Annotated in this window: 52 protein-coding genes and 2 riboswitches (1 of these 54 only partly in view); of the genes, 28 read left to right on the top strand and 24 right to left on the bottom strand. The window is 43.7% G+C overall.

Annotation, left to right across the window (positions count from 1 at the left end):
- Positions 1-256: 256 nt before the first annotated feature.
- A complete protein-coding gene (locus H8796_RS23875; RefSeq protein ID WP_004306902.1) occupies positions 257-1,363 on the top strand; it encodes an AAA family ATPase in 1,107 nt (368 codons plus the stop codon).
- A gap of 263 nt (positions 1,364-1,626) precedes the next feature.
- Here the strand turns inward: H8796_RS23875 and H8796_RS23880 are convergent, their stop codons facing one another.
- The gene (locus H8796_RS23880) at positions 1,627-1,851 is read right to left on the bottom strand and encodes a winged helix-turn-helix domain-containing protein (protein WP_004296847.1); all 225 of its coding nucleotides are present in this window, start codon (positions 1,849-1,851) and stop codon (positions 1,627-1,629) included.
- 311 nt (positions 1,852-2,162) lie between these two features.
- Between H8796_RS23880 and H8796_RS23885 the strand changes: the two genes are divergently transcribed.
- On the top strand, positions 2,163-3,020 hold the full coding sequence (locus tag H8796_RS23885; RefSeq protein WP_117935249.1) for a GyrI-like domain-containing protein: 858 nt from the start codon (positions 2,163-2,165) through the stop codon (positions 3,018-3,020).
- Positions 3,021-3,084: 64 nt separating this feature from the next.
- Here the strand turns inward: H8796_RS23885 and H8796_RS23890 are convergent, their stop codons facing one another.
- From H8796_RS23890 to H8796_RS23900, 3 genes are all read right to left on the bottom strand, one after another.
- The gene (locus H8796_RS23890) at positions 3,085-3,456 is read right to left on the bottom strand and encodes a VOC family protein (protein ID WP_004296844.1); all 372 of its coding nucleotides are present in this window, start codon (positions 3,454-3,456) and stop codon (positions 3,085-3,087) included.
- 94 nt (positions 3,457-3,550) lie between these two features.
- Positions 3,551-4,354 (bottom strand): helix-turn-helix domain-containing protein, encoded by an 804-nt coding sequence (locus tag H8796_RS23895; RefSeq protein ID WP_074559089.1) that lies wholly within the window; start codon positions 4,352-4,354, stop codon positions 3,551-3,553.
- Positions 4,355-4,505: 151 nt separating this feature from the next.
- Positions 4,506-5,375 (bottom strand): hypothetical protein, encoded by an 870-nt coding sequence (locus H8796_RS23900; RefSeq protein ID WP_117935251.1) that lies wholly within the window; start codon positions 5,373-5,375, stop codon positions 4,506-4,508.
- A gap of 122 nt (positions 5,376-5,497) precedes the next feature.
- Here H8796_RS23900 and H8796_RS23905 point away from each other — a divergent pair, with 122 nt between their 5' ends.
- From H8796_RS23905 to pncB, 7 genes are all read left to right on the top strand, one after another.
- Entirely contained in the window at positions 5,498-5,824 is a 327-nt protein-coding gene (locus tag H8796_RS23905; protein ID WP_008998716.1) for a cupin domain-containing protein, read from the top strand.
- Positions 5,825-6,135: 311 nt separating this feature from the next.
- Positions 6,136-7,074, top strand: coding sequence for a DUF1848 domain-containing protein (locus tag H8796_RS23910; protein ID WP_117935253.1), 939 nt, complete (start codon positions 6,136-6,138; stop codon positions 7,072-7,074).
- Between the two features lie 372 nt (positions 7,075-7,446).
- Positions 7,447-8,226, top strand: coding sequence for an SDR family NAD(P)-dependent oxidoreductase (locus H8796_RS23915; RefSeq protein ID WP_004296838.1), 780 nt, complete (start codon positions 7,447-7,449; stop codon positions 8,224-8,226).
- 137 nt (positions 8,227-8,363) lie between these two features.
- Positions 8,364-8,969, top strand: a complete 606-nt coding sequence (locus H8796_RS23920; protein WP_117935255.1) for a TetR/AcrR family transcriptional regulator — start codon at positions 8,364-8,366, stop codon at positions 8,967-8,969.
- A gap of 4 nt (positions 8,970-8,973) precedes the next feature.
- Positions 8,974-9,699 (top strand): hypothetical protein, encoded by a 726-nt coding sequence (locus H8796_RS23925; RefSeq protein ID WP_117935257.1) that lies wholly within the window; start codon positions 8,974-8,976, stop codon positions 9,697-9,699.
- Positions 9,700-9,743: 44 nt separating this feature from the next.
- Positions 9,744-10,274, top strand: a complete 531-nt coding sequence (locus tag H8796_RS23930) for a hypothetical protein (protein WP_117935259.1) — start codon at positions 9,744-9,746, stop codon at positions 10,272-10,274.
- Between the two features lie 168 nt (positions 10,275-10,442).
- Positions 10,443-11,618: a nicotinate phosphoribosyltransferase gene (gene pncB, locus H8796_RS23935; protein ID WP_117935261.1), complete on the top strand. Its 1,176-nt coding sequence runs from the start codon at positions 10,443-10,445 to the stop codon at positions 11,616-11,618.
- A 146-nt stretch (positions 11,619-11,764) separates the two neighbouring features.
- Here pncB and H8796_RS23940 read toward each other — a convergent pair whose 3' ends face one another.
- The gene (locus H8796_RS23940) at positions 11,765-12,088 is read right to left on the bottom strand and encodes a co-chaperone YbbN (RefSeq protein WP_004296832.1); all 324 of its coding nucleotides are present in this window, start codon (positions 12,086-12,088) and stop codon (positions 11,765-11,767) included.
- A 170-nt stretch (positions 12,089-12,258) separates the two neighbouring features.
- Positions 12,259-12,463, top strand: a riboswitch (cobalamin riboswitch).
- 131 nt (positions 12,464-12,594) lie between these two features.
- Between H8796_RS23940 and accC the strand changes: the two genes are divergently transcribed.
- The 3 genes from accC to H8796_RS23955 are packed head-to-tail and all read left to right on the top strand — an operon-like array spanning position 12,595 to position 16,197.
- Positions 12,595-14,109: an acetyl-CoA carboxylase biotin carboxylase subunit gene (accC, locus tag H8796_RS23945; RefSeq protein WP_004321665.1), complete on the top strand. Its 1,515-nt coding sequence runs from the start codon at positions 12,595-12,597 to the stop codon at positions 14,107-14,109.
- A gap of 22 nt (positions 14,110-14,131) precedes the next feature.
- The gene (locus H8796_RS23950; RefSeq protein ID WP_004296829.1) at positions 14,132-14,641 is read left to right on the top strand and encodes an acetyl-CoA carboxylase biotin carboxyl carrier protein subunit; all 510 of its coding nucleotides are present in this window, start codon (positions 14,132-14,134) and stop codon (positions 14,639-14,641) included.
- Positions 14,642-14,661: 20 nt separating this feature from the next.
- The gene (locus tag H8796_RS23955) at positions 14,662-16,197 is read left to right on the top strand and encodes an acyl-CoA carboxylase subunit beta (protein ID WP_117935263.1); all 1,536 of its coding nucleotides are present in this window, start codon (positions 14,662-14,664) and stop codon (positions 16,195-16,197) included.
- A gap of 611 nt (positions 16,198-16,808) precedes the next feature.
- Here H8796_RS23955 and H8796_RS23960 read toward each other — a convergent pair.
- Positions 16,809-17,873, bottom strand: coding sequence for an N-acetylmuramoyl-L-alanine amidase (locus H8796_RS23960; protein ID WP_117935264.1), 1,065 nt, complete (start codon positions 17,871-17,873; stop codon positions 16,809-16,811).
- 129 nt (positions 17,874-18,002) lie between these two features.
- Between H8796_RS23960 and H8796_RS23965 the strand changes: the two genes are divergently transcribed.
- Together H8796_RS23965 and H8796_RS23970 are read left to right on the top strand one after the other, a co-directional pair.
- A complete protein-coding gene (locus H8796_RS23965; RefSeq protein ID WP_004306892.1) occupies positions 18,003-19,283 on the top strand; it encodes an O-acetylhomoserine aminocarboxypropyltransferase/cysteine synthase family protein in 1,281 nt (426 codons plus the stop codon).
- A 41-nt stretch (positions 19,284-19,324) separates the two neighbouring features.
- Positions 19,325-20,221, top strand: coding sequence for an MBL fold metallo-hydrolase (locus H8796_RS23970; RefSeq protein WP_004296825.1), 897 nt, complete (start codon positions 19,325-19,327; stop codon positions 20,219-20,221).
- 206 nt (positions 20,222-20,427) lie between these two features.
- On the opposite strand, the gene H8796_RS23975 is transcribed toward H8796_RS23970, so the two are convergent.
- From H8796_RS23975 to H8796_RS24015, 9 genes are all read right to left on the bottom strand, one after another.
- Complete coding sequence (locus H8796_RS23975; RefSeq protein ID WP_004296824.1) at positions 20,428-21,348, bottom strand: hypothetical protein; 921 nt, start codon at positions 21,346-21,348, stop codon at positions 20,428-20,430.
- Between the two features lie 340 nt (positions 21,349-21,688).
- The gene (locus H8796_RS23980) at positions 21,689-22,231 is read right to left on the bottom strand and encodes a DUF4369 domain-containing protein (RefSeq protein ID WP_004296822.1); all 543 of its coding nucleotides are present in this window, start codon (positions 22,229-22,231) and stop codon (positions 21,689-21,691) included.
- 84 nt (positions 22,232-22,315) lie between these two features.
- Positions 22,316-23,182 (bottom strand): BT1926 family outer membrane beta-barrel protein, encoded by an 867-nt coding sequence (locus H8796_RS23985; RefSeq protein WP_049702173.1) that lies wholly within the window; start codon positions 23,180-23,182, stop codon positions 22,316-22,318.
- A gap of 26 nt (positions 23,183-23,208) precedes the next feature.
- Entirely contained in the window at positions 23,209-25,779 is a 2,571-nt protein-coding gene (locus H8796_RS23990) for a hypothetical protein (RefSeq protein WP_117935266.1), read from the bottom strand.
- A 403-nt stretch (positions 25,780-26,182) separates the two neighbouring features.
- Positions 26,183-27,121 (bottom strand): site-specific integrase, encoded by a 939-nt coding sequence (locus H8796_RS23995; RefSeq protein ID WP_004296815.1) that lies wholly within the window; start codon positions 27,119-27,121, stop codon positions 26,183-26,185.
- A 116-nt stretch (positions 27,122-27,237) separates the two neighbouring features.
- A complete protein-coding gene (locus tag H8796_RS24000) occupies positions 27,238-27,864 on the bottom strand; it encodes an HU family DNA-binding protein (protein ID WP_004296814.1) in 627 nt (208 codons plus the stop codon).
- A 284-nt stretch (positions 27,865-28,148) separates the two neighbouring features.
- Positions 28,149-28,655, bottom strand: coding sequence for an Imm9 family immunity protein (gene imm9 / locus H8796_RS24005; protein ID WP_004296812.1), 507 nt, complete (start codon positions 28,653-28,655; stop codon positions 28,149-28,151).
- Between the two features lie 232 nt (positions 28,656-28,887).
- The gene (locus H8796_RS24010) at positions 28,888-31,137 is read right to left on the bottom strand and encodes an inorganic phosphate transporter (RefSeq protein ID WP_004296811.1); all 2,250 of its coding nucleotides are present in this window, start codon (positions 31,135-31,137) and stop codon (positions 28,888-28,890) included.
- A gap of 481 nt (positions 31,138-31,618) precedes the next feature.
- Positions 31,619-33,706 carry an RNA degradosome polyphosphate kinase gene (locus H8796_RS24015; RefSeq protein WP_004296808.1) on the bottom strand — a complete coding sequence of 696 codons (2,088 nt, stop codon included), beginning with the start codon at positions 33,704-33,706 and terminating at the stop codon, positions 31,619-31,621.
- A gap of 55 nt (positions 33,707-33,761) precedes the next feature.
- On the opposite strand from H8796_RS24015, the gene H8796_RS24020 reads away from it, so the two are divergent.
- From H8796_RS24020 to rfbB, 3 genes are all read left to right on the top strand, one after another.
- Positions 33,762-34,256, top strand: coding sequence for a metallophosphoesterase (locus tag H8796_RS24020; RefSeq protein ID WP_004296807.1), 495 nt, complete (start codon positions 33,762-33,764; stop codon positions 34,254-34,256).
- A gap of 99 nt (positions 34,257-34,355) precedes the next feature.
- Complete coding sequence (gene rfbA, locus H8796_RS24025; RefSeq protein ID WP_004296806.1) at positions 34,356-35,225, top strand: glucose-1-phosphate thymidylyltransferase RfbA; 870 nt, start codon at positions 34,356-34,358, stop codon at positions 35,223-35,225.
- Positions 35,226-35,246: 21 nt separating this feature from the next.
- The gene (gene rfbB, locus H8796_RS24030) at positions 35,247-36,383 is read left to right on the top strand and encodes a dTDP-glucose 4,6-dehydratase (RefSeq protein ID WP_004308968.1); all 1,137 of its coding nucleotides are present in this window, start codon (positions 35,247-35,249) and stop codon (positions 36,381-36,383) included.
- A 3-nt stretch (positions 36,384-36,386) separates the two neighbouring features.
- Here rfbB and H8796_RS24035 read toward each other — a convergent pair whose 3' ends face one another.
- Positions 36,387-37,280 carry a 1,4-dihydroxy-2-naphthoate polyprenyltransferase gene (locus H8796_RS24035; protein ID WP_004296804.1) on the bottom strand — a complete coding sequence of 298 codons (894 nt, stop codon included), beginning with the start codon at positions 37,278-37,280 and terminating at the stop codon, positions 36,387-36,389.
- A gap of 88 nt (positions 37,281-37,368) precedes the next feature.
- Here H8796_RS24035 and H8796_RS24040 point away from each other — a divergent pair, with 88 nt between their 5' ends.
- Complete coding sequence (locus H8796_RS24040) at positions 37,369-38,430, top strand: metallophosphoesterase (protein WP_008776353.1); 1,062 nt, start codon at positions 37,369-37,371, stop codon at positions 38,428-38,430.
- On the opposite strand, the gene nadD is transcribed toward H8796_RS24040, so the two are convergent.
- Genes nadD through H8796_RS24055 form a run of 3 tightly spaced genes read right to left on the bottom strand, consistent with a single transcriptional unit; the run spans position 38,405 to position 40,480 of the window.
- On the bottom strand, positions 38,405-38,992 hold the full coding sequence (gene nadD, locus H8796_RS24045) for a nicotinate (nicotinamide) nucleotide adenylyltransferase (protein ID WP_004326037.1): 588 nt from the start codon (positions 38,990-38,992) through the stop codon (positions 38,405-38,407). The two genes, H8796_RS24040 and nadD, sit on opposite strands and share 26 nt — an antisense overlap.
- Complete coding sequence (gmk, locus tag H8796_RS24050) at positions 38,989-39,555, bottom strand: guanylate kinase (RefSeq protein WP_008776350.1); 567 nt, start codon at positions 39,553-39,555, stop codon at positions 38,989-38,991. The genes nadD and gmk overlap by 4 nt, the downstream gene beginning before the upstream one ends.
- A 43-nt stretch (positions 39,556-39,598) precedes the next feature.
- Positions 39,599-40,480, bottom strand: coding sequence for a YicC/YloC family endoribonuclease (locus H8796_RS24055; RefSeq protein WP_004296799.1), 882 nt, complete (start codon positions 40,478-40,480; stop codon positions 39,599-39,601).
- A gap of 89 nt (positions 40,481-40,569) precedes the next feature.
- Between H8796_RS24055 and tsaB the strand changes: the two genes are divergently transcribed.
- From tsaB to rseP, 7 genes are all read left to right on the top strand, one after another.
- Positions 40,570-41,259: a tRNA (adenosine(37)-N6)-threonylcarbamoyltransferase complex dimerization subunit type 1 TsaB gene (tsaB, locus tag H8796_RS24060; protein ID WP_008998746.1), complete on the top strand. Its 690-nt coding sequence runs from the start codon at positions 40,570-40,572 to the stop codon at positions 41,257-41,259.
- Between the two features lie 36 nt (positions 41,260-41,295).
- Positions 41,296-41,907, top strand: coding sequence for a DUF4290 domain-containing protein (locus H8796_RS24065; RefSeq protein WP_004296797.1), 612 nt, complete (start codon positions 41,296-41,298; stop codon positions 41,905-41,907).
- A gap of 30 nt (positions 41,908-41,937) precedes the next feature.
- A complete protein-coding gene (murA, locus tag H8796_RS24070; RefSeq protein WP_004296796.1) occupies positions 41,938-43,242 on the top strand; it encodes a UDP-N-acetylglucosamine 1-carboxyvinyltransferase in 1,305 nt (434 codons plus the stop codon).
- Positions 43,239-43,781 carry a ribosome maturation factor RimM gene (rimM, locus tag H8796_RS24075; protein WP_004296795.1) on the top strand — a complete coding sequence of 181 codons (543 nt, stop codon included), beginning with the start codon at positions 43,239-43,241 and terminating at the stop codon, positions 43,779-43,781. The genes murA and rimM overlap by 4 nt, the downstream gene beginning before the upstream one ends.
- Positions 43,782-43,856: 75 nt before the next feature.
- Complete coding sequence (locus H8796_RS24080; protein WP_004296794.1) at positions 43,857-44,717, top strand: M23 family metallopeptidase; 861 nt, start codon at positions 43,857-43,859, stop codon at positions 44,715-44,717.
- A gap of 14 nt (positions 44,718-44,731) precedes the next feature.
- Positions 44,732-45,901 carry a 1-deoxy-D-xylulose-5-phosphate reductoisomerase gene (locus tag H8796_RS24085; protein WP_004308958.1) on the top strand — a complete coding sequence of 390 codons (1,170 nt, stop codon included), beginning with the start codon at positions 44,732-44,734 and terminating at the stop codon, positions 45,899-45,901.
- A 129-nt stretch (positions 45,902-46,030) separates the two neighbouring features.
- Positions 46,031-47,386: an RIP metalloprotease RseP gene (gene rseP / locus H8796_RS24090; protein ID WP_004296792.1), complete on the top strand. Its 1,356-nt coding sequence runs from the start codon at positions 46,031-46,033 to the stop codon at positions 47,384-47,386.
- Positions 47,387-47,496: 110 nt separating this feature from the next.
- Here rseP and H8796_RS24095 read toward each other — a convergent pair whose 3' ends face one another.
- Positions 47,497-48,378 carry a hypothetical protein gene (locus H8796_RS24095; protein WP_008998748.1) on the bottom strand — a complete coding sequence of 294 codons (882 nt, stop codon included), beginning with the start codon at positions 48,376-48,378 and terminating at the stop codon, positions 47,497-47,499.
- A gap of 188 nt (positions 48,379-48,566) precedes the next feature.
- Between H8796_RS24095 and H8796_RS24100 the strand changes: the two genes are divergently transcribed.
- The 3 genes from H8796_RS24100 (at position 48,567) to H8796_RS24110 (ending at position 51,890) form a co-directional block, all read left to right on the top strand.
- Positions 48,567-49,904: a DUF5690 family protein gene (locus H8796_RS24100; protein ID WP_117935268.1), complete on the top strand. Its 1,338-nt coding sequence runs from the start codon at positions 48,567-48,569 to the stop codon at positions 49,902-49,904.
- Between the two features lie 37 nt (positions 49,905-49,941).
- Complete coding sequence (gene phnX / locus H8796_RS24105; protein WP_117935270.1) at positions 49,942-50,727, top strand: phosphonoacetaldehyde hydrolase; 786 nt, start codon at positions 49,942-49,944, stop codon at positions 50,725-50,727.
- A 74-nt stretch (positions 50,728-50,801) separates the two neighbouring features.
- A complete protein-coding gene (locus H8796_RS24110) occupies positions 50,802-51,890 on the top strand; it encodes a 2-aminoethylphosphonate--pyruvate transaminase (protein ID WP_117935272.1) in 1,089 nt (362 codons plus the stop codon).
- Between the two features lie 101 nt (positions 51,891-51,991).
- On the opposite strand, the gene H8796_RS24115 is transcribed toward H8796_RS24110, so the two are convergent.
- The 4 genes from H8796_RS24115 to H8796_RS24130 form a co-directional block, all read right to left on the bottom strand.
- Positions 51,992-53,395, bottom strand: a complete 1,404-nt coding sequence (locus H8796_RS24115) for an MFS transporter (RefSeq protein ID WP_117935274.1) — start codon at positions 53,393-53,395, stop codon at positions 51,992-51,994.
- 114 nt (positions 53,396-53,509) lie between these two features.
- On the bottom strand, positions 53,510-53,968 hold the full coding sequence (gene nrdG / locus H8796_RS24120; protein ID WP_074638832.1) for an anaerobic ribonucleoside-triphosphate reductase activating protein: 459 nt from the start codon (positions 53,966-53,968) through the stop codon (positions 53,510-53,512).
- Positions 53,969-54,045: 77 nt separating this feature from the next.
- Positions 54,046-56,439 carry an anaerobic ribonucleoside triphosphate reductase gene (locus tag H8796_RS24125; RefSeq protein ID WP_117935276.1) on the bottom strand — a complete coding sequence of 798 codons (2,394 nt, stop codon included), beginning with the start codon at positions 56,437-56,439 and terminating at the stop codon, positions 54,046-54,048.
- Positions 56,440-56,481: 42 nt separating this feature from the next.
- Positions 56,482-56,671: riboswitch (cobalamin riboswitch) on the bottom strand.
- A gap of 763 nt (positions 56,672-57,434) precedes the next feature.
- Positions 57,435-57,671, bottom strand: partial view of an HU family DNA-binding protein gene (locus H8796_RS24130; protein ID WP_117935278.1) — the 3' portion only. The gene runs 276 nt beyond the window's last position; only the last 237 of its 513 coding nucleotides appear in the window; its start codon lies off the right edge, out of view; the stop codon is at positions 57,435-57,437.

Raw genomic sequence — 57,671 nt, forward strand, 5'->3', positions numbered from 1 at the left:
ACAAAATGCTGGTAATACTATGAGAAATACCCTTTATTCTTTTATTTCTCATAGTGTTATATTACTGATTTGAAGATGGTTATCACATATATTATGAGAACATGAGAAATGAAAATGAAAAATCATTTGCAGGAGCTTTGATATAAATACAGGAAACTATCCACACCTATGTTTTTCGAGAAAATGATAAATCGGTTCAGTTCATATCATAGATTTATTTCGTACCTTTGCCATTCTATTTATATAAAAAGAAAAAATGAGTAAAGAATACACACTCGCAGATTTCACAGATATTTTTGATTACTCCACAGGATGGTTCAGCGACAGTAGCATTTGTAGTCTATTCTATCAGATATTCAAACGATTCCCTTCCATGAAAATGGTAAAATATAAAGTAAACCAGGATTTTCTGAAAGAAATCAAGGAACTTTATCAGCAAGATGACGCGTTCGATATATTCGAGCATGTGTACTGCAATCATTTTGAAAATGAAAAAGAAGAAGAGGAGGAAGAAGAAGATAATACATCTACAAAAGAGTTATACGACTGTATCGTCATCTGCAAAAAGAATTTGATGATCGGCTATTTTGATAATTGCGTAAAGATTGTCTATTCCAATATCGACAAGGAGGAAATCAATCAGATCAATCAGATTTGCGAAAACCACAAGAAGGAAAATGAGAAACTTAACAATCTATTTATAGTAACATACTCTCATAACTACTTCAGCCTAAAACAATCGCAAGTTAATGAACCTGCTATTCAGATTGATCGTCACTATAACGATGATTTTGTTCCCGTAGCTGCCGAGATCGAAAACTTCCTGCTGGAGGACAACAAAAGCGGATTAATCATTTTGCATGGAAAACAGGGTACAGGAAAAACGACTTATATCCGCCACCTTATCAATCTTGGAAAAAAGAGAATGATCTATATGAGTGGAGACCTGGTAGATAAACTTTCGGATCCGAGTTTTATCACTTTCATCCGCCAACAAAAGAATTCTATCTTCATCGTAGAGGATTGCGAAGAACTATTATCAAGCCGCAACGGAGGCAACCGTATGAATGCCGGCTTAGTCAACATACTGAATATTAGCGACGGGCTATTGAGCGATGAATTGTGTATCAAATTTATCTGCACCTTTAATGCTCCATTAAAAGATATCGACGAAGCATTGCTTAGAAAAGGACGTCTGGCTGCCCGGTACGAGTTTAAAGACCTGACTACTGATAAGGTTAATCAACTAATCAAGGAAGAAAGCCTGGATATTCCCGAACAGACACACCCCATGACACTGGCTGAAATCTATAATTACGAAGGAATGGATTTCTCCCAGGGAAGAAAACGGGTAGGATTCTAAAGATATTCTCCGGAATAGAATTGCCAGAGAAAAAACTGGCAATTATTATTGTGAAATACAAGTATATAAATTTTATCTACATCCGGACACGATTCGACATTTTTATACGTTTATTATACGTTAAAAGAGTTGCCCTATTATTGAGCAACTCTTTTAAATATAAAACTTCTTAAGTTCAAACTTAACTTGTGATACCTTATACGGACATATTCTTACTTATAAGTTAACGGAACTTCAAAGATATTCACTCACAAAACCTGCTATTATCCAAAGCTGAAGGGAAAAGCGCTTTCATCAGATAAAGCAATTAATCCATTTTTCCGTTGGATACAAATTTTGTTCTCTCGTGCCAACCAACCGGCGGCCAATGCTGTACTTTCTACGCTTAGGTTTAATCTTCTCGCCAATTCAGGTATTGAAATTTCACCAATTTCTTTCAGGGCATACCAGACCTTTCCGGCATTGTTCCCTACAATTGTTTTATCCATGGCTATTTTTATTAATAATTCGGTTACAATATAATCATTTTAATAATAGTTTATAACAAAACCGGCTTTTTTATTTTAGTTTTTGACATTATTTAAAACAAGAAAATCAATTTCGCAATTAACGGTTAAAAATTTGGTCATGGTTCACACCATAACACCACTGTAAGGTACATTATATATCAAAATAAATTCTCAAAACAGGTATAGGGCAACCATAGAAAGAAAATAGAAAGTTGACATTTCCGCAATATCGGACAAGTCATTTCGCTTTTTTACCAATACCTTTGCGAAGTGAAATACCAAAATTAGTTATGCAACAGAAAAAAACAACGAAAGAGGAATATCAAAAGTGCGTAAATGTTGTAGTGGAATACATCATCCAACATTTAGGAGAAGATATTGATTTAAAATCTCTGGCCAGAATTTCAAACTTTTCTCCTTTTTACTTTCACCGAATCATGAAAGCTTTTCTCGGTGAACCGATTGGTACGTTTATTGTCCGGACGCGGACAGAAGCTGCCGCACGCCTACTCCGCTACTCGGATATTCCGATTGCTGACATCGCCTACCGGATTGGTTACGCATCCCCTTCTTCATTATCGAAAGTGTTCAAGCAATTTTATGGCATTTCACCTTTAGAATATAGAAACAATAAAAACTTTGTAATTATGAAACCAGCGATTATCAGGCCAGACCTGGAACTAAAAAAAGAGATCAGAAATGTCTCGGAACGGAATGTGATTTATATCCGCCTTACAGGCGACTACAAACTGAATGATTATGGTGGCACTTGGAGCCGTTTATTCCAATTCATCAAAGAACAAAAACTGCCGATGGGAGATTTCAGCCCGCTTTGCATCTACCACGATGATCCGAAAGTGACGCCAGCCGAGAAACTGCGTACAGACGTATGCATGGTAATGCCTGTAAAGGTTGCCCCCAAAAGTGATGTAGGATTCAAGGTTATCCCAGCCGGACGTTATGCTATTTTCCTTTATAAAGGGCCGTATGACAATCTGCAAGCTGTATACGATACGATTTACGGAAAGTATCTGCCCGAAATGGAATGTACGATACGTGATGAAGCCAGTGCTGAACGCTATCTAAACAATCCATGTGACACTCCCCCCGAAGAGTTGTTGACGGAGATCTATATTCCAGTAGAATAATCCGGATAAGGAGACGAAGGAACAGCAGTCACTTTCAGACAGGCTGTTCCCTCTTCCCTACCTGTTATTTTTCAGCATAGACGCCAATCCTGTTTCCTTCACTATCCGTGAATACGGCAAACCATCCTTTATCGTCTGCCTCAATCTTTGTTTTGGGAATGACAACTTTCCCTCCTTTCAGAAGCACTTTTTCCAATGTTTGTTCAATATCCTCACAGTTGAAATGGATAAGTACGCCATGCGTTGAAGGAAGAAAGTCGAAATTTGAAGCATAAGAAATAGCACCGACAGTTTCACCTTCTTCCGTGAAACAAGCCATTTTCTCTGTTTCACATTCAAAAGTCGGAAGTTGCACACCCAACACAGTTTCATAAAAATCGACAGCCCGACGGAAATCGGTAGCAGGAATCTCAAAAAATGCAATTAATTTTTTCATCTCGTTTCTTTTTTATGGTTACTACTAAGCCTTTGCAAAGACATTGCAAAAGTAGGGTAACACGAGGAAGCCCGATAGGAAAAAAGAGACATCTTTAGAGTTCAGAGAAATAATCGGAATAAGGGGCGCATACAGAAAGATACTCCGCAGGGGTATAACCGGAAAAGAGTTTGAATTCCTTTATCATGTGAGACTGATCGGAAAAGCCACATTCATAAGCCACTTGTACAAAAGGAATCGTAGCATCCTGTTGCAGCATGGATAACGCGCGCTGCATACGGATAATACGAATAAATTCCTTGGGAGTAGTGCCGACATAATCGGCGAAGATACGCCCAAACTGCTTACTGCTCAAACAGGCTGTTTCCGACAAATGAGAAATATTGATTTGCGGCCGGAGGTTTATTTCATGAAAGACAGCAGACATCCGCTTGAGATTATACTCGGGAAGAGTGTATAAACGACGAAGAAAAAACCGCTCTATCAACCGAATACAAACTGCATTATCAGAAGTATCCGTGACCTGTTTCACTAAATCCGACAGTTCTACATCTTCCATCGCATCGGTATCTACAGTCTGCCCGCGGAACAGATGACTGGGTATGTGAAACAATGCTTTTACCGCATAAGGCTGAAAAACAACAGTAATCATCTCTATCCTGCCTGTAGACATCACATCCGAGAAACCGACCGATTGTCCGGAAATAAAGGATTGGGGTTGCAGCTCCGACTCGCCCAACAAAAGAAGTTGTTTCCCTTTATGGAATACCAGTTGCATACAGCCAATAGGCAGAGTCCGTTCGGAGACAGGAGCTATTGAGTCGTCTTGCAATATCCAGTAATGCCGTATATAGGGAGCCAGGGCAAAACAGGGTTTTATCAATTGAAATGATTGCATATAACAAAGATATTATTTCTTAATCCAAATGCAAAAGTAAAACTCCTGTTTAAAAGGGGATAGTAAAAAAAGGACTTCTTTACTTAATTAAAAAAGCATCCTCTGCTTGAAGAAGCATGATTGCAACTCATTCAAACAGAGGAAGAATTCTTTAGATAACGGAAAGTCCATATTCGTAGGCTTCCGACATCGCATTGTAATCTGCATCGGAATATGCGCCTTTATCTCTTGCTTTCTGCATATCTTTCATAAACGATTCCACAGAAGACAGGAAGCTATAATAATTCTTTTGCTCTTCATCATAGCCTGTGACAGCAGGAAGTTTCTTTGCAGCTTCGAGTTCTTTCTTCAATTCTGCCATCTTCACATCAATGCGAGCACCCTCCAGTACATGTTTGCGGGAATAAAGATTCATTATGCTTTGCACAGTGCCGGACATCTTACGCATAGCCATGATTTGATCTTTCAACGGTTCGTCGGCAAGAAGTTCTTTTTCAGCCTGTTCCGTGAGAGGGCTTAGAATATCAAAAATCACTTGTTTATATTCGGACATTTCTACACTTAGCCGATAGTTTTCATCCAAGAGCTTGCCAGCCTTGGCTGTCTCTTTGGCCTGCTTGTAAGAGAGAAACTTATTAAAATTATCATAGAATTGCGCCCGTGCACTGAAAAGTCCTCTATAACTCTGCTTCAGATTCTGACGGACTTGTATATTAAAGTAATCTCCCGGATCCATCAATTCCGCAGTGTCTCTGGCAGATACTTCAGGCGGTGCTATCGGAGATACTTCAGGAACTTTTCCTGTCTGTTCCATATATCCCAAGACCGCATTTACGTCTTTTGCATTAGCTACATGCCTCAACACGATGAGCGATGTATGATAATAGTTTATCACTTTACTGGCATTATCCAATTCCTCCGGAGTGACGGAGGACGCAGCCTGTTTCTTGTTTCCTCCCGAACAGGAAACCATTAAGAAAGCACCTATCAGTGCTCCAAACAATAAGATATTCTTCTTCATAATAATGGTTAGTTTATTGAGTCTTTCGTACTATAACAATAAAAATCGTTTTTTGTTATAGACAAACAATGCATATTCGAAAAGTGTTCTCTATATGATATTAACTTAAAAATAAAACAAATATGGAACAATCATTTCAAAAAGGAGTTGTGCTCCATTTGGCTTCTCTCATTGAATATACTGAAGGAGGCGTTATCAGCAAACAGTTAATCAAAAGTCCGGCAGGAAATATCACTTTATTTTCTTTCGACAAAGGAGAAGGGTTAAGCGAACATCGTGCCCCGTTTGATGCGCTCGTGCAGGTATTGGAAGGGGTAGCGAATATTACCGTAAACGGAACTCTGTTCACCGTAAAAGCAGGAGAAAGTATCGTATTTCCGGCGAATGCGCCGCATGCCCTTACAGCAGTGGAGAGATTTAAGATGCTGTTGACTATGATTAAGGAATAAACAATCATAGTGTATAAAAACAAAAAATGGCTACTCATCACGAGCAACCAATCTTTTGTTAACCTTAAATCTAATACTTATGAAAAAAACACTGTACAAAGGTACCATATTTCAGGTAAATAGCAAATTTTAGAGCCTAAACAGTCCATATTATAACAGGGTTTAATACTCTGGAAAGCGTATTAACATTTCAGACTTCACACGTTAACATTTAACATATTCATTCACACAAGTTACTTCTTGGGTAAGTAAGAATACAAAAAAGGGGGAATCATTGAAACAACATCGTCTTTTTTTTGTAACTTTGAACTATGATAATCAGTGCCAGCCGCCAGACAGATATTCCGGCATTCTATTCCCAGTGGTTTTTCAACCGGATTAAAGAAGGATATGTATTAGTGCCCAATCCATATCATCCGAAAATGATTAGCAAGGTCTCTCTATCTCCTGCTGTAGTAGATTGCTTTGTTTTCTGGACCAAGAACCCGGCACCTATGCTCAACCAACTGGAGAAATTGCAGGATTACAACTATTACTTCCAATTTACACTTAACCCCTACGGAGAAAAGCTGGAAAATCATTTGCCCTCCATCGATAAACGAATGGATACCTTTAAAAAGCTGGCTGATAAAATCGGCAGGGAAAGGGTGATCTGGAGATATGATCCGATACTGACGAACGAGGAATATAATGTTTCTTTCCACCAGGAAGCATTTGCCCGGATTGCCGACGGACTCAAAGACCACACTGCCAAATGTATGCTGGGATTCATAGATCATTACCAGCATATCCGGAACTCTGTACGGTTATTCAACATCCATCCGCTGACTCAAGAGGAAATAGAAGAAATGGCTGTCTCCTTTAAAAAAACAATCGACGTTTATCCCGACATACAGCTGGATACTTGTACTGTAAAAGTGGATTTAAGACATTTAGGTATTCCGAGTGGCCTGTGTATTGATAAGGATCTGATAGAAAAGATCATCGGTTATCCTATCCTCGCCCAAAAGGATAAAAACCAGCGTAACATCTGCAACTGCATTGAAAGCATTGATATCGGAACTTATGAAAGTTGCCTGAACGGATGTATTTATTGTTATGCCATCAAAGGCAATTATAACACGGCAGTATATAATAGGAGGAAACATGATAAAAACTCACCGCTACTCATCGGCCATTTATCCGAAGATGATATCGTAAAGGAACGGGAGATGAAAAGCCTGCGGGATAACCAATATTCGTTGTTTTAATCTCTTCGGTCTGCAGTTGGCTTACAGGCATAAAAAAAGGCTATCTATCCCAGACAGCCAATCTTTTGTTAACCTTAAATCTAATACTATGAAAAACACAGTACAAAGATACGGACTTTTCGGTTATCTCCAAATTTTGAGGCCAAAGCAGCGTATCTTATAACATGGTTTAATAGAATCAGAGCCGTATTAACAAATGAGCGGCCAGGCATTAACATTTAACAGTTTTCTTAAATAATCAGAGCGTAAAACTGGAAAAGATGCAAAAGTTTTCGAATCGAACACCTTATCTTATTAAAGAGAGTTTATGAGGGCTAACAAATTCCTCTGCCAGCTGTTTCTAATAAAAGGTAACCATCAAATTCCCATTATATGAACAGATTCGAAAATAAAGTAGTTGTCATCACCGGTGCCGCCGGTGGTATCGGCGAAGCAACCACACGCCGCATTGTCTCCGAAGGAGGCAAAGTAGTCATCGCTGACCATTCCGAGAAAAGAGCGGAGCAGCTTGCCAACGAACTCACGCACGCAGGGGCTGACGTGCGTCATGTCTATTTCTCCGCCACCGAACTCCAGAGTTGCAAAGAGTTGATTGATTTTTCCATGAATGAATATCAAAGAATAGACGTACTGATTAATAATGTAGGAGGAACTGATCCCAAACGTGACCTTAGCATCGAAAAGCTGGACATCAACTACTTTGACGAAGCATTCCACCTGAATCTCTGCTGCACGATGTATCTTTCCCAACAGGTCATTCCTATCATGACTGCCAATGGCGGCGGAAACATTGTCAACGTAGCTTCCATAAGCGGACTTACGGCTGATGCCAACGGTACTTTATACGGCGCCAGCAAAGCGGGTGTCATCAACCTGACGAAATATATCGCTACTCAAATGGGAAAGAAAAACATCCGTTGCAACGCCGTAGCTCCGGGACTGGTACTTACTCCCGCTGCATTGGACAACCTGAATGAGGATGTACGTAATATCTTCCTCGGTCAATGTGCCACTCCTTATTTGGGAGAACCGGAGGATGTTGCAGCTACCATCGCTTTTCTGGCTTCGAACGATGCCAGATACATCACCGGACAAACGATTGTGGTGGATGGCGGACTGACCGTTCATAATCCGACAGTGGCGTTATCATAAAATGACCGGATAACGTATTATCGGTAAAGATGATAGGTTATTAACCGGCAACCATTACAAAAAATAATCTCTTTTTCCTTGATGTTACCGATAGGAAACATATCTTTGTGACCAGTCAGTAACAAAAGTATCAAAGTATGGAAAAAGAGATTACTAAAAACAGACAGGCTACGGAAATGACCCTGATTAAAGCCGTCAACGACATCATTGAAGAAAGCGGCTTCGAGGGGTTGGGCATCAATGCGGTAGCAGCCAAGGCCAAAGTTTCAAAAATGCTTATCTACCGTTATTTCAATTCGCTGGATGGACTGATAGCAGCCTACATTCAGCAGAACGACTATTGGATTAATTTCGATGAAGAGTTACCGGATCAGGCTCATTTAGCCACATTTATCAAGCAGATATTCAAAAGACAAATTATGCGGTTACGGGAGAATTATACATTGAAACGCCTGTATCGCTGGGAACTGACAACGGACAATAAGTTTGTGAAAGAGTTGCGCAACAAACGGGAAGAGAAAGGAATCTGGCTGGTAGAGGCAGTCAGCAAACTTTCAAAACATCCGAAAAAAGAGATTGCCGCTATGGCTTCCATCATCACCGCAGCCATCAGTTATCTGGCATTGCTCGAAGAAAACTGCCCGGTCTACAACGGCCTCAAGATTCAGCAGGAAAGCGGCTGGGAGGAATTGGAAGAAGGCATCAATCTATTAGTAGACCTCTGGTTACAAAAACAACTCTAATCAAATGAATAAAATGACAATAATGGGAATATGGTTTCTTTCTCTATTGATAAATAGTGGATGCAACCGGGATTTAGTAGAATACGACAGTAACGATCTTAAAATATCTATTGAAAAAGGGGAAGAGTGGTTGCATAATTTTCCTTTGTTTCTAGGCATCAACATCAAAAATCCGCCCCAGATTGCAATCTGGACTGAAGACATGGAAGGGAATTATCTGTCCACCGTGTATGTGACACACAAAATAGCCACTCAATCCTGGCAAGCCTCCGGCGGTAACCGCCGAAAGGAAGCGCTGCCGCATTGGTGTTATCAGCGGGGAATCCAATATGAAGACGGGTTATATCTTCCTAGCAAAAAGGAACCGTTGACGGACGGTATCAGCGGAGCTACTCCGAAAGGTAGTTTTAATGTGAAGATGTCGCCAACCGGAAAACAGAAGAAGTTTATAGTCAAAATTGAAATCAATCATTCTACAGATTTCAATGATGCATATCCGAAATCGGCCAAAGAAGGAGACGCCAATTACTCCGGTGGAAAAGAAGGGAGCGGACAGCCTGCCCTTGTCTACGCAGCAGAAGTGGATTTGACTTCCGGCAAGAAAGAATTTACAGCCAAACTGATCGGACACAGTAGCCCGGATGGAAGTAATGGAGGTCTTAGCAAAGATACTTCTTCACTCACAACTGCATTGCATATCGTTAAAAGTATAAACGTGTATGTGCAATAGTAGTAGCTAACCATCGTATTATCAGACTCTATCCTTACATCATTATGAAGAAATTTATATTCATCTTTGCGCTGCTATCTTTCATCACTGTATGTGCCGACGGACAAACAGACAGCAGACGTCTCTCTTACACTACATATATCGGAACAGGTTTTTCTATGAATCAGCCTTCTTACACGCCTTTCAACTGGCAAATCGTCAGTCATTACCACATCAGTCAACGGTTTGCCATCGGTACGGGCAGCGGACTTTCTGTTTATGAGAAGTTGCTCATTCCGCTTTATGCCAGTGCGCAATTTTATATAACGAAGCCCAGGAGACTGACTCCTTATCTGGAATGTCATATCGGTGGGTCTTTTGCCACAGACAGAGAAGCAAACGGAGGCTTTTACCTCTCTCCTTCCATCGGTGCACAATTCAAAGTCAACCGGAAAATTAAACTGAATTTGATGGCAGGTTATGAACTCCAGAAACTGGAACGGACAAAGAAACAGGAAGATCCGTATTTCCATACGACGTTTAAGGAAGAATTGTCGCACCATTCCATTACGCTGAAAATCGGCTTGACTTATTGAGGTAAGTATAATAAGAGATAAGGAATTTGCCATTACAAACAGAATATATATTCAGATCCTGACTTTATTCCCCCGAATAAAAAAAGGCATAATTATTAATGATTAAGTCGTTATATTATTCAACAAATACTAACTTTACGACGTTATAAAATATAAAGAGCGAACGAAATGATTGTTAAGACATTACTAGATACCGATCTTTATAAGTTTACCACATCGTATGCTTATATCAAACTGTTTCCCTATGCAATGGGCACGTTTAGTTTCAACGACCGGAATGAAACTCAATATACCGAAGATTTCCTGAAGGCACTCAAGACAGAGATTATGAATCTTAGTCAGTTGAGGTTTACGGAAGAGGAGCTGGAATATATGACGAAAAACTGCAGATTCCTTCCGAGGGTCTACTGGGAGTGGTTATCTTCTTTTCGTTTCGACCCGAATAAGATTGATATTCATCTGGATGAAGCCTGTCATCTTCACATTGAGGTGACTGATTTGCTCTATAAAGTGACGCTGTATGAAGTGCCTTTGCTCGCGATTGTCTCTGAAATCAAAAACCGTTTCTTTGGCAATGTAGCAGACATGAACGAGATTCTTTGCAAGCTGTCGGAGAAAATAGAATTATCGAATCAACATCAGCTCCGCTTTTCCGAATTCGGCACACGGAGAAGATTCTCCATTGATGTGCAGGAAACGGTTATCAAGAAGCTGAATGAGACGGCACATTATTGCACCGGAACTTCCAACTGTAACTTTGCAATGAAATATGGAATGAAAATGATGGGGACTCATCCACATGAATGGTTTATGTTTCATGGAGCACAGTTCGGATATAAACATGCCAACTATATGGCACTCGAAAACTGGGTGAATGTTTATGACGGGGATTTGGGTATCGCACTTTCCGATACATATACTTCCGGTATCTTCCTTAGTAACCTTAGCCGCAAACAGGCTAAACTATTTGACGGAGTGCGTTGCGATTCCGGTAATGAGTTTGAGTTTATCGACAAGCTGGTTGCCCGTTATAAAGAGTTGGGAATTGATGCGACGACCAAAACCATCGTTTTCAGCAATGCCCTCGACTTTACAAAGGCATTAGATATTCAGGAATACTGCCAGAACAAAATACGCTGCTCTTTCGGAATCGGTACCAACCTTACCAATGATACCGGATTCGAGCCTTCGAACATCGTGATGAAACTGACACAATGTAAGATGAATGTCAATCAGGAATGGAGAGAATGTATCAAACTGTCTGATGATGAAGGAAAACATACCGGCAGTCTTGAAGAGGTACAGGCTTGCCTGTATGAGTTACGACTCAACAGACAGCAATAAAAACAAAGAAAATAAAGAAAAGCAGGAAGTACCTCACCGGAGAATACTTTCTGCTTTTCTTTATGCATATTAGAAGTATGCCAGACAAAGACATACCAGCATAGAATCAGCTACGCATATCATTGTAACAAACTATGCAATAATCGTCAGGATTTGAATCCTTTCACTGCTCTTTCCAATCTTTCCAAAGGTAATTCGCCGGATTGTCTCCAGAGCTGTTGTCCTTTTCTAAAAAGAATAAAGGTAGGAGTCGACTCAACTGTATAGAAATCTGTAAGGGCAGGTTCCTGATCGATGTCTACCAATACCACTTCCAATGTTCCTTCCATCAGTTTCTTAAATTCTTCAACAACCGGTTTCATACGTTGGCAATGAGGACACCACGTTGCATAAAACTCTGCCATTACCCAATCACCGTTAGCCAGTTTCTCCTGATTTCTTTCTTCACGAGCTATTTTCTTTTCTTTCATACGAATATCTCCTTTTAATTAATTACTATCAACCTAACAATATCAGGAGAAATATAGTTTAGAAAAGTAGCAAGGTTATACACTAATTAAAGAATCCTTATTTAAAGACAAGCATTGCACAAAAATGAAACTTTCGTGCAAAAAAGGAACATCTTATTTAATATTTATTTATCTTTGCCCCCCGAAATGGTTCAGAATCCGTATCCAACGGACGACGATTAATAGGGAATCGGGTGTAAGTCCCGAACAGTCCCGCTGCTGTGAAGCTCTGTTCAATGTCTTATAATTGAACTAATTTAACGCCACTGATGTTAATCGGGAAGGCAAATAAGACAAGAGTCAGTCAGAAGACCTGCCATTTTGTGTAAGACGCTCCCCTCCTCGTGGGTTAGGAGAAAGAGCATCACTTGTTAAGCCCCAAATCAAAAAAATACTGTTTTTCGTCGGGTGGAGTATGTCCATTAGATGGGAAGACATTAATAAGTATGTACTTAATTGAAAAAAGTATGATAAAAAAAATCTTAGTAGCCAATCGCGGTGAAATTGCCGTAAGGGTGATGCGCTCCTGCCGGGAGATGGAGATAACGAGTATCGCTATCTTCTCCGAAGCAGATCGGACCGCGAAGCATGTGCTTTATGCAGACGAAGCTTATTGCGTAGGGCCGGCAGCATCCAAAGAGAGTTATCTGAATATAGAAAAAATCATCGAAGTGGCGAAAGCAGCTCATGCGGACGCCATCCATCCGGGTTACGGCTTCTTGTCCGAGAATGCTACCTTCGCCCGTCGATGTCAGGAAGAAGGAATCATCTTTATCGGACCTAATCCGGAAACAATGGAAGCCATGGGGGATAAAATTGCTGCCCGTATCAAAATGATCGAGGCGGGAGTACCCGTTGTTCCCGGCACACAAGACAATTTGAAAAGTGTGGAAGAAGCCATAGAACTTTGCAATAAGATCGGATACCCGGTGATGCTGAAAGCTTCTATGGGCGGTGGTGGAAAGGGTATGCGCCTCATCCACAGTGCCGAAGAAGTGGAAGAAGCTTATACTACTGCCAAGAGCGAATCGTTGTCTTCCTTTGGCGACGACACGGTTTATCTGGAGAAGTTCGTTGAAGAGCCTCATCATATCGAGTTCCAGATTCTTGGTGACAAGCATGGAAATGTCATTCATCTATGCGAACGCGAATGTTCCGTGCAACGCCGTAACCAGAAAATCGTAGAAGAGACTCCTTCGGTTTTCGTCACTCCCGAACTACGGAAAGATATGGGTGAAAAGGCGGTAGCTGCGGCTAAAGCGGTGAACTACATCGGTGCGGGTACTATCGAATTTCTTGTTGACAAACACCGCAACTATTATTTCCTTGAGATGAACACCCGTTTACAGGTGGAGCATCCGATTACGGAAGAAGTGATTGGGGTAGATTTGGTAAAAGAGCAGATTAAAGTTGCCGACGGACAAGTGCTTCAACTGAAACAAGAGGATATCCGGCAACGCGGGCACGCTATCGAATGTCGTATCTGTGCCGAAGACACTGAAATGAATTTCATGCCAAGTCCGGGTATCATCAAACAGATTACAGAGCCGAACAGTATCGGTGTGCGTATTGACAGTTATGTGTACGAGGGATATGAAATTCCAATCTACTACGACCCGATGATCGGTAAACTGATTGTATGGGCTACCAACCGCGAATACGCTATCGAGCGGATGCGCCGCGTACTCCACGAATATAAGTTGACCGGTGTGAAAAACAACATCAGCTATCTGCGTGCCATCATGGACACTCCCGATTTCGTGGAAGGTCACTATGATACAGGATTCATCACCAAGAACGGCGAATATCTGCAACAACGCATCATGCGCACCAGCGAACATTCCGAAAATATTGCTTTGATTGCCGCCTATATGGACTACTTGATGAACCTCGAAGAGAACAACAGCGGTATGGCTACCGACAACCGTCCTATCAGCAAATGGAAAGAGTTCGGACTGCACAAGGGAGTGTTGAGAATCTAATTTTAACAAAGAGAATTCAATTATGGAAATTCATATAGGAAACCGTGTGGCCGAAGTAGAGTTGGTCAGCAAGGAAGATAACAAGGTGGTGCTTACCATTGATGGAAAACCGTTTGAAGCAGATGTAGTGATGGCGGAAAACGGCACTTGCAACATCTTGATGGACGGACGCAGTTCGAATGCACAGCTGATTCGCCGTGATAACGGGAAAAGCTATAAAGTGAATACGCATTATAGCAGTTTCAATGTAGAAATTGTGGACAGCCAGGCGAAATATCTACGGATGCGCAAGAAAGGGGAAGAGGAACAGAATGACTGTATCATTTCTCCGATGCCGGGCAAGGTAGTGAAAATACCTGTTGTAGTCGGTCAGGAAATGAAAGCGGGAGATACTGTCATCGTTATCGAAGCAATGAAGATGCAGAGCAACTACAAAGTGACTTCGGATTGCCGCATTAAAGAAATTCTGGTTCAAGAAGGTGATAGCATAACCGGCGAACAGACATTAATAACATTAGAACCGATTGCATAATAATAAGAACGGATTGCATTATGGAAGAAATAAATAAAGCATACGCCACGTTCGAGGAACGTGACCGCATCGCTTCTCTTGGTGGAGGCGTTGATAAAATAGAGAAGCAACATGAAAGCGGTAAAATGACTGCCCGCGAACGTATCGAGATGTTACTCGATAAGGGTACTTTCGTTGAACTGGATAAGTTGATGGTTCACCGTTGTACGAACTACGGTATGGATAAGAACAAAATTCCGGGAGATGGTATCGTATCCGGTTACGGAAAGGTGGACGGTCGCCAGGTGTTTGTTTACGCTTATGACTTTACGGTATATGGCGGCTCACTGTCAGCTTCCAATGCTAAAAAGATTGTGAAAGTACAACAACTTGCATTGAAGAACGGTGCCCCGATTATCGCTTTGAATGATTCGGGCGGTGCACGTATCCAGGAAGGGATCGAGAGCCTTTCCGGTTATGCTGATATTTTCTATCAGAATACAATGGCCAGCGGTGTGATTCCACAGATTTCGGCAATCCTGGGTCCTTGCGCCGGAGGTGCCTGCTACTCTCCTGCCCTGACCGATTTCATCTTTATGGTGAAAGAAAAAAGTCACATGTTTGTGACTGGTCCGGATGTAGTAAAAACTGTGATTCATGAGGAAGTAAGTAAAGAAGAGCTGGGTGGCGCAATGACACATAGCAGCAAAAGCGGTGTGACTCACTTTATGTGCAATACCGAAGAAGAATTGCTGATGAGCATCCGTGAACTGCTTTCTTTCTTACCGCAGAATAATATGGATGAAGCTAAGAAAAAACCTTGCACTGACGAAACAAACCGCGAAGATACTTCTCTGGATACAATCGTTCCGGTAGACCCGAACGTACCGTATGACATGAAAGACATTATCGAACGTGTTATAGACAACGGCTATTTCTTCGAAGTGATGCCGAACTTTGCTAAGAATATTATCATTGGCTTTGCCCGTATGGCAGGTCGTTCGGTAGGTATCGTAGCGAATCAGCCAGCTTATCTTGCCGGTGTTCTCGATATTGACGCCAGCGACAAAGCAAGCCGTTTTATCCGTTTCTGCGATTGCTTCAATATTCCATTGATTACATTCGAAGATGTTCCGGGATTCCTTCCGGGATATACACAGGAAAACAATGGTATCATCCGTCACGGTGCAAAAATAGTTTATGCATTTGCAGAAGCCACTGTTCCCAAACTGACAGTGATTACCCGCAAAGCTTACGGTGGTGCTTATATCGTAATGAACTCCAAGCAGACCGGAGCTGACGTGAACTTCGCTTACCCAAGTGCAGAAATTGCTGTAATGGGTGCGGACGGCGCCATCAATATCCTGTTCCGCAAAGTTGACGAAGCAACAAAGGCCAAGGAACTGGAAGCCTACAAAGAAAAGTTTGCCACTCCGTATCAGGCTGCCGAGCTGGGATATATTGACGAAATCATTTATCCGAGACAGACTCGCAAACGTCTGATTCAGGCACTGGAAATGACGGAAAACAAGATGCAGACAAACCCGCCCAAGAAGCATGGTAATATGCCTTTATAACAACTAGGATAAGGTGCGCAAAAGCACCACTCATAAAACGAGCTTGCAGAGATTCTATGATATACTTTAGGAGATTTGTAAGCTCGTTTCTTATTTGTAAGCCTGCCGTTTCTTTATATGTGACAAAAAAAACGGCACCTCGATTCACATCGCAGCACCGTCACAACACAAACACAAAATAAAACACGACAAAACTACTATGCAATCTTCCTGTCATGCCGGGGAGGCATATCTTGCTTGACTTATCTATATTCGCATACGCATAAGAAGCTTTATCAGGCGATTTGCACAATAAATAACATATATTTCCGGATTTTGTTCACAGGATTGATAAGATTTAATTCAATAATATGATAAGAAAATGAAATAACGCGCTCTTTAACGAATTCAAGAGAAACGAAAAAAACGGCACCCCGATTCACATCGCAGCACCGTCACAACACAAACACAAAATAAAACACGACAAAACTACTATGCAATCTTCCTGTTATGCCGGGGAGGCATATTCACTAGCCTATATATATTCGCATACCTACAAGTAGCCATCAGGCGATTTGCATATATAAAACATTCTGATTTTTATTTTGTTCACGAAAGGAGAAGTAAAAATATTATTTTTTCTCCTTGTAGTCTTTCAGGAAGCCTTCCATCAGCCATTTGGCGAGTGCCTGACGATTGGAATTCATCACCAGCCGACGCTGATCGAACGTATTCTGGATATTACCCAACTCCACAAAGACGGAAGCGGGAGTGGTATGGGAAAGCACGTATAAGTTACGCCCGCTTACTGTGCCGGAAAAGCCCCGGTTGGGTTGATGCTTATCGTACTTTGACTCAAACGTATTTTTCATATTATTCGCCAATCGTTTGCTTTCTCCCTTTTTATTCGAATAATAGAAAAAGACATCCGTTTGTTTTCCCTTACTACGGCTATCGATATGAATAAAAATTGCCCTGCAATAAGAGTAGTTCTTACGGTCTTTCCGATAAAGGGCGTTTATTTTATCGCAGCGTTGCTGTAAGCGTTGCACCTGATTCAAAGGAATTGGATCGCCCATACAAGTCTCCCGTTTACTGTTTGACAGGTACGAATCATCACGAATACCATCTTTAGCATCTTGAATGATGATACGGACTTCGGCCCCTTCCTGCATCAGGTTACGTGCCAGACGGAGGGCAATATCATAAGCGTATTCATCTTCGTGCAATTCGTATTTACCAACTTTCCCGATAGCACCCGGATCAGGACCTCCATGTCCGCTGACCACATAGAAGCAAGCACCGGCAAGACGGTTGGAAGTGACTTTCACATTAGCCAGTTGCTTTCCAAACAAAGGTTCGTTGATAGTGGTTCCTATTTTTGTTGATTTAGCTTTTGAAGATGATTGCTTTGTCCCTGTGCTTTCGGAAGTTGTATTCTTGGCAGGAGTAGTCGTCGATTTCTTTACCGGAGGAATAACATACGTCACGCCCACTTTAAGCACATTGTTCTTTCCCAGTTTCTGTTTATTCAGCTCAATAAAGTCGTCGTAATACTTCTTCGGAGAGCGGTTGTGCCTCAACAGAAAAGAAGAGATGCCTTCACCCGCCTTCGGAGTTGCCTTCTGCTGTGCCCAAAGAGTTGTGCCCGAAAAAAGAAAAGCTAAGAATAAAAGAATATAGAGTTTATTTTTCATAACTACATTAACTATCTCCTTCGCAAGAGTATCATTTCACTCATAAACAGGGCAAAAATACAATTATTTTCCCTACTTTTGCAGCATTAAAACATTTTTTGAAATAAAACATTAAAACCCGATAACATTATGGCAAAACAATTCAAACCGGAAACCCTGTGTGTACAGGCAGGATGGACGCCTAAAAAAGGCGAACCACGCGTATTGCCCATCTATCAAAGTACAACTTTCAAATACGATACCAGCGAGCAGATGGCCCGCCTGTTCGACCTGGAAGACAGTGGCTACTTTTATACCCGTCTGCAAAATCCAACGAATGACGCTGTTGCCGCCAAAATTGCCGCTCTTGAAGGTGGTGTAGCCGCTATGCTGACTTCCAGCGGTCAGGCTGCCAACTTCTATGCCATTTTTAATATCTGTCAGGCAGGAGATCACTTTGTTTGCTCTTCCGCTATTTACGGAGGTACGTTCAACCTGTTTGGCGTGACCATGAAGAAGCTAGGCATCGATGTGACTTTCGTTAATCCGGATGCCAGCGAAGAAGAAATTTCTGCAGCTTTCAAACCGAATACAAAAGCTTTATTCGGTGAAACGATTTCCAACCCTTCTCTTGAAGTACTGGATATTGAAAAGTTCGCACGTATCGCACACAGTCACGGGGTTCCCTTGATTGTTGACAACACTTTCCCGACTCCGATCAACTGCCGCCCATTTGAATGGGGAGCTGACATCGTGGTTCATTCTACCACCAAATACATGGACGGACACGCTACAAGCGTAGGTGGCTGTATCGTAGACAGCGGTAATTTTGACTGGGATGCTCATGCTGAAAAATTCCCGGGGCTTTGTACTCCGGACGAGTCATACCACGGACTGACTTATACCAAAGCATTCGGCAAAGGTGCTTATATCACCAAAGCAACTGCCCAACTGATGCGTGACCTCGGCAGCATCCAAAGCCCGCAAAATTCTTTCTTATTGAATCTGGGACTTGAAACGTTGCACCTGCGTATGCCTCAACACTGCCGCAACGCGCAGAAAGTAGCCGAATATCTTTCTAAAAATGAGAAAGTTGCCTGGGTAAACTATTGCGGACTGCCGGACAATAAATATTATAGCCTTGCACAGAAATATATGCCGAATGGTTCCTGCGGAGTCATCTCCTTCGGACTGAAAGGCGGACGTGACGTATCTATCAAGTTTATGGATTCACTGGAATTCATTGCGATCGTTACTCACGTGGCGGATGCACGTAGTTGCGTGCTCCATCCGGCGAGCCATACTCACCGCCAGTTGACGGATGAGCAACTGATGGAAGCAGGTGTACGCCCGGACTTGATCCGTCTATCGGTAGGTATCGAAAATGCGGATGATATTATTGCTGATATCGAACAGGCATTGAACGCATAAGAATACCGTAAAGGCATAAAATAATAAGAGAAGGCACGGGAATGAAATATTTCCCGTGCCTTCTTATTTTCCACAAAAAGAAAGTTAATTTCGAAGAGAATCATTTCAAATGTGAACCGATAAATCCTCCCGGATGTTTATCTTTGCAGGGAACCAAATTCTGCAGAGATATGAAAAAGAATCTATTAGTAGCATTCGTATTATGCCTTTCTTACGGATTTTCTTATTCCCATTCGTTTGATAAACCAATTAATCAGACAGCAAAGATGTCAAACTTTGAAATGGATTCGTTTACCACCAAGAATGGTAAAAGCTTGAAGATCACTTTCTTCAAACATGCCAGCTTATTACTGGACTATGCAGGACAAAAAATATTCATTGATCCTGTTTCCGATTATGCCGACTATACACAACAGCCGAAAGCGGATTTCATTCTGATTACGCATGAACATGGCGACCATTTCGATACTAAAGCAATAGCAGCTATCGAAACAAACCAGACCAAAATTATAGCTAATCCTAACTGCCGGAAAAAGCTGAATAGAGGACAAGAGATGAAGAACGGTGATGTGCTTCAACTCGCCAAAGATATCAAACTGGAAGCCGTACCCGCCTATAATACGACTCCCGGCAGGGATAAATTTCATCCCAAAGGACGTGACAACGGATATATTCTGACTTTAGGAGGAACTCGTATTTATATTGCCGGAGATACGGAGGATATTCCGGAACTAAACCAAGTGAAAGATATTGATATCGCTTTTCTGCCGGTTAACCAACCATATACCATGACACCGGAACAAGCGATACGGGCAGCCAAAATCATCAAGCCACGTGTTTTGTACCCTTATCATTACGGAGAAACAGATATCCATAAAGTAAAAGACGGATTGAAAAATGAGACAGGCACAGAAGTACGTATCCGGGCTTTGCAATAAGATATACGTAAATAATCAGAAAGTGGCTGAAAATATACTCACCTGAATATCCGAAAGGACCTTGAATAAAGTGCACTCCAAAAGTTAGATCTAAAACTTTTGGGGTGCACTTTAATATCTCAATAAGAATGATTTTCGCTTCAAGGGCTTTCCAAACATTCAGTCCCTTATAAAGAGCTTTTCCTTTTTTAATCAGTTACTTCCAATCACACAGCCTCGGCAGACAAACTGGAAATCACTGTATCCACCCAATATACAACTGTTCTATCCGCCGGCAAAACTCCTTCCAGATAAGGTGAATCGGATACCTCCTCCAACCATGCCGTAGTAATCGGTCCTCTTTCTCTTGTAGAACTTTGAGTTCCTAAATACGGACTAAAATTAAAAAACGTGTGTTGTTGCTCTACATTATTTTTATCTATATATGTAAAAACAAAAGCCTTTTTCTGTTTTCCACCCAATGAAGCCCACTCTATCTGGTATGTTCCTTCAACAAGAATTTGCTCATCCTCTGTCTTATAAATGAATTTCCCTCCTGTTCCTTCTTCAGATAAATGATATACATCATCCGGCCGCAAAATGCAGATATCTCCTTTATTTATAAAAGAATAAGGAGCCATTGCCACATTTACTTTTTCCTGCAACTCGCTTTCCGAATCCAATGACAACATATCTTCACTGGGTCTGGAAACCTGAAATTCAGGTTGGTCGACGCACATAAATGTCAATACGCCATAAGAAACAGTCACAGGCAGGGTGACATAATTACCATCCTTATCAGTAACGGTAACCGTTACTTTCCCTTTTTTACCATGCGAACTAAGCCATAATCGGTTGTCGATGACTGTTGCTGTCACAATTGTTTCATCGGAGCTTTGTGCAGAGTAGCCACCTTTTCCATTGGCTATCCCGATATTCTCCGCTTCCCATCCGTTAAGATACAAGACTGTAGAAGAAACTGTGTTTGTACAAGTTCCTGTTTCGTCAACCAGTTCGGAACCACTAAATAAGATAATCTCTGCATCATCTTGACAGGCTGATACACAAAAAGCCATAACAGAAAGAAGAAAGAAGCCTAATAAAGTTTTTGTTTTCATATTTTCAGTGGTATGGTTAAATCCCGGCATATGCCATTGTTTTGCAAAGATATAAAGTATTTGTAAAAAACACTATCTTTGTATGAAAAGTTACCAATAGTACAGATCCACTAGATTCTTCCATACAGCGTAAGTTATATGAGATATACAACAGAAGGTCGTTGAAAAGGACGTTCCCGGGGGAAAAAGGGAATGGGAAATACGGGAACGTCCTCAAAACATAACAATACAGAAATATGGACTTTCACAAGGGCGCATTTCTGTCTCTCTTATGCAACATTCCCTTCTATAAAAATATGGAGGAAATATCTGGAGAGGATATTATTATGTGGGAAATTTAGTTTATAGTCTTAAAAGCAATCTGATTGCATCAAAGTGATGAACGATAGGCAGTCCGAATATATTCTCCTACTGCATTGTCATCATTGATTTCTATGTATTTTTTCAATAAATCCGCAAATCCGGATTTTATCTGTTCCGTTTGCTTGTTCTCGCAGGCTGTAGAATATTCATCAACAGCCATGAGAAAATCCTGCATTCGTTCATTCAGCATTGTTCCTCCTGTGCAAACCACATCGGAAATATAGGCTTGGATACTACCATTTTCTATGACAACAGGGAGGCGGTATTCCAGTCCCGATTTGCCGGCACGAATAGAAAGCACTTTTACTACGGGCGACACAATAGTCACCGTATCGGAAAAATCAAACTTTCCGTGGACTATTTCTGCACTATCTACCAGCTGCCCGCTCGAAAAATCTTTCATATAAACCATTTTTCCTTCGAATTCGGGCAAAGGTGTACTACCGTTAATCTCGTAACCTTTTATCTGATGCCCGGTGCAAGCCACTATCAGACATATTCCCGGAAGAAAAGATAAAAGTTTCACATATCTGTTCATTAAGCTCTTCATTCTTCTTTAAAAAAGAAAAGCCGTCCGCACTATCAGCTGAACGGCTTTCTCTTTTCATTCATACATTTGTATAATCATTCATCCTTAGAATCTGAATCCCAGTTTCACTACAGGCATTTCAAATATTTTGATATTGTGGTGACTGGCGTTATATTTATCAAATCCTTTCGGGCAAATCTGTATCAAGTCATAGCGGTAAGCCAGAGGGTGCATTTCGAAACCGAAAACAAAACCTTTGGCAATGCTATACTCAATACCTGCTACGGCAGCTACTTTGAAACCGTACATCTGACCGGCTTTACTTCCGGAAACATAGACCTGTGACGGAAGTTCTTCCGAGTCGTCACTATCCTTATAGGTGTCTCCGGTGTATGGTTCGGTTGTTTCAATGCGTGCCATCTGGAAGCCGAGTGCGCCTCCAAGATACGGATGAATACGTTCGTTGCGAGTCTTGAAATAGTAGTTGGAACCGACAGATACATACCAGTTGTTGGTCATCTGTGCATTGATATAACTTTGCGCAGGGATAATCATGTCGGGTACACTGTTGTCTCCTTCTACATAGTCTTTCTTAGGAGTGAGGCTGACGTTCATGCTGAACTGGAAATTTACATCCCAATTGTCAGACACGAAATACTTACCTTCAATTCCGGCTATATTGACCAGACTATTATTATTCAGACTCCCGATGTTCAGATAGCGGTTCAGATCGCCGGAGTTATCCTTCCCTCCATTGGGAAGTCCGACTACTCCTCCGTCATTGGAGAACTTAGGAAGCAGATAAGAGGTGTTCTCGTTAAAGAACTTTCCGCTACCAAGCAGGACTGAAACCTGCCACTGTCCTTTCTTCGGGGCAAACGACGCATCATCACTGCTGCTGTAATGCTGCGCCATTGAAGGCGCAGCTGTCATACAGGTCAGCAAAAGTAATGTGCATAGTTTTTTTATCATCTTGTTACTTTTACGTAGTTAGGGAATTATTTCAAGAAGATAGCAAGAAGTGCTTTCAACTGAGCGCTTGCAGTATCATAATCTACCTTGGCAGCATCATATTCAGCCTGTTTTACTTTGATCTTTTCCTGAATACTTACCAATGATTCAGTAATATCTGTATTAGTATAAGTACCAGCTGCTAATTTTTCTATATTTCTCTTAGCTTTAGCAACATCAGCCTTAGCAGTAGTAACACCTGCCAGAGCAGTCATATGTTCTTCCTTAACCAAGTTTTTGATCGCTTCCAAAGAACCTAAATCACCATTAGTAAAGTTATTATTCAAATAAACAGTGATTTCCTTTTCAATCTTACCTTTGATAATTTCATTATTGCCGTATTCTTTTTGTACTGTTGCAATATTATCATTTACTTCTTTAAATACTTTGTCATAAGCAGCTTGGGCTTCGTCGTTAGCTTTCTTAGCTTTATCTACAGCATCCGCCAAAGCAGCATTTGCTTTATCTTGAGCAGTCTGTTCTACAGCTTTTTGAGCAGTAAATGCCTCTTTCAAAGCTTTATAAGTTTCTACCTGCTCAATTATAGCTTGTAGACTAGCTGTTTCTGCTGTTGCCCAAATCATCTTACCAAGAGAACCATAATTACCATTCTTCAAAGCGTCTACATGATTACCACCAGCCGCAGCTATTACTTCGTCCTTAGTTACCGGCAATCTTCTTGGATTATTAGCTGAATTGAAATTATCGCTAAATACAGCAGAAGAAGCAGATTTCCACTTTTCCAATGGAGTCTTTACATTAGAATCTTGCTCTACCTCCATTAATTTTCCAATATTTGCAGTAGATATTTCATTTGCAGTAGTAATGTCACCATCATTTCCCCAAACAATAATACCTAAGTCTATTCCAACAACCTTTTTAAAGTTATTAGCGTCTGCTATCAGCCAAGCAGAGATTTTTTTCGTCTCACTTCCTTTTGTCGCAGTTGCCTTAGTAACTTGTGCTTCTTTAGCCAATGCATCCTTATAGTATGCAACTAAAGCCATAGCTACAGCATCAATATTAGCTTCTTTTTTTCTATCTTCCGGTTTAAGTCCATTATATTTCTTTATTGCAGCATTAGCGGCTACCTCTGATTTCTCCAATTCTATTTTCAGACTTTCATCATAAGCTGCCATTGCATCTTCCCATGCTTTATAATCTTTAGCATAGTTCTCTTCAGCTTCTTTTTGTGTTGCAAGAGCTGTAGCCAATTGTGGTTTAGCCCATTCTATATTTTCCAAATCAACACCTTTAGTAGCCTTATCAATCAGCTTAACCCAACCATCAATCTGACTTTGTGCTTCAGTAATTTGTATACTTTTAGCATAGGCAAAAGTACCAGTAGAAGAATTATAACCAGCAACAGTTGTTCCACTAGGTATTACATCATTCAATCCTTTCTTTACACTTTCAGCCTCTACTTTCTTAGAATAAGCTGCAGCTGTTTTAGCTTTGTTCTTGTTAGAGTTCTGGTTATTTTTAGCAGTCTCCAACTTATTACTAGTAGCATCCAAGTCAGATATCAGTTTAGGATTAGCAACTTCCAACTTGCCTTTTTCAATATTATACTGTTGTTCCTTGACCTTTGCAGCAGCAATTTCTTCTTCCAGCTTCTTGACTTCTGCTTCCCAATCTGCAACAGTAGTATACTCATTATCCAAGATAGCTTTCAAGTTATCAGCATACTTCTGCGTCATTTCTAAAGCAAATTCTGCATTTTTCAATGCATTATCCAAAACCGCTTCTAAATTATTATCAGCTACTATATCAGAATAGTTAGCTAATTGCTCCTGAAGTTTTTTCAAGCTACCGGCTTTATAGCCATCCGCAGACTGGGTAGGATCTTCAGTAATAAGATAAACATAATACTTAGTCGTAGAAGAATTAGTCTCCGTGCTTTCATCCGGATTTGTAGTAGTGGAATTCGCAACTTCCGATGACAGAATTCTTTTGATAACAGTTGTTGAATATCCATACATTGCCTTGTCCATTGCTTGTTTTGCATAGGCGACTTGCGCTTGTACACCATTCAAACGAGTTTGTTCTTCATCTGTCAGCAACAACTTGGAAGCTTCAATCTGTTCCATAGCTTGTTTGTAAGCTTCCTGTGCTTTAGCAGTGGCAGTTTCGGCAAGAAGCATTTTTTCCTTATACTGCTCAACAATCAATGCCTTTTCATTTTCCCACTTAGTTTTGTCAGCTTCCGCTTTTGCAATGGCAGCTTCCGCTTCTGCTTTTGCTTGTGCAGTAGCAGCTTCTTCCTTTTCAATCAGGAGTTGCTTCAACTGAATATCCAGTTCATGCAACTGCAAATCAATTTCTGCAGATTTATTCTGAAGTGCCAAACCTGCATTAACTAACTCTTGCTCTGCAACCTGTGCTTTTCTCAATTCAGCCTCTACAAGCTCAACTGCAGCTTGAGCTTTGATAAAATCAGACTTTGCTCCCCTAAGTTCTGCAATGCCTTCCGGTTCATCGGTATCAATACATCCCGTGAATGTCGCCGTCGTACCTGCCATGAGCAAGGTTGCGACTAAATACGTCCATTTTCTCATAAAAGTAAATTAAATGTTATACAATTAATAAATAAAAAATTTGTTTGTACTAATTCATGATTTATTTCGCTTCACTCCCCCTCTTCCCGTTACTTTGTAGGTAACGGGAAAACCCTTGTGCCTGCTCTTTTGGAGTAGTCTATACTAGAAAATAATACGATATATGACGAATCTTCTTACCCCTGCTTATGAGAAAAAGTAGAGGGGCGGGAAATCTATTGCAAAATTTAGACGTTAACAAAGCTCTAAGACAAAGAATCCACGTGTTCTTCTGTGTTTATTCCTATTTTGAGTAGTTTATTAGAAAAAATGTACGATTTTGTTTGGATGTTTTAAGAAATATGCTCATATTTGCAGCGTCTTTTCTCCCCGTTACCTACAAAGTAACAGCACTATTAATCAGTTACTTGCCACAAATATAGTTCCTCTTCAGCGAAGATAGAATCGTCACATTCGCTTCATCTATTTTCTTATTCTTAAAAGGTTTTAGATAAGTCTCTGTGACGATAATGGATGAATGTCCCATCGCCTCTGAAATAATGCCTGGATGTATCTCGCAATAATATGCCATTGTAGCCCAAGTATGCCGAGCCGTATATGAGCTTAAATCAGAAGTCAATGCAAGTACTTGTTTCAGCAACAGAAGCTGATAGTTAAAATTACGCAAAGCTATCTGATATTCCCTGTAGGTAGCTTCGGTACTTTCTCCGCCAGTCAGTATGGGAAAAAGATAAGGAGAAGCAGAATCGGTGTTCATATACTTTTTTATTAGTTTCATAGTTTCCGGCAGAAGCGTCACAGTTAGAAGCCGCCCGGTTTTTCTACGACGATAAGTAAGCACATTCCCCACCATATCCTGCTTTTTAAGATAGGCAAGATCTACAAACGGCATACCACGAAGCATGAACATTAAGAAAAAGTACGCGCGCGTACGTTGTAATTCTTCCCTTCCCTGATGAATTTGTTTGGGAAGCTCTTTCATCAATCGTTCCATATCCTCCTTTTCCAGTGCACGCTTTCTGTCAGCACGCGTTCCTGTATAAACATACCGGAAATGATGCGGTATATAAGATGCCATACGACGGTCAACCGCGCGGTTGTACACCGCCCTCAATGTACGCATATAGGTTGAAACCGTGTTCCAACTACAATCCTTTTCCCGCAAATACGTTTCAAAACTTTTAAGAAACTCCTGATTCACTTTCTTGAATGACAGATTCCTGCTCCCATTAAATGCAATGATAGCATTCATGCTACTCCTGTAAACATGAGCAGTTCCATAATTCCCACTTTTTCGAAGCCCTTCAGCTACTTCCTTCATAAATGAAATCAAATTCCCCATTTTTATTAATTTTAGTTATCACTCAAGCACATCCCTGAAGAAAAGCGCCCTCACCGCAATTCCCCCCAATGCTCTTAATTCAAAATCTCAAAGTATCATCATACAAATATGATGAATTATGTTTTCTTTATATACACCCGATGTGTTCCTCTGCCATCAATCCCGATACCGGAACCGGGCGTATACGCCCATTGGCGCAATTCATTGGTAGCCGCCGTGCGCAGCAGACCTGTCAGTTTCCGGTATTCGTAGACCGTCAGAAAAGGATGTTCCTCCAGATATCTAACAGCCAATGCTAGTCGTTGCTCCGGTGTATACTTCTGTGAAGAGCGTTGCGACTTCCACGGAGCTCTTTCCAGCAGACATCTTCCGTTGATACGCCTCACCATCTTCCTGTCTACACGAAAGTTCACGCTCCCCACCACAATGCTTCGTGCGTTACGATGGGTTTCACCCTCTCCGGTCTTTTCGCGTTCTTTATCTTTGCATAACGCCAACGAAGGAGAGAATGTTCCGATACCATCCAGCTTCACAGACTTGCCTTCTGCCATCTGATGTGCCATTTCAATACCGATCTGTGTAATTACGCCTTCCACATCTCCGACATTAAAGCCACTGCTGGATGCTATCTGACGTATTAAATCCTCGGTAGATACCTGATCTATCATTGCAAACCGAGGATAAAGTACCTGTTCGCCCGTTCCATGAATATCGGGCATTTCTTCCATTACGTACATTGCCATAATACTAAAGTTTATTTGAAATATTGATTATTAATAGAAAACTTACTCGCTATAGGTAGAAAACTTGTTCTCCCCTACAGGAAAAGTTGTTTTTCCTATAGGACAAACTAAAACCGCAAGTTCTGGTTTTATAACTGAAACTTCTGATTACATAATCAAAAGTTCCGGTTTTATAATCAGAACTTGCGGTTATAGTTTTCTTACCAACAAAGATACGTTTTCCTGCCGGGATAAGCAAGTTTAATCCCTATGAAAAAGAAGTTTGATTACAATTCAGTTACTTATCACCGTTTCTTTACTTTATATCCTTTCAGGGTAAAACCAACTTCAAACAGGTTCAAAAGGGCTATCCGGATGTTATCTTCTATATAGGTCTCCATATTATCATATTTTGCAAAGTTGACGGGAAGGAGTCTGTTATTCCTCCTAAAGCTTTCATCCGGTATTTTACCCGTAAAACGTCCTTTCTTCTTCACTCCCCAACGAATGGTTTTACTACAAGGAAGAGGTATACCTATCGTCAGTACTTTTTCTTTAGTTACCGTATCGGTGATTCCATGTTTCCAGATACTGATATGGTTGGCTCCCAAATAAGTGCCGATATAAAGGACAACGGTCAGCGTCCAATCGTCCAAAGCCTCATCGGTTTGAATACCATTCACCAAATCAGAGAAATAGCCTTCAACCATTTCTCTGTCAAAACAGTTTAGTTCAGGCCATTCACATTTCTCAAACAGTTGATGCACATTGACAGGAACCAGTAAGGTGGTTATTTCTAACTGATATTTCATTCATTTCGTTTTTATATCATTGCATCTAAAATCGTCTCAAGTATCTTATCGACTATAAATATACAATTTTACCAGATCAAATACTAAAGAATAGAGCTTTTTTAAACCTATTTCTGAAAAAGAAAGGACTGTTTGATACACCCCTCCTATATAAACAGGGTTTATCAGACAGTCCTTTCCGTGCGGAGTATGATTCGTCCGTTATTCAGTGGACGATCCTTGCTTTTCGTCCTTACGGCATTTCAGTTTCCATCTGGAACTTACGGCTTACTTTCATCAAATTGATAGTGTAAGTGACTACGTTCTGTGCTTCCTGAACCATCGTGAGATACACCATGCTCACCCGGATGCTTCCTGATTGGCTTTGGATGCGTTGCAGTTCCTTACGTTTCAATAGTGAAAGCTGTCCGTTGAGGTCGTTGGCACGACGGATTTCTTCTTCGAAGTCGTTGTACTCGTTGTTTTCCATTTTCTTACGACACTGCTGAATCAGATAGGTGATATCTTCGGATACATCGCTGAATTCACCTTTCTGGATGGCGTCCAATGGGTTGAAGTTGTTGTCGATATGTTCGAGGCAAGGTTCGCAGAGGCGGGAAATACTGTAGACCAATTCGCTGGCGAAGTCGTTGCCTTGATAGTAATAAAGTCCTTTTTCGAGTACGGTGTTATTGTCGAGACGACACATGGCGACGGTGCCCGAACGTTTCATCTGTTTGATGAGCTGTTTCTCAAATTTAGTGGACCCCATGGCACGACGCAATCCTCGCAGATTTTCATGAAGGAATGAAGTGACAGTCAGTTCGAAATTTGTTTCTGCATATTCCAATACTTTGGAAAGTTCTTCGCGGGTGTGCTTACGCATCAGTTGCAGGGCTTCTGTGCTGTCTGTGGTTTGCATCAGTTGCTTCAGCGTTTCGTTACCTTGTTCTTTCGCTTTGCGTTTCTTGTACATCACCTGGCTACGGATCAAGATGAATACAGCTATACCGATGAGGGCGATGATAGAGATGTTACCTCCATAATGGAGTACGAGAGCTACGAAGAAACAGATGGTGAAGGCGGCTCCGGCGGTGATGAACCAGCCTCCGATGACGCTTAATACGCCGGTGATACGGTAAACGGCTGAATCACGTCCCCAGGCGCGGTCGGCCAAAGAAGTACCCATAGCTACCATGAAGGTTACGTAGGTGGTGGAAAGGGGAAGTTTCAGGGAGGTTCCCAAGGCGATGAGCAGACCGGCCAATACCAGGTTGACAGAAGCGCGGACAAGGTCGAAAGCAGCTCCGTCGGCAATGATTGCTTCGTCTTTGCGGAAGCGGGAGTCAAGCCATTTTTTGCTGCCGTCCGGCATTATTCGGGAGATTCCATTGGCAAGTGTCATGCTGATGCGGACTACTGTGCGGGCGATAGGAGTACTTCCGAATGCTTCTTCTCCTTCATCTTGGCGGGAAAGGTCGACAGATGTTTTAATTACAGCATGTGCTTTTTTAGAGGTGCAGAGGGCGTAGACCATGACGGCTCCGGCTCCGATAAGAAAATACCACGGTGTTTTAGCAGGTCCCAGCAAGGAGGTCATCAGGAAGCCGTTCGGATTTCCTTCTCCGTTGGCGGTGTAATCTAAAAAAGAGGAGAAACCTGCGAGGGGAACGCCAATAAAGTTGACAAGGTCGTTACCGGCAAAAGCGAGAGCCAGAGCGAAGGTTCCCATCAGTACGACGACTTTGAAAACATTGATTTTCATCCAGTGAAGGATTTGCATCAGTACGGTGAAGAATACAAAGAAAACGGTGATTAGCATCAGTGTGTTGTCTTGTATCCAGTGTTTGTTTTCAGAGGTCATGAAGGAGCTGTCTTTCAGTCCTTTGATAAGCATGAAATAGATGATAGCGGTAGCGGCTACACCTCCGAAGAGGGCAATGCTGTATTTCATCTTTTTCGTATAGTTGAAAGTGAATATCACACGGGCAAGCCATTGTACAAGCATTCCGAAGAAGAAGGCGATAGCGACGGAGACGAAGATCGCCATGATGACGGAGAGGGCTTTGTCGGTGTTTATGAGGTCGCCCAGACCGAGGGTATCGCTATTATGTACTTTGATAAGTGAGAGGGCAAAGGTACCTCCGAGTAGTTCAAAGACTAGTGAAACGGTGGTAGAGGTGGGCATCCCCATGGAGTTGAATACGTCCAGCAGTACTACGTCGGTCAACATGACGGCCAGCAGAATGCACATGATTTCGGCAAAGTAGAAGTGCTCGGGCTGGTAGATGCCGTGCCGGGCAATGTCCATCATACCGTTGGACAGGGAAGCGCCAATGAATATACCAATACCGGCTATGAAAAGAATGGTTTTAAACGAAGCGGCCTTGGCGCCTACCGCAGAGTTCAAAAAGTTAACTGCATCATTACTGACTCCGACTATCAGATCGAAAACAGCTAGTACAAAGAGGAAGATGATAATGCATAAATAAATAGTCTCCATAATAAATATATGTGTATGTTGTTTCCGGCTGCAAAGGACGGGATTTGACGTTGCAGGGAGGTGTCATACATGTTACATTTATGTTACAATCATCTTTCTTTTGTCTCGTAATCGTCTTTCTTTTGTCTTGAAACAAAAGAAAGAAGCAAAGAAAAATTCAAGGCTGACTTTTTTCTCCTACTCGCTCCCTGCACTGCGCTAAAGGGCAGAAACTCGCTACGCTCAAACAGTCTGCCCTTTTTGACGCTCCGTTACGGGGGCTCGCTTGACGGAGAAAAAAGTAGGCCGGAGGGGCGTGCGGGGTGGGCGTTGTGGGGGAGGTTGCATGAGATGTCGGTGTGGTTGTTGCGAGGGAAGCCATGTAGTAAGGGCGTATAACGGGGATGTGCAGCGGGAACGTTGCGGGAAGGCCGTGTGGGGTGTTGTAAGTTGCAGGACACGGGTATGGGATTCTTATGTTAGTTAATTAGTTGGTTGTTTTTTAGTTATTTGTTTTGTTTAACCAGTCATAGAAGGTGTATTGGGCTCGTACAGCGGGGGTGCCGGGCGCTCTTTTTTTGAATATATTTCGCAGGTTGTCGTCTACCCAGCAGGCTTTTTGGTTGTCGGCGAGCTGGATATTAAGCATTTCGATGAGGCTGTCACGCAGGTCGGGGGCGAGAATGGGGGTGATGGCTTCGATGCGGCGGTAGAGGTTACGACGCATCCAGTCGGGGGAGCCCATGAAGACTTTGGGTTTGCCGTCGTTGCCGAAGTACCAGATGCGGGCGTGTTCGAGGAAACTGTCTACAATACGGGTGACACGGATGTTACGACTGTATGACTGTCCGGGGATAAGACAACAGATTCCACGGACGATGAGGTCTATTTGTACGCCGTGTTCGGAGGCTTCGTAGAGACGGTCAATCATGGCGGGGTCTTGGAGGGCGTTCATTTTTAGGATGATACGGCCTTGTTTGCCTTCGTCGGCGAGGGCGATTTCCCGATCAATCAGGCGGTTCAATTCGGGGATGAGGTTGAAACGAGCGACAAGAAGGGTGGTGAACTTCGGGTCTTCTTTGCCTTGCAGGGTGCGGAAGAGGTTATAGAGGTCGGCCACTATCTTCGGACGGCAGGTGAAAAGGCCACAGTCGGCGTAGAGGGTGGCGGTCTTTTCATTAAAGTTACCGGTGCTGATATAGGCGTAGCTGGGTATTTTTTCACCGTTCAGTCCACGGCGGCGGATAAGGGCTACTTTGGCGTGTACTTTCAGACCGGGTATGCTGTATATTATTTTAATGCCGGCGGCTTGCATCATTTCGGCCGTGGCAAGGTTGTTTTCTTCGTCGAAACGGGCTTTCAGTTCCACGAATACGGTGACTTTCTTGCCGTTTTGGGCGGCGGCTATCAGGGTGTTGATGACGGCGGAGTTTTCAGCTACGCGGTATTGGGTTACCATGATTTCACGGGTTTCCGGGTTGTGCACGGCTTCATACAGGAAGTGGATGAAGTGCTCGAAAGAGTGATAAGGGTAATATAATAACAGGTCCTTCTTGGCAACGTAGTTGAAGATAGATTCTTTTTCGTCAAGAATGGTCAGCTTCATTGGCTTCGGCTTTTCGAGGCTGTGAAGAGATTTGTTCGGGTTGGGAAGATGACGCAGGTCTTCAAGATTCAGGTGCTTGTCGCCGGGGACAAGTTCATCGCGCTGAATATGGAAGGCGTCTACCAGAAAGTCCAGAAAGTCATGAGGCATACCACGGTCGTAGACGAAACGGCAGACGTCACCGATCTTACGTTTCTTCACTTTCTTCTTGAGTTGAGCGACAAGGTCGGCACTGCTGGCGGTGTCGTCAATCAATATGTCAGCGTCACGGGAGATTTTGATGCAGTAGCTGGAATCGACATCGTAGCCGGGGAAAATAAGGTTGAGGTTTGCCTTGATTATATCTTCGGTAAACATCAGGTAATGGTTTTTCTCGCGGGATGGAAGTTCGATGAAGCGGGGCACTTTGGCGTAGGGTTGCTTCATCACGAAGTAAAGAGGTTGCCGGGATTCTGTTAGACTGGTAGTTCCTTCATTTCCTTCTTTCTTCGGATAGACTCGTATGGCCAGGTAAAGGCGGTTATCCCGCAGGAAGGAGACTATTTTATCTTTGGATACAGGCACAGGCTGCAGGTAGGGAAAAATTTCTTCCCGGAAAAAGTCTTTAATAAACTGCTGGTGGAACGGTTCTACATGTCTGTCCTGATAAAAGATGATGTGATTCTTGCGCAGGGCAGGTAGTAGTTTCTCTTCATAAATGCGTACACGGTCATCCAGCTGGCGGGTGACTTCTTTATTTATTTCTTCTACCAGTTCGCGGGCGGATTGTACGGTTTCTTCATCACTTTCCGTAGCGCCGGAGGCAACAGCTTTATGGTCGGCTACACGGATTTTGTAAAACTCTTCGAGGTTGGAAGAGTAGATAGAGATGAAGTTGATACGTTCGTAGAGCGGTAGACGCTCGTCCAGAGCCTCCAACAATACGCGGTAATTGAATGAGAGCCAACTAATATCTCGCTTGAAATAATTATATTTGCTTTCCATGTGCTTTAAGATTTTTCCAAATATAGTATCTTTGTGGGATTAAACAAAGAAATTTATGACAAGAATTGGATTATTATCTGATACTCACGCTTACTGGGACGAGAAATATCTGGAATATTTTGAACCGTGTGACGAAATCTGGCATGCCGGAGACATCGGTTCGCTGGAAGTAGCGGAAAAGTTAGCCGCCTTCCGTCCATTCCGGGCGGTATATGGAAATATTGACGGACAGGAAATCAGAAAGCTGTATCCGCAAATAAACCGTTTCACGGTGGATGGTGCAGAAGTGCTGATTAAACATATCGGCGGTTATCCGGGGAAATACGATCCTTCCATCATCGGCAGTCTGATGGCACGTCCGCCCAAACTTTTTATCAGCGGACATTCTCATATATTAAAGGTGAAATATGATAAAACACTGGATATGTTGCATATTAATCCGGGAGCTGCCGGCATGTCCGGTTTCCACAAGGTACGGACTTTGGTACGTTTTGTTATCAACCAGGGGGCCTTTCAGGACTTGGAAGTCATCGAATTGGCGGACAAATAAAATAAATGTTCCTGCCAGATTGAAAAATTATTTTAAAATTTTGCCACGTCGGAATTCTTTCCGACCTTTGCACGCAGTTAATGAATAACTCAGACGAACATGAAAGGAATTATTCTAGCCGGTGGTAGTGCCACCCGACTTTATCCGCTCTCTAAAGCGATTTCCAAACAAATCATGCCTGTGTATGACAAGCCGATGATTTATTATCCGTTGTCAACACTTATGTTGGCAGGAATACGCGAAGTGTTGATTATTTCGACTCCACGCGACTTGCCGATGTTCCGCGACTTGTTGGGAACGGGTGAGGAACTGGGTATGTCTTTCTCCTATAAAATTCAGGAACAACCTAACGGACTGGCACAAGCTTTCGTATTGGGAGCCGATTTCCTGAACGGCGAACCGGGCTGTCTGATTCTTGGGGATAATATGTTTTACGGACAGGGCTTCTCCGCCATGCTCCGCCGGGCTGCCAATATAGAAAAGGGCGCCTGCATCTTCGGTTACTACGTGAAAGACCCGCGCGCTTATGGTGTAGTGGAATTTGACGAACAGGGAAAAGTGATTTCACTGGAAGAAAAGCCGGAAGTGCCGAAAAGTAATTATGCCGTTCCGGGACTTTATTTCTACGATGCCAGTGTGACGGAAAAAGCAGCGGCTCTTCGTCCTTCAGCACGTGGAGAGTATGAGATAACAGACTTGAACCGTCTGTATCTGGAAGAAGGTACATTGAAAGTGGAACTCTTCGGACGCGGATTTGCATGGCTCGATACGGGTAACTGCGACAGTCTGCTGGAAGCTTCCAACTTCGTGGCCACTATTCAGAACCGCCAAGGTTTTTACGTCAGCTGTATTGAAGAAATCGCCTGGCGTCAGGGATGGATTCCGACGGAGCAGTTGCTTCTACTGGGTCAACAGCTCGAAAAAACCGAGTATGGAAAGTACCTTATCGAATTGGCTAAACAATCCTAAAATCAACATAAAGAATAAAATATGAAAACTTATCTAGTGACCGGTGCCGCAGGATTTATCGGGGCAAATTACATCAAGTACATCTTAGCCAAACATAACGACATCAAAGTCGTGATATTGGACGCTTTGACGTATGCAGGTAACTTAGGAACGATTGCCAAAGACATCGACAACGAACGCTGTGTCTTTATCAAAGGAGACATTTGTAGCCGCGATGTGGTAGACGGTCTTTTTGCTGAGTATCGTTTTGACTATGTGGTGAATTTCGCTGCCGAGAGCCATGTGGACCGCAGCATTGAAAATCCGCAACTGTTTCTGATTACCAACATTCTCGGAACACAGAACTTACTGGATTGTGCACGCCGTGCATGGGTGATGGGGAAAGACGAACAAGGATATCCGACCTGGAGAAAAGGTGTACGCTATCATCAGGTATCTACCGATGAGGTGTATGGTTCATTGGGAGCCGAAGGGTATTTCACTGAAGCAACTCCGCTTTGTCCTCACAGCCCATACAGTGCTTCTAAGACAAGTGCAGACATGGTGGTAATGGCTTACCACGACACTTATAAAATGCCGGTAACGATTACCCGTTGCTCCAACAACTACGGTCCGTACCACTTCCCGGAAAAATTGATTCCGTTGATTATCAAGAATATCCTCGAAGGAAAGCATCTCCCCGTCTACGGTGACGGTAGCAATGTGCGCGACTGGCTTTATGTGGAAGACCACTGCAAAGCAATCGACCTCGTTGTGCGTGAAGGTCAAGACGGAGAAGTGTACAACGTTGGTGGACACAACGAGAAAACAAACCTCGAAATCGTGAAACTGACAATTTCGACTATCCACCGTCTGATGGCAGAAAATCCCGAATATCGTCAGGTTCTCAAAAAGAAAGTGAAAGACGAAAACGGAGATATTTCGATCGACTGGATCAACGAAGATCTGATTACTTTCGTTAAGGACCGTCTGGGACACGACCAACGTTATGCTATCGACCCCACCAAGATAACAAATGCCTTAGGATGGTATCCCGAAACTAAATTCGAGGTCGGTATCGTAAAGACAATCGAATGGTATTTAGCCAACCAAGCTTGGGTGGAAGAAGTTACCAGCGGAGATTATCAGGGTTACTACGAAAAGATGTACGGGAAATGATTCTCAATTTATCAACATTCCTATTGCAATAAGAATACCCATAAGCAGCATATTACGCGAAGTCTCGCCTAATATGCTGTTTAATTTTTTACCGCTGTATATTTTCACCATCCGTTTCCAGGTAAGGAAATGAGGGATCAGATAAAGTTGCGGAAGAAAAGCGGCGTAGAAATGACCTTCACGAAGGAAACACAAGCAGAGAAGAGAAGCGGTAATCCCCAGCATCAAATAAAAATAGCGACCGAATTTCTCGCCAAAACGAACGATCACTGTCCTTTTTCCACTGCGTGCATCCGCTTCGCGGTCACGATAATTATTGACTACCAACAATGTATCGATAAGCAGTCCGCAGATTAAAGAGGCGATAGTGACATCCGGTGTCCAAGTTAGCGCCTGTACGTAATATGTTCCGCCTACGGGTACAAAGCCGAAAAAGACAATCACCAATACATCGCCCCAACCGTTGTAAGAAAGAGGATAAGGACCGGTGGTATAAAGAAAGGCAAATAACACACAAAGCACTCCTACGATAATCAATTCCCACCCGGCAAAGAAGAGTAACGTACAGCCGATAAGGCAGGCAAGAGCAACCGTAATAATAATCCCGGTTTTCATCGCTTGCGGAGAAATCCATCCTTGCGCACAAGCACGTTCGGGGCCTAACCGGTCTTCCCGGTCTGTTCCTTTGAGGAAGTCGAAAAGGTCATTGATGAAATTAGCGGCAATTTGCATCAGACTTGCAAACAGACAGCAGATCAGTGCAGGCAACCAGTGAAAACGTCCGTCCATTGCAGCAAGAGCAGTACCTATCATAACCGGAGTTATGGCCCCTGTCAGCGTTTTGGGACGTGCAGCTAATATCCATGCTTGTAGCGAGTTACGCTTTACTTCTTCCATACTTTAATATATTATAAATAGTTTTGACGGACAAAGATACATGATTTTTCGTATCTTTGCACCCCGAAAAACTTCAAACTAAGAGAAGATGAAGAAAATAAAAACAATCTACCCTGTTATCCTGTTGACATTGCTTTTGCTGGCTTCCTGTAAGTCGAAAAAGAATATGGTGGCTACCTTGCCACGCCCTGTTTTAAATTCAGATTCTATTTATCCGGATACGGCTAATGCCATAGCCGGGTTATTCTCCCCCGACCACTCGCAACTCAAAGAGCTGAATGTTTCCAAAAACAAAAAGCAGAATACAAAGGAAAAGACTTCTACCGATACACACGAATCGTCGGATCTGGTACTGCGGGGAACAAAAATCACTTCTTCCAGCGTAGATGTATCTTCTGTCTATACCGGAGTGGACCGTGTAGTAAAATATGACTTTACACACCACGATGTTCCCGAAGCCTTTGAAGGTTTCCGTATCGCTTTCATTTCCGACTTACACTACAAAAGTCTGCTGAAAGAAAAAGGCCTGAACGACCTTGTCCGCCTACTGATTGCTCAAAAGGCTGATGTGCTTCTAATGGGTGGTGACTATCAGGAAGGTTGTGAATATGTGGAACCTTTGTTTTCCGCACTGGCACGCGTAAAAACACCGATGGGCACTTATGGGGTAATGGGCAATAACGACTACGAACGTTGCCACGACGATATTGTGAATACAATGAAACATTACGGCATGCGTCCGTTAGAACATGAAGTAGATACGCTTCGTAAAGACGGGCAGCAGATCATTATCGCTGGAGTGCGCAATCCTTTTGATCTGGGGCGCAACGGAGTATCGCCTACTCTGGCACTCTCTCCCAAAGATTTTGTCATCTTACTGGTTCATACTCCGGATTACATCGAAGATGTTTCAGTAGCTAACACCGACCTTGCCCTGGCAGGACACACCCACGGCGGACAAGTCCGTGTATTCGGAGTTGCCCCGGCACTTAACTCACACTATGGCAATCGTTTCATCACCGGACTGGCATATAATTCTGCAAAAATACCTTTGATTATAACAAACGGAATAGGAACCTCCAAATTACCAATCCGTGTCGGCGCTCCGGCGGAAATCATCGTTATTACTCTTCATCGATTAACGGAGTAAACTGGATAGCCTCCCAAGCCTTTGGATGCACAAAGTATCGAACATCTTTCCCTGCATCCAATGCTTCTCGAATAAAAGTAGAACTGATTTCAAATACAGGAGAATGAACAAGACGCACCGTTTCCGGCAATTCCTCCTCTTTGACGGGAAAGCCGGGACGGGGGTAAATAAGAATCTGATTCTCTTTAATGATACGTTCGGACTGATACCAATATCCAAAACGTTCCCAATTATCGGAACCGATAATGAAATAAAACTCGCGATCGGGAAATGCCTCACGCAGTTTCTCCAACGTATATACGCTATATGAGGGGCGAGGCAAATGAAACTCAAAATCTGAAGCCTGAAAACGAGGATAGTCACTGATGCTCAACTTTACCAGTTCGAGACGTAATTCATCATTCCATAACTTCTCCTGTGCTTTCAAAGGATTCTGCGGACTCACCATAAACCAGATTTCATCCAATCCTTCATACTCACAAAGGTAGTTGGCTAGAGCAAGATGTCCGATGTGAATCGGATTGAATGATCCGCTGAAGATTCCGGTTTTCTGCTTATTCATTGTTCCAAAAACTCTTTGATAACTTTCAAAGCTTCCGCTTTAGCAGTTTCCAAATTATCATTGACAATCACACAATCGAATTGCGAAGCAAAACCCAATTCATATTCCGCCTTAGCGATGCGACTTTCAATCACTTCCGGCGCATCCGTTCCACGTCCTTCCAACCGGCAGCGTAATTCTTCCACCGAAGGCGGCTGGATAAACACCGACAACGCACGATCGCCATAAAACTTCTTGATATTGCATCCGCCAACCACATCTACGTCAAACACCACATTCTGACCCGCTTCCAATTGCTTTTCTACCTGCGCTTTCAGCGTTCCGTAATAACGGTCCTTATACACCTCCTCATACTCCAGAAATTCGTTGTTCTCAATGCGTTGGCGAAATTCTTCCGGCGTAAGGAAGAAATATTCAACCCCATGCTGCTCCGTTCCACGCGGAGGACGGCTGGTAGCAGAAATAGAAAACGCTAAATTCAAGTTCTGCGTCAGCAGATAATTGATTATAGTAGATTTGCCCGAACCCGACGGAGCAGAGAAAATAATTAGCTTACCGGTCATAAGTTTAATGAAGAATTAAGAATTAAAAATGATAGATACTGTTTTACATCACGTTCAGCACCTGTTCCTTAATCTGTTCCAGTTCATCCTTCATCTGAACTACGATCTTCTGCATTTCAGCATGATTGGACTTGCTGCCTAACGTATTGATCTCCCGACCCATTTCCTGGGCGATAAAACCAAGCTTCTTACCCTGTCCGCTACCACTTTCCATCGTGCTGATGAAATATTTCAGATGGTTGCTAAGACGTTGTTTTTCCTCGTTGACATCCAGTTTTTCGATGTAGTAAATCAGTTCCTGTTCCAGACGATTCTTGTCGTAGTCTACGCTTAACGTCTTTTCGAGAGCATCAGTGATGCGTTCCTTCACTTTCTCTACACGTTCTTTCTCGTAAGGAGTAATCTGTTCGAGCAAACTGTTGATGTTGGCAATCTTCTCACGGAATTTCTTTTCCAATGCAGCCCCCTCCTGTTTGCGGAAATCGACCAAATGACTGATGGCTTCAAGTATGGTAGCATGCACCATGCTCCATTCCTCTTCCGTCAGTTCCTGAATTTCCGTTTTCGTCATCACGTCCGGCATGCGGAGTAATAGTTGGAGCCAGTCTTCCGGTGCGGGACAAGGAATCCCCAGTTCGCGGCTTATCGAATCCAACTGGCTATAATAACTTTTCAGCACATCCTTATTGATGGGAGCAGCATCCGCGCCCTCCTTCTTCTCTATCCACAGGCTGAAGTCAGCTTTTCCACGTTCCAGAACTTTAGAAATCTCATTACGGATTTCAATCTCTTTTTCACGATACGCCGGAGCGATGCGAGTGGACAAATCCATTGCCTTGCTGTTGAGCGACTTGATTTCTACATTTATTTTTTTATCAGGAAGTTCGGCCGTAGCTTTACCGTATCCTGTCATAGACTGTATCATAACCTTAAAGTTTTGTGCAAAAGTACACGAATATTTTAAGAATTGGAAATAATCATGTAAATTTGCGACAATTTAATAAGCTGATTTTTATGTCGTGTATACTGAATATTGAAACCTCTACCTCTGTTTGCTCGGTAGCGGCCAGTCAAGACGGACAGACGATTTTTGTGAAAGAAGACTTGAAAGGCCCTTCACACGCCGTGTCTTTAGGAGTTTTTGTAGATGAAGCATTGTCGTTCATAGACAGTCATGCCATCCCTTTGGATGCCGTTGCAGTGAGTTGTGGACCGGGTTCGTACACCGGACTCCGAATCGGGGTTTCTATGGCGAAAGGAGTTTGTTACGGGCGCAATATCCCCTTGATCGGTATCCCGACGCTGGAAGTATTGAGTGTTCCGGTGCTGTTGTATCACGACTTGCCCGAAAACGCTTTGCTTTGTCCGATGATCGACGCCCGCCGCATGGAAGTATATGCAGCCGTCTATGACCGTCGTCTACAAGTGAAACGTACAGTTGCCGCCGACATCGTAGATGAGAACTCTTACCTGGAGTTCCTGAACGAACAACCGGTTTATTTCTTTGGAAACGGAGCCGACAAATGCCGCGAACAGATCACGCATCCGAACGCACATTTTATCGACAATATCCATCCGTTGGCTAAAATGATGTTCCCACTGGCAGAAAAAGCAGTGGCCGATGAAGACTATAAAGACGTGGCTTACTTCGAACCTTTCTACCTGAAAGAATTCGTTGCCTCCATGCCGAAAAAGCTTCTTTAATTTTTTAATTTTTAATTCTCAATTTTAATTTAACAAATGCAATACAATACTCAACAGAAAAGAATGCCGCTTCCCGAATACGGACGTAGCATCCAGAACATGGTAGATTATGCGTTGACCATTCAGGATCGTGCAGAACGTCAGCGTTGTGCCAACACCATCATCAACATTATGGGAAATATGTTCCCCCATTTGCGTGATGTACCCGATTTCAAGCACAAGCTTTGGGACCACCTGGCTATCATGTCCGGTTTTGAGCTGGATATTGACTATCCGTATGAAATCATCCGCAAGGACAATCTGGTGACCCGCCCGGACCATATCCCCTACTCCACTGCCCGTATGCGTTACCGTCACTACGGACATACGCTGGAAGTACTGATAAAAAAAGCGATCGAATTCCCTGAAGGAAACGAAAAGAGAAACCTGATTGCCCTTATCTGCAACCACATGAAAAAGGATTACCTGGCATGGAACAAAGATACAGTGGACGACAAAAAGATTGCCGAAGACCTATACGAACTGTCTAACGGGGAACTCCAAATGACCGACGATATCGTCCGGCTGATGGCAGAACGCCTGAATCAGAACTACCGTCCGAAGACGAACTATACCAACAATCGTCAAAACAATAAAAGAAGATACTAAAACACTTTATACTTAATACTAAAAAAATTAATGGCTTCATTTGTAATCGAAGGAGGACATCGGCTTAGCGGAGAAATCCACCCGCAAGGAGCTAAAAACGAAGTTTTGCAGATAATCTGTGCCACGTTGCTGACCGCAGAGGAAGTGACGGTGAACAATATACCTGACATTCTTGATGTCAACAACCTGATTCAGCTCTTGCGGGAGATGGGAGTGACGGTTGCAAAGAAAGGCATTGATTCTTATAGTTTTAAAGCAGAAAATGTAGACCTGGCTTATTTGGAAAGCGATGAATTCCTAAAGAAATGTTCCAGTCTGCGAGGCTCTGTGATGCTTATAGGTCCCATGGTGGCACGTTTCGGCAAGGCATTGATTTCCAAGCCGGGAGGAGATAAAATCGGTCGCCGCCGTCTGGACACTCACTTTGTAGGTATTCAGAATTTAGGGGCCGACTTCCGCTACGACGAAGAGCGGGGTATCTACGAAATAACGGCCGACAGACTTCAGGGAAGCTATATGCTACTGGACGAAGCATCTGTCACCGGAACAGCCAACATCGTCATGGCAGCCGTACTTGCCAAAGGTACGACCACCATTTACAATGCCGCCTGCGAACCCTACGTGCAACAACTCTGCCGGTTACTCAACCGGATGGGAGCCAAAATCAGCGGTATCGCATCCAACCTGCTCACCATCGAAGGCGTGGAAGAACTGCACGGCACGCAACACACCGTACTGCCCGACATGATTGAAGTGGGCAGCTTCATCGGCATGGCGGCAATGACGAAAAGCGAAATTACCATCAAGAATGTTTCTTACGAAAATCTTGGAATCATCCCCGAGAGCTTCCGCCGTCTGGGCATCAAGCTCGAACAAAGAGGAGACGATATTTACGTTCCCGCACAGGAAACATACCAGATAGAATCATTTATCGACGGCTCCATCATGACAATAGCCGACGCCACTTGGCCGGGACTGACTCCCGACTTGCTAAGTGTGATGCTCGTTGTAGCCACACAAGCCAAAGGCAGCGTACTGATCCATCAGAAAATGTTCGAAAGCCGCCTGTTCTTTGTGGACAAGCTGATCGACATGGGTGCACAAATTATTCTCTGCGACCCTCACCGCGCCGTAGTCATCGGACACAACCACGGCTTCAAGCTGCGCGGTGCCCGCCTGACTTCACCGGATATACGTGCCGGTATCGCCCTTCTGATTGCCGCCATGAGCGCCGAAGGAACCAGTACCATTAGTAACATCGAACAGATAGACCGTGGTTATCAGAACATCGAAGGACGTCTGAACGCTATCGGAGCCAGAATCACCCGGATATGATAAAGAAAGAAGAAGTATACAAGATAGGATTATTCAATAAACCGCACGGCATCCACGGCGAATTGCAATTTACCTTCACGGACGATATTTTCGACCGTGTGGACTGTGATTACCTGATATGCCTGCTCGATGGCATTTTCGTGCCTTTCTTCATCGAAGAATACCGCTTCCGTTCAGACTCCACCGCCTTGGTGAAACTGGAAGGAGTCGACAGTGCCGAACGTGCCCGAATGTTCACCAACATTGAAGTCTACTTCCCCGTGAAACACGCCGAAGAAGCGGAAGATGGCGAATTATCCTGGAACTTCTTTATCGGTTTCCAGATGGAAGACATCCATCACGGACTTCTGGGAGAAGTTATAGATGTAGATACCACTACGGTAAACACCCTTTTCGTGGTTGAAGGAGCGGAAGAAGAGGAACTGCTCGTTCCCGCCCAGGAGGAATTTATCGTAGGAATAGACCAGAAACAGAAACTCATCACGGTGGAACTTCCCGAAGGGTTGCTCAATCTGGAGGAATTGGAAGATGACCGGTGAGAACGAATCAAACGATGAGCCGCTCATCCACTGAAAATAGTAAATAGTAAATCGTAAAAACAGTAAATACCCGAGATGCCAAAGAGAAGACGAAGTAAAGCTTTCTGGAAAAATTTCAAGTTCAAGTATAAACTAACGATCGTTAATGAAAATACACTTGAAGAAATTGTCGGACTTCGCGTATCCAAGCTCAATGGACTTTCCGTATTACTTTGCGTGCTGGCGGTACTTTTCCTGATCGCTTCCTGCATCATCACCTTCACCCCGCTGCGCAACTACCTCCCCGGATACATGAACAGTGAAGTCCGTACACAAATCGTAGACAATGCCCTGCGTGTAGACTCTTTACAACAAGTGCTCAACAAGCAGAATCTTTACATCATGAACATTCAGGATATCTTCAGTGGAAAAGTATCCATCGACAGCGTGCAGACACTCGATTCACTGACCACTGCCCGCGAAGACACACTGATGGAACGTACCAAACGGGAAGAAGAATTCCGCCGTCAGTATGAAGAGAATGAAAAATATAACCTGACCTCCATCACTTCCCAACCGGACGTGACCGGACTCATTTTATACCGTCCGACACGAGGTATGGTGTCCGACCACTTCAATGCCGAGAAGAAACATTACGGCACCGACATCGCCGCCAATCCCAACGAAAGCGTACTGGCAACTATGGACGGAACCGTCATCCTAAGCACATACACCGCCGAGACAGGTTATCTGATTGGCGTACAACATAACCAGGATTTAATTTCAATCTATAAACACTGCGGCTCCCTCCTGAAAAAGGAAGGTGAACGCGTGAAAGGAGGGGAAGCCATCGCTCTGGTAGGAAACAGCGGCACACTTAGTACAGGGCCGCACCTCCATTTCGAACTTTGGTATAAAGGTCATCCGGTGAATCCCGAAAAATACATCGTATTTTAAGTGATAATAGAAAAATGAATATAGAGACTAACAAAAAGAAAAAACAAATAGCTATCCTAGGCTCAACAGGCTCCATCGGGACGCAGGCTCTGCAAGTCATCGAAGAACATCCCGACCTGTACGAAGCCTATGCGCTGACAGCCAACAACCGCGTGGAACTACTGATTGCCCAGGCACGGAAGTTCCAGCCGGAAGTGGTAGTGATAGCCAACGAAGAAAAGTATTCCGAACTGAAAGAAGCATTGAGCGACCTGCCTATCAAAGTGTACGCAGGCACAGACGCTATCTGTCAGATTGTAGAAGCAGGCCCCATCGACATGGTGTTGACAGCCATGGTCGGTTATGCCGGACTAAAACCAACCATCAACGCCATCCGCGCCAAGAAAGCGATTGCGTTGGCCAATAAAGAAACATTGGTAGTAGCGGGCGAACTGATTAATCAGTTGGCACAACAATATCGCACTCCGATTCTGCCGGTAGACTCTGAACACTCTGCTGTTTTTCAGTGTTTAGCGGGAGAAGTGGGTAACCCGATCGAGAAAGTGATATTGACAGCCTCCGGAGGTCCGTTCCGCACTTGCACCTTGGAACAGCTGAAATCCGTCACAAAGACGCAAGCCTTGAAACATCCCAACTGGGAAATGGGAGCAAAAATCACAATCGACTCCGCTTCCATGATGAATAAAGGTTTTGAGGTGATCGAAGCCAAATGGTTGTTTGGTGTTCAGCCCAGCCAGATCGAAGTGGTGGTGCATCCGCAATCAGTCATTCACTCGATGGTGCAGTTTGAAGACGGAGCTGTCAAGGCACAACTTGGGATGCCAGATATGCGCCTGCCCATCCAGTACGCATTCTCCTACCCCGACCGTATCAGCTCTTCTTTCGACAGACTCGATTTCTCCCAATGCACGAATCTGACGTTTGAGCAACCCGATACGAAACGGTTCCGCAACCTGGCACTCGCCTACGAAGCGATGTACCGCGGAGGGAATATGCCCTGTATCGTCAATGCTGCCAATGAAGTAGTGGTAGCCTCTTTCCTGAAAGACGACATCAGCTTCCTCGGCATGAGCGACGTAATAGAGAAAACAATGGAACGGGTTGCCTTCATCGCCAATCCGACATACGACGATTATGTAGCTACGGATGCGGAAGCAAGGAAAATAGCAGCCAGTCTGATATGATCCGCTTCATCCCATTGATGAACAAAGAAAATAAAGAAATTGATTAGTATTAATATAAATTGAAAATAGCCTTTATATCCTCTCTTCGGTAGAGAATTAGTTGAAGGCTTTAAACTGTAAATAGACTATATGGAAACATTTTTGATTCGTGCCCTGCAATTGATTATGAGCTTATCCTTGCTCGTTATCGTTCATGAAGGCGGGCATTTTCTTTTTGCCCGTTTGTTTAAGGTGCGTGTAGAAAAATTCTGCTTATTTTTTGACCCTTGGTTCACCCTTTTTAAGTTCAAACCCAAGAAAAGTGACACAGAGTATGCAGTAGGCTGGTTGCCATTGGGCGGTTATGTCAAAATAGCCGGCATGATTGATGAGTCGATGGATACCGAACAGATGAAACAACCCGAACAACCGTGGGAGTTCCGCTCCAAGCCGGCGTGGCAACGTCTGCTGATAATGGTGGGTGGCGTACTGTTCAACTTCCTGTTGGCACTGTTCATCTACTCCATGATTCTTTTTGCATGGGGCGACCAATATATAAAGGTACAGGAAGCCCCTCTTGGTATGGAATTCAACGAGACTGCCAAAGCGGTAGGTTTCCAGGACGGTGATATCCTCCTTTCTGCCGACGGTGTTCCTTTCGAACGTTATGACGGCGACATGTTGAGCCAGATTGCCGATGCACGCGAAGTAAGCGTCATCCGTAACGGGGCAAAAGCCTCCGTCTATATCCCGGAAGACCTGATGCAACGCCTCTTGGCAGACAGTGTCCGCTTCGCCTCCTACCGTTTCCCGTACGTTATAGACAGCGTAATGGTGAACTCTCCTGCCGCACAAGCAGGAATCCAGGCAGGTGACAGCATCATCGCCCTGAACGGAACACCGATCTCTTTCTCCGACTTCAAAGAAGCGATGGCAGAACGTAAGAAAAACGAAGCAACCCTGCTCAAAGACAGCATAGATCCGCGTCTAATCACGCTGACTTATGTGCGTAACGGTGCAACAGACACGCTAAGTATGCGTGTAGACTCCGCCTACCTGATGGGTGTAACCGCCTGTCTCGTCACAGACCGTCTGCTCCCTATGGTAAAAAAAGAATATGCCTTCTTTGAATCCTTCCCCGCAGGTGTCTCCCTCGGTGTGAAAACCCTGAAAGGCTATGTAGGAAACATGAAATACCTCTTCTCAAAAGAAGGAGCCAAACAACTGGGCGGCTTCGGAACGATCGGCAGCATCTTCCCCGCTACCTGGGACTGGCACCAGTTCTGGTATATGACAGCCTTCCTTTCCATCATCCTGGCTTTCATGAACATCCTCCCTATCCCCGCATTAGACGGTGGCCACGTGCTCTTCCTCTTCTACGAGATGATAGCCCGCCGCAAACCGAGCGACAAGTTTATGGAATACGCCCAGATGACCGGTATGATTCTGCTCTTCGGTCTGTTGATATGGGCTAACTTCAATGATATTTTGCGATTCTTCTTCTAGCGAATATAACAATAGAAAGATAGAGAAAACATATAAAAAGAATCATCCCGGATGAAAAAGGTTTTAAAAACCAATTTTCATCCGGGATCTTTTTTTATTGTTGTTTGTCTTTAAATCTTCAACATCTTCTTCTCTCTCTCCAAATCCGTCTCATCCAACTTAGGTGAAGGCACCGTGCACGTTTTGATATAATCTCCCTCCTGACACGTATAATTATAGTACACCTCCAATTCCGGAGTCAATTCCGCCCGCGGAACCAGACACCCTTCCATCTCCAGAAACTGATTAACATCCGTACTATCCGACTGTTTCACCAGTACAATACGACGCGCAATCGGATTATGATTGTAGTCCAGACAGAGATAAAGCCCTTTCAGCATATTCGGAAACTCATAATGCGGAAGTTGCAGGTAAATAGTCACCAGCGCAAACTGTGGCAAATCCCTTTCGTTGAACATCAGGTAAGAGTTCTGATGATTACTGATAATCCCGCTCCCCCAATGCACCGACTTATACGCATTAATCATCCCCACCTTCACATACTCATTATTCTCGGAAGCACAAATCATGTACGGCTCGATCTTCAAGCTATCCGTAGAAGACGACAAACTGTAACTAAGATACATACCGCTATAATTATACACCTCCTGCACAGACTCCTTCGCCTCTTTCCCCAGCAACTTGATAAAAGAGTTGCCATTCTCCGCCTCGCTCTGCACGTCCGGCTCCATCTCCTGAAGCAACAGCCTCACCGATCCCACATTATTTAATAAGCGTTTCTTGGAAACATTATTCACCAGTGCCAAAGCTTCATCCAGCGCCTCGTCCGGTGTGCGTGTTTTCAATAAGTCGATATAAGCGGGAAGCACACTCGAATACAAAGCAGACAACACACTCGGAGCCATATCCACCCGGTCGGCAATTTCTTTCATCTTCACCCCGTTGTTGCGCAGGTACTCTATTCTTTTATAAATATCCGTAAGTTCGTCCATGATTTTTCGGTTTGTTAATTGATTCCGTTGCAAAGGAATGACTAAGGTATTATGTTTGTATTGCATGAATATTACATTAATATTTCAGTACACTTAAAGGCTCATATATACAATATGATTCATTGAAATTCATTTTTTCGTTCGCTCCGACACCCTACTTTTGCACCGGAAACAAAAAAAATAGCATTATGAATTTCAAAGAAAAACTGTCGCCTTCGGCCCAAAAGAAACTTTCCGATTTACTCTTTATCCTTTATGCGGGAGGAGCGGCACTGCTATCCTATTCATTAGTCTACGCACTACGCAAACCGTTCACCGCCGCCACGTTCGACGGCATGGAACTATTTGGTATGGACTATAAGATAGCCACCAGCATCATCCAGATATTCGGATATATGGTATCCAAGTTTATCGGGATCAAACTTATTTCCGAACTGAAGAGAGAAGGCCGCCTGAAATTCATTCTTGTTTCTATTTTAGTGGCCGAACTCTCTTTGGTTCTTTTCGGATGCCTACCCCGCCCGTTCAATGTGTTGGCGTTGTTCTTCAACGGACTGTCGCTTGGCTGTATGTGGGGAGTCATCTTCAGCTTCCTCGAAGGACGCCGGGTGACGGATCTGCTCGCTTCCCTTTTCGGACTCAGTATCGCAGTCAGTAGCGGCACAGCCAAATCCATCGGACTTTTCGTTGTCGACACCCTGCACGTCAGTGAGTTCTGGATGCCTGCTCTGATCGGTGCGGTAGCATTACCCTTGCTGGCAGGACTGGGCTATATCCTCGATCACCTGCCCAAACCGACTGCCGAAGACAAAGCACTGCGTGTGGAACGTGTCACTCTCAACAAACAACAACGCTGGAACCTGTTCCGCAGCTTTGCTCCCATATTGACACTGCTTTTCTTCGCCAACCTCTTTCTCACCGTTTTGCAAGATGTCAAGGAAGACTTTCTGGTGAAAATCATAGACGTCAATGCCGCCGGACTTTCCCCGTGGGTATTCGCCAAAGTGGACGGTGTAGTCACACTGATTATCCTGGCTATTTTCGCCACCCTGGCAGTGATGAAAAGCCACATCAAAGTACTTTCCGTTCTATTGACCCTTGTCATTGCGGGAGCAATCACACTTAGCACTGTGGCATTCAACTACCATACCCTGCAACTTTCTCCGCTCGTGTGGTTATTTATCCAGAGCCTCTGCCTCTATTTTTCTTACTTGAGCTTTCAAACCATCTTCTTCGACCGCTTCATCGCCTGTTTCCGCATCAAGGGAAATGTAGGTTTCTTCATAGCGATGGTCGATTCCATCGGCTACACAGGCACAGTGGTGGTATTGGTAGTGAAAGAATGTTTCAACCCGGATTTAAATTGGCTGGAATTCTACAATACGATGGCAGGGACAGTAGGAATCGTCTGCACCTTTGCGTTCACCTTAGCAATGATTTATCTGACACAAAAATACAGAAAAGGGAAACAGGGTGAAATACGCGGGAACGAATCTTGCCCCGCCCCCTCCCTCGCTTCTTACTAATTTCTGACGAATAAACCAATATTATATAGAAACAAGAATGAAAAAGATTGAATGTATTATTATGGACTGGGCTGGTACAGCCGTTGACTATGGATGTTTTGCCCCCGTGGCTGCTTTTATCGAAGCATTTGCCGAAAAAGGACTGGTAATCGATGTTGTACAGACCCGCAAACCAATGGGACTACCCAAAATTCAACACATCCGCGAACTACTTTCCATGCCTGACGTGAACGAACAGTTTACCGCCCGTTACCAACGCGCCTGGACGGAAGAAGACGTGGTAGAACTAAACCGCCTTTTCGAGAAGTATCTCTTCGCCTCTCTCGAAAACTACACAGACCCTATTCCGGGAGTAATCCCAACTTTGGAAAAATTGCGTGCCGCAGGTATTAAAATAGGATCGACCACCGGCTATACCCGCGAAATGATGGATGTAGTTCTCCCCGCCGCACAGGCAAAAGGATACCACGTGGATTATTGCGCCACTCCCAACCTACTTCCCGCCGGACGTCCCGCTCCTTACATGATTTTTGAGAACCTGACGAAATTAGCAGTCCCCAGCCTCGACGCCGTTATAAAAGTGGGTGATACGATTGCCGATATTCACGAAGGAGTGAACGCGAAAGTGTATAGTGTAGGCGTGATTCTCGGCAGCAATGAAATGGCACTTACCGAAGCAGAAACAAAATCAATGCCTGCCTCCGAACTCGAAGCCCGCATCGCCGATGTCAAAGAGCGCATGCTTGCCGCAGGAGCTTCTTACGTGATACGCACTATCGAAGAACTTCCCGCACTGATTGAAACGATCAACGCCGGCAACTAACATTCAAGCCCGCACCCAACAATCAGAAAAGAAACAAAATCATTTATTTATTCATTTCTAAAGAAAACATCATTATGAAACCATATTTGTTATTAACTCCGGGACCTCTAACCACCTCTGAAACAGTAAAAGAAGCCATGATGACCGACTGGTGTACATGGGACGAAGACTACAACCTCGGCATTGTTCAGGAACTCCGCAAAGACCTGGTTAACATCGCCACTAAAAAACCGGAAGAATACACTTCCATCCTTTTACAGGGAAGCGGAACCTATTGCGTGGAGGCCGTTTTAGGCGCCACCATCACCCCGAAAGACAAACTCCTGATTTGTAGCAACGGAGCCTATGGCGACCGTATGGGCAACATTGCAGAATATTACCATCTCGACTACGACATGCTGGCTTTTGAAGAAACAGAGCAGGTATCAGTTGAATATATAGACGATTATCTTAGCAATAACTCCGATATCACACATGTCGCTTTCGTTCATTGCGAAACAACGACCGGTATCCTGAATCCGATCAAAGAACTGTCCCACATCGTCAAGATGCATGGTAAAAAGCTGATTGTAGACTGTATGAGCAGCTTCGGAGGTATCCCCTTAGATGTAAACGAACTCGGTATCGACTTCCTAATCAGCAGTTCCAACAAGTGTATTCAGGGTGTACCGGGATTCGGATTCATCATCGCCCGCCGTTCGGAATTAAAATATTGCAAAGGAGTGGCACGCTCTCTTTCCCTGGACATCTACGACCAATGGGAAACAATGGAAAAGGGACACGGAAAATGGCGCTTCACTTCACCGACACACGTTGTCCGTGCTTTCAAACAAGCCCTGACCGAATTGATTGAAGAAGGAGGCGTAGAAGCACGTTACCAACGTTATTGCGAAAATCACCGTATTTTGGTGGAAGGAATGCGTGCACTCGGATTCAAAACACTGCTCGAAGATGACATCCAGTCGCCTATCATCACTTCTTTCCTTTATCCGCATGAAGGATTCGACTTCAAAACATTCTATTATGCACTGAAAAATAAAGGATTCGTGATTTACCCGGGAAAGATTTCAAAAGCAGATACCTTCCGTATCGGAAACATCGGTGATGTGCATCCGGAAGACTTCCGCCGTCTGGTAGAAATCATACGGGAAACGAAATACTAGAAAGTCAAATCTTTCAAGTTCATCTTGAATGATTACTTACTAATATGTTGTATGATGTTCCTGTGAAGTTCTGAAAGACTTAATCCCCTTTCAGGACTTCACTATTTTCTTTTCAGGGTGGAAGGCTGCGATAGCCTCAAACTACTGACGATAGCTGCCACAACGGCAAATCCACTCCCCACCATCAGGCAAACAGCCGTGCTCCGGCTATGAGTGACAAAGCTGAAAAGCAAGGCAACCAATGTTGTTCCGGTGGTCTGTCCCAACAGGCGGGCCATTCCCAGCATCCCACTGGCCCCTCCCGAACGCTGCGTAGGAGCGGAAGAAATAATCGTGCTATTGTTCGGCGTCTGAAACAATCCGAAGCCCGCACCGCATAACATCAAACGCAGGATAATACTTATATCAGATGATTCGGCTGTCAGACTCGAAAGCGAGAAAAGTCCGATGGCAAACAGAACCATCCCGATACTTCCCAGTATACCGGGGTGAATACGCTCCACGAGATACCCTGCCAATGGAGCCGTGACCAGCGTAGCCAACGGCCACGGAGTAAGCAAAAGTCCGGTCATCACCTCACTGTGTCCTAAAGTGTTCTGCAGGAAAAAAGGCAGGGAAACCATTGCCGACATTTGAGCGATAAAGGAACAAATGGAAGTCAGGATGGATAACCGGAAAATCGGAATCCGCAACAGGTCGAGCGGCAGTAGCGGAGTAGTCTGCGTGAGTTGTCGACGCACATAGTACGTGCCTACCACTGCCAATACAACCAGTTGGATGAAAAGGAAATCCATTTCCTCGTGATGGGCGAATCCGTCCAGCGTATATATAAGCAGACCGAAGGTAACCGCATTCGCTATGGCGCTGATATAATCAAATTTGCGTTTCGAGCGTTCCTCCTGCCTTGGCAGATGTTTGATGCCGAGAAACAATGCGGTAAGTCCTAACGGAACATTAATAGCAAATAACCAATGCCAGCTGGCAATAGAAAGAATACCGCTCGCCACAGAAGGCCCGGCGGCAGCCGATATGGCAACAACCATCGCATTAATCCCCATTCCCCGCCCAATCTGGCTCTTCGGATAGATATAACGCAGCTGCGCCGTATTCACGCTGGTGATGGCAGAGGCACTGAATCCCTGAAAAATACGGGCGACGGTTAGCGTCCAAAACGAATCGGACAAGGCACAAATCAATGAAGTGATGCAAAACAGACCGATACCCGAAAGAAAGACTTTCCGGTAACCGATAATTTCACCTAAAGCGGAAAAAGACAGTAGCGATATGACGATAGCCAGCTGATAGCCGTTGATAATCCAGGTTGTTACAGCAGGAGAAGTCCCAAAATCATGCGAAAGCGTGGGTAGTACGATATTGACGATGTTAATATCCAATACCGACATACAAAGAGCGAATCCGACGGACACCACCGCCCAAATACGCTTAGGCATCGGCAATCCGTCGGTTTCCTCTATTTCTTGAGTTGAATTTATCGATTGTACCATAAAAACTTATTCTTGTAAGTGTAGTCGTTCCTCCCGGAGGGATGTGTAAAGGTAAACAAAACTATGACAGAGGTGTTTTTGTTTCCTTTGAAAAATAAGTTTTTTTAGTGCAGTTTATTTCAGTTTCAAGATCCGTTGATTGCTGCTTCCCCTGAATTCCAGATACGGAGAGAAAAGAGCCTGCTCGAAGCGTCCGTCCACCAATACGTCTATATAATCAAGGGCAGCGCTCAAGCGGGGCTGTGCCTTGATTTCTTCGTAGCTATATCCTGTATAGCACCACACATTCATCCCCGTCTCCTCTTTCACCCGTTTCAGTAGAAGCAGAAACTCCTCCGGATGGAAAAACGGATCACCACCGGAAAAAGTAACACCGTCCAGCAAAGGATTTGCCTTGATTTCACGGATGATGGACTGTATTTTTTCTTCCGTCAATTCTTCCCCCGCCCCCGGATTCCAGCTCTCCGGGTTGTGGCAACCGGGACAGTGATGAGAACATCCGGCAAGATAAATAGAGTACCGGATGCCTTCACCATCGACAATCGTTTCAGGATAAGTTCCTAATAAATTCACTTCTTAAATTGAAAATTGAAAGTTGAAAATTAAAAAATTAAAGATAGAAGCCTATTAGTGAGGCCATTTTCAACTCCTTACAGGTGTTTTACGCGGTCTTGTTCTTCTGCCCGTTTAGCAGAGTTCCAGGAACTTAAATCGCCTGTCAGGTAACCGGTTATACGGCGCATACGGAGGATGCTTTCACTCTGGCACACCGGACATTTATCGAAGATAACCCCTTTGTAACCACAGTTATGGCAAGTATCTACCGGGTGGTTGATAGAGCCGTAGCCAATCCCCTCGTCGTGCATCACTTTCACAATCTTGGCGATGGCACGTACATTCTTCTGTGCTTCACCGTCCAGCTCTACATACGTGATATGTCCGCCGCGCGTAATGGCGTGGAACGGAGCTTCACGCTTGATTTTCTCAACGATGCTGATCGGTTCTTTCACATCTACGTGGAAAGAGTTGACATAATAGTCGCGGTCTGTCACTCCGGGGATTTTTCCATATTTCCGACGATCCATTTTGGTGAAACGTCCCGAAAGTCCTTCGGCAGGAGTAGCCAGAACGGAGTAGTTCAGGTTATATTTTTCTTTATATTCGTTTACCACTTTATTCATTTCCATCACAGCTTCATACAGCGTGTCCCATGCTTTCTGGTTGTGTCCGTGACCTTGTCCGTAGAGAGCCACCATCGCATTGTGTCCGCCGATAAATCCGATACCCAGCGTGCCGCTGCGCAATGCATCCCCCACCTGCTCGTTCGGGTTCAGCTCACCGCCGCCTTTCCACACATTATTTCCCATCATGAACGGGAACTGACGTGCCAGGGCCGTACGCTGATACTGATAACGCTCGTAAAGCTGATCGGCTACAAGAACCGACATAGTATGTACGGATTCGATGAAAATTTCTTTTGCCTTCTGTTCAATGGCATCCTTGTTGCGTTCATCCTCTATCAGGTTTTCCGCCTTGATGCGGGCTTCGATCGCCAGTCTCGGCATATTCAGCGTAGTGAATGAAAGATTGCCACGACCTAAAGAAGATTTTTCTCCTGCCACATTTTCAAATACACGGGTACGACAACCCATCGTCGCCAATTCGTAGATGTAACGTTTCGGATCGTCTGCTCTCCATTTCTCGTTCTGATTGAAAGGTGCGTCGAGGAACATGAAGTTCGGGAACAATGCTTTCGCCGTAGTCTGGCAAGCCTTCAACAGCAAGTCGAAATTGGGAGCCTCGTAATGGTCGGTCATTGCCTCTTCGATATTTTCCGCTTTCATTGCTTTCTCAAAGTCTTTCTCCGAGTAAGAAACTCCGTCTTTCACCTTGAAAATCTGGATCGGGAATACAGGCACCTCGCCTCTTGTGCCCAATCCTTCAATGGTAGCTTTCAGCAATTCTTCGATCACCATGCGACCTTCGGCAGAAGTGTCCGTACCGTAGTTGATGGAGCTGAATACCACCTGATTACCGCCGCGTGAATGCATCGTGTTCAGGTTGTGGATAAATCCTTCCATGGCCTGATGGGTATCTTTGCGAGTCTGCTGATAAGCTTTCTCAACGATACGGGCAAGGTGTTCTTTATCTATAATGATTTGTAAAGCTATCAAAGCAATGCGCAATGTTTCGCGTTCGGCTTCGGTAGCCTTGATAGACGGAAGATATTCTTTAATCAATGTGCGGATGGATTTCTCATCGGCCTGATTTCCGTTTTCCATGGCGACATAGAAATTGATGAATGATGCCAGATGTTTGCGGAAAGATTTGGCCACACCTTTTGCCATGAAGAAATCGAAAGCAGGAATCGCCTGTCCGCCATGCTGCTCATTCTGGTTCGTCTGGAAGATAATGGTAGCCAGCGTAGCATAACTCTGGATGCTTTGCGGGGTACGGATACTGCCGTTCTTTGTGCGGAAACCGCGTTCAAAGAGGTCGTCCATATCATATTGGATACAGGTTGTCGTCTTTGTCGGATAATAATCCAAGTCGTGAATGTGAATATCTCCCAACTGGTGTGCTTCGGCAAAACGTTTCGGCAACAGGTATTTATATGTATAATCTTTGGTTACTTCGGAAGCGAACGTCATCATCTGTCCGGCAGGCGTGTGACTGCTCATGTTGGCATTGCTCAAGTTGACATCGTTCTTGTCGATAGCAACGATGCCGTCCATCACTTGCTTCATCTGGGTTTTCTTATCGCGCTCCGTATTCCGCCATTCGCGATAAATAATGTATTTCTTCGCTACTTCCGGGCGTACTTTCATCAACGACTTTTCTACTAAATCCTGAATCTCTTCTACGGTAATAGTAGGAGTAGTAAACTGACTGATTACGTTCATAGTGATGTCAGCCACCAACTGCTGCTCATCCTGAAAACCGGTTGCACTGAATGCCTTACTGATTGCATTCTTGATCTTACTGATAGAGAAATCTTCTCTTTTACCATCACGTTTGATGATACAAATTTCCGCGTAGTTCATAACTTTAACTCCCGAAAGCTTATTAAATTGAAAATTAAAAATTGAAAATTAAAAAATTCCGGCAGGTCTTCTGACTTATCCCTCCCTCGCAACACCTTCCCACACCGCCATCGATGCAGTGGCTTATTGTGCGGATTCTTCGAGAATTACAGCAGCGGGTACTGTCGCCGATTTACACAGCGTTCCCTCATTGACTAAACCTCTTTTTAGCTCCGAAACCGGATACAAAGATAGAAGATTATCTAATAGCTTGGTTAGCTTTTAACATTAAAATTCGGGAAACTTTTCTTTCTCGCTGATACAGAAAGTTTTCCAAAACGGAAAACTTTTTTCTGATTTTAACGCAAGAAGTATTCTGTTTCCATTCATCCTTTTTCCAGAAAACAGACATCTCACAGGGCGTATATCCCCTATTGCAGCTACAAAAGTGGGAAATTATTTTCTTTTGTTCTATACAAAATCAAAGAAATATTTCTGCCTTTTAAAAATTACTACTGATTTTTGCTTTTTCACCCTATTTCCGAAAAAGGATTTTCGGAATACGAAAAAAAAGAAAAGCTACCTCGAATGAACGAGGCAACTTTTCACTTCTTCTGTACTTTAATATCTACTTTATGGATTGCTACACGTTTTTATCTGTTACGCGAGCTACGTGCGGGCGACACGTCTTATTATGTTTACACGATTCGGTTTCATACCTTTTTCAGGTACGCTAACTCTTCTCTACCTGGCTAATCCTTTTCTGTCTTGCCGTTTCTCCGATGGCGGAAACGCAGAACTGCTTCAAGAATATCCAGCAACTTTTCCAATAATAATCTCATCCGTTTTCTTTTAAAGGTTAATAATCCGTTTTAAATACCTGTCACTAATTAATTACTATCTTTTTTTCAGGCACGGATTACACAGATTAACACGGCTACTTTGCAGCAATAACAACACTAAAGACCGCGAAATCCGTGTAATCCGTGTCTAAATTATGGTATAAACCAATTCGGTTAAGCGGCCGGGTCCGGGGCTTCGCCTCCTCCGCCACCGGGTTCGTTGCCGTCATCCGGGTCTTTGTCAATGACATCGTCGGCAACAAACGAACCCGCTACATCCTTGATGTGCACAAACTCCACTCCGGTGGTCAATGCGCGGGTAGCACTTCCGTTAGCGGCACGGGTGTATTCAGGGGTAAACTGACAACGCAATGAAGTGATCTGCGAACTGCTGACCTTATTCTCCAACTC

The sequence above is a fragment of the Bacteroides sp. M10 genome (assembly GCF_014334015.1).
Lineage (GTDB): Bacteria > Bacteroidota > Bacteroidia > Bacteroidales > Bacteroidaceae > Bacteroides > Bacteroides intestinigallinarum.

Bases quoted from the DNA above. Each gene is read 5' to 3' on its own strand.
- H8796_RS23875 (WP_004306902.1), top strand. From the start codon at position 257: ATGAGTAAAGAATACACACTCGCAGATTTCACAGATATTTTTGATTAC.
- H8796_RS23880 (WP_004296847.1), bottom strand. From the start codon at position 1,851: ATGGATAAAACAATTGTAGGGAACAATGCCGGAAAGGTCTGGTATGCC.
- H8796_RS23885 (WP_117935249.1), top strand. From the start codon at position 2,163: ATGCAACAGAAAAAAACAACGAAAGAGGAATATCAAAAGTGCGTAAAT.
- H8796_RS23890 (WP_004296844.1), bottom strand. From the start codon at position 3,456: ATGAAAAAATTAATTGCATTTTTTGAGATTCCTGCTACCGATTTCCGT.
- H8796_RS23895 (WP_074559089.1), bottom strand. From the start codon at position 4,354: ATGCAATCATTTCAATTGATAAAACCCTGTTTTGCCCTGGCTCCCTAT.
- H8796_RS23900 (WP_117935251.1), bottom strand. From the start codon at position 5,375: ATGAAGAAGAATATCTTATTGTTTGGAGCACTGATAGGTGCTTTCTTA.
- H8796_RS23905 (WP_008998716.1), top strand. From the start codon at position 5,498: ATGGAACAATCATTTCAAAAAGGAGTTGTGCTCCATTTGGCTTCTCTC.
- H8796_RS23910 (WP_117935253.1), top strand. From the start codon at position 6,136: ATGATAATCAGTGCCAGCCGCCAGACAGATATTCCGGCATTCTATTCC.
- H8796_RS23915 (WP_004296838.1), top strand. From the start codon at position 7,447: ATGAACAGATTCGAAAATAAAGTAGTTGTCATCACCGGTGCCGCCGGT.
- H8796_RS23920 (WP_117935255.1), top strand. From the start codon at position 8,364: ATGGAAAAAGAGATTACTAAAAACAGACAGGCTACGGAAATGACCCTG.
- H8796_RS23925 (WP_117935257.1), top strand. From the start codon at position 8,974: ATGAATAAAATGACAATAATGGGAATATGGTTTCTTTCTCTATTGATA.
- H8796_RS23930 (WP_117935259.1), top strand. From the start codon at position 9,744: ATGAAGAAATTTATATTCATCTTTGCGCTGCTATCTTTCATCACTGTA.
- pncB (WP_117935261.1), top strand. From the start codon at position 10,443: ATGATTGTTAAGACATTACTAGATACCGATCTTTATAAGTTTACCACA.
- H8796_RS23940 (WP_004296832.1), bottom strand. From the start codon at position 12,088: ATGAAAGAAAAGAAAATAGCTCGTGAAGAAAGAAATCAGGAGAAACTG.
- accC (WP_004321665.1), top strand. From the start codon at position 12,595: ATGATAAAAAAAATCTTAGTAGCCAATCGCGGTGAAATTGCCGTAAGG.
- H8796_RS23950 (WP_004296829.1), top strand. From the start codon at position 14,132: ATGGAAATTCATATAGGAAACCGTGTGGCCGAAGTAGAGTTGGTCAGC.
- H8796_RS23955 (WP_117935263.1), top strand. From the start codon at position 14,662: ATGGAAGAAATAAATAAAGCATACGCCACGTTCGAGGAACGTGACCGC.
- H8796_RS23960 (WP_117935264.1), bottom strand. From the start codon at position 17,873: ATGAAAAATAAACTCTATATTCTTTTATTCTTAGCTTTTCTTTTTTCG.
- H8796_RS23965 (WP_004306892.1), top strand. From the start codon at position 18,003: ATGGCAAAACAATTCAAACCGGAAACCCTGTGTGTACAGGCAGGATGG.
- H8796_RS23970 (WP_004296825.1), top strand. From the start codon at position 19,325: ATGAAATATTTCCCGTGCCTTCTTATTTTCCACAAAAAGAAAGTTAAT.
- H8796_RS23975 (WP_004296824.1), bottom strand. From the start codon at position 21,348: ATGCCGGGATTTAACCATACCACTGAAAATATGAAAACAAAAACTTTA.
- H8796_RS23980 (WP_004296822.1), bottom strand. From the start codon at position 22,231: ATGAAGAGCTTAATGAACAGATATGTGAAACTTTTATCTTTTCTTCCG.
- H8796_RS23985 (WP_049702173.1), bottom strand. From the start codon at position 23,182: ATGATAAAAAAACTATGCACATTACTTTTGCTGACCTGTATGACAGCT.
- H8796_RS23990 (WP_117935266.1), bottom strand. From the start codon at position 25,779: ATGAGAAAATGGACGTATTTAGTCGCAACCTTGCTCATGGCAGGTACG.
- H8796_RS23995 (WP_004296815.1), bottom strand. From the start codon at position 27,121: ATGGGGAATTTGATTTCATTTATGAAGGAAGTAGCTGAAGGGCTTCGA.
- H8796_RS24000 (WP_004296814.1), bottom strand. From the start codon at position 27,864: ATGGCAATGTACGTAATGGAAGAAATGCCCGATATTCATGGAACGGGC.
- imm9 (WP_004296812.1), bottom strand. From the start codon at position 28,655: ATGAAATATCAGTTAGAAATAACCACCTTACTGGTTCCTGTCAATGTG.
- H8796_RS24010 (WP_004296811.1), bottom strand. From the start codon at position 31,137: ATGGAGACTATTTATTTATGCATTATCATCTTCCTCTTTGTACTAGCT.
- H8796_RS24015 (WP_004296808.1), bottom strand. From the start codon at position 33,706: ATGGAAAGCAAATATAATTATTTCAAGCGAGATATTAGTTGGCTCTCA.
- H8796_RS24020 (WP_004296807.1), top strand. From the start codon at position 33,762: ATGACAAGAATTGGATTATTATCTGATACTCACGCTTACTGGGACGAG.
- rfbA (WP_004296806.1), top strand. From the start codon at position 34,356: ATGAAAGGAATTATTCTAGCCGGTGGTAGTGCCACCCGACTTTATCCG.
- rfbB (WP_004308968.1), top strand. From the start codon at position 35,247: ATGAAAACTTATCTAGTGACCGGTGCCGCAGGATTTATCGGGGCAAAT.
- H8796_RS24035 (WP_004296804.1), bottom strand. From the start codon at position 37,280: ATGGAAGAAGTAAAGCGTAACTCGCTACAAGCATGGATATTAGCTGCA.
- H8796_RS24040 (WP_008776353.1), top strand. From the start codon at position 37,369: ATGAAGAAAATAAAAACAATCTACCCTGTTATCCTGTTGACATTGCTT.
- nadD (WP_004326037.1), bottom strand. From the start codon at position 38,992: ATGAATAAGCAGAAAACCGGAATCTTCAGCGGATCATTCAATCCGATT.
- gmk (WP_008776350.1), bottom strand. From the start codon at position 39,555: ATGACCGGTAAGCTAATTATTTTCTCTGCTCCGTCGGGTTCGGGCAAA.
- H8796_RS24055 (WP_004296799.1), bottom strand. From the start codon at position 40,480: ATGATACAGTCTATGACAGGATACGGTAAAGCTACGGCCGAACTTCCT.
- tsaB (WP_008998746.1), top strand. From the start codon at position 40,570: ATGTCGTGTATACTGAATATTGAAACCTCTACCTCTGTTTGCTCGGTA.
- H8796_RS24065 (WP_004296797.1), top strand. From the start codon at position 41,296: ATGCAATACAATACTCAACAGAAAAGAATGCCGCTTCCCGAATACGGA.
- murA (WP_004296796.1), top strand. From the start codon at position 41,938: ATGGCTTCATTTGTAATCGAAGGAGGACATCGGCTTAGCGGAGAAATC.
- rimM (WP_004296795.1), top strand. From the start codon at position 43,239: ATGATAAAGAAAGAAGAAGTATACAAGATAGGATTATTCAATAAACCG.
- H8796_RS24080 (WP_004296794.1), top strand. From the start codon at position 43,857: ATGCCAAAGAGAAGACGAAGTAAAGCTTTCTGGAAAAATTTCAAGTTC.
- H8796_RS24085 (WP_004308958.1), top strand. From the start codon at position 44,732: ATGAATATAGAGACTAACAAAAAGAAAAAACAAATAGCTATCCTAGGC.
- rseP (WP_004296792.1), top strand. From the start codon at position 46,031: ATGGAAACATTTTTGATTCGTGCCCTGCAATTGATTATGAGCTTATCC.
- H8796_RS24095 (WP_008998748.1), bottom strand. From the start codon at position 48,378: ATGGACGAACTTACGGATATTTATAAAAGAATAGAGTACCTGCGCAAC.
- H8796_RS24100 (WP_117935268.1), top strand. From the start codon at position 48,567: ATGAATTTCAAAGAAAAACTGTCGCCTTCGGCCCAAAAGAAACTTTCC.
- phnX (WP_117935270.1), top strand. From the start codon at position 49,942: ATGAAAAAGATTGAATGTATTATTATGGACTGGGCTGGTACAGCCGTT.
- H8796_RS24110 (WP_117935272.1), top strand. From the start codon at position 50,802: ATGAAACCATATTTGTTATTAACTCCGGGACCTCTAACCACCTCTGAA.
- H8796_RS24115 (WP_117935274.1), bottom strand. From the start codon at position 53,395: ATGGTACAATCGATAAATTCAACTCAAGAAATAGAGGAAACCGACGGA.
- H8796_RS24125 (WP_117935276.1), bottom strand. From the start codon at position 56,439: ATGAACTACGCGGAAATTTGTATCATCAAACGTGATGGTAAAAGAGAA.